The organism is Trichocoleus desertorum AS-A10, from assembly GCF_039962155.1.
Taxonomy (GTDB): domain Bacteria; phylum Cyanobacteriota; class Cyanobacteriia; order FACHB-46; family FACHB-46; genus Trichocoleus.
Map to the genome: position 1 here is coordinate 1 of NZ_JAMPKN010000013.1, position 55,630 is coordinate 55,630.

Consider the following 55,630-nt stretch of genomic DNA (forward strand, 5'->3'; position numbering starts at 1 on the left):
GGTGCTATCTTGGCTTTCAAACTATTCTCTTTTCTAGGTGCGGGGGCCGACTGATTCGGTGCGCTTCCGCGCCCCTTCTCCCTCGACCGCTTAGCCAATATAACGAAGTCCACACGGGGTTGTCAAGGGGGGAGATAGAAGATTTTTTGGATTATTTTCAAAAGCTCTCTGTGTCGAGGTTTGCGTGACAATAGTAGAGAAGAGATGCCAGAATGCATCGTGCTTGCGCAGAAGGGGGGAGTTTGTGAATTTTCAGTCGGTTATTGCTACTCTGCATCAGTTTTGGAGCGATCGCGGTTGCTTGATCGTCCAGCCCTACGATACAGAAAAAGGCGCTGGAACTAAAAGCCCGCATACCTTTTTGCGGGCTATTGGACCAGAGCCTTGGTCAGTTGCTTATGTTGAGCCCTGTCGTCGGCCTGGAGATGGGCGCTATGGAGAAAATCCAAATCGAGTGCAGCATTATTATCAGTATCAAGTGCTGATTAAACCCTCGCCAGACAGCATTCAGGAAATCTATCTAGATTCTTTAAGAGCATTAGGTATTCATCCAGAGGAGCATGACATCCGTTTTGTAGAAGATAACTGGGAAGATGCAGCAGTTGGGGCCTGGGGTGTTGGCTGGGAAGTCTGGTTAGATGGCATGGAGGTGACACAGTTCACTTACTTCCAGCAGTGCGGTGGTATTGATTGCCGCCCGGTTTCTGTTGAAATCACTTACGGTTTAGAACGGTTAACAATGTACCTCCAAGGGGTAAACTCAATTTTCGACATTCGTTGGAATGATGAGCTCACCTATGGAGATGTGCACCTCCAAGGAGAAGTTGAGAACTCGACTTACAACTTCGAGGCTTCAAACCCAGAGCTACTGTTCACACTGTTTGAGTTGTATGCGCAGGAAGCAGAGCGACTAATGCAACAGGAGCTGGTTTTACCTGCATTCGACTACGTCTTGAAGTGTTCTCACACATTCAATTTATTGGATGCTAGGGGAGTTATTTCTGTTACTGAGCGTACGCGGTATATCCTAAAGATTCGCAATTTGGCACGGCAGGTAGCTCAACTTTATCTAAAGCAGCGAGAGGCATTGGGATTTCCGCTACTAGAACTTCAAAAGACTAAAGTGTCTTCACTCTAAGTATTAAAAGATTGAAGTAGTCTTTAGTCTTTAGCATTTAAGAATTTCCTGTTCCGGAGAGGTCTTCAGGTTCGACGTTGAGCCAACTTCTATGCTTAGCTATCTACTGTCACTATAGTGATAGACCTAGAGCTATTACTGAAGCATAAAGGAAAAAAATGTCGGGATTGGGCGAATTCCTAGAACCAACTGCTGCTTGGTTCCACAGTCTGGGTATTCCTGAGCCCGTTGTGCATTGGGGGCATCCAGCCATGATGGGCATTGTAGTTGTTGCCATGGGTAGTGCTGTTGGCATCACCGGATGGCGCAGCCGACTAGCAACTGATTTTACGATCGCAGACCAAAGCCGCAATGCGCATCCTAAGATTGCTGGTTGGATGTTTTTGTTTATGGCTTTGGGTTTTACGGGTGGTGTTCTATCACTAGTAATGCAGCAGCAGCCAATTTTTGAAAGCCATCACTTTTGGACGGGCTTGCTGATGTTGAGCTTATTAGCTTTTAACGGTGTAGTTGCTCTTGCAGGTTTTGGTGGTAACAAGTCACTGCGTACAGTTCATGCTTTGCTAGGGAGCATTGCCTTGTTGCTGATGCTGGTTCATGCGGGGTTAGGTTTGAAGTTAGGGTTATCAATCTAGTTCAGGAGGCGATTGATGACCCTAGCGGGTATCATTCTATGTTTTGCTTACATCCTAGGATTGCTGATAACTACAATCCCAGGCGGCGGTTATTTATTGCTGGGGCTGGGCATTGTAGCGGCCTTGCTAGCTCGCCGACGTTTTGCTATTCCGCCCGCGATTGCCCGTTCGTTACGTTTACCAGAAAGTTGGCAACTAAAATGGAATCCTAAAGTTTGTATAGCTGCTGGATTGGTGGGGCTTTTAGCTAGCCTATATTTTCAAGCCCGTACGCCCTACCCAGCGGCAAACGACGTCAGCAAACTGATTAGCTCCTCATCGATTAATTCAGAGCAGATTGTGACCGTTCAAGGAAAAGTCATCGGCTCACCCCGCCTGACTCGGAGTGGGCGATCGCAGTTTTGGATGAAAGCAACTCAGGTCAGTCAGGTAATTGTTCCAGCACAAGTAGCTAACTCCAACCAAGCGGTGAGTGGCAAACTGTATGTAACGCTGCCCTTGCTACAAGGAACAGGTCTTCGATCCGGGCAAGCGATCGCGGTTACAGGTAAGTTATATGAGCCGAAGCTTGCTCAAAATCCAGGAGAGTTTGACTTTCGGGCTTATCTGGCGCAAGAAGGGGGATTTGCCGGTCTCAGCGGTCGTCAAATTAGTTTGACACCAGGGACACCTATTCCTCAGTGGGGCTGGTGGGCGATTCGTCAAAAAATTATTCAAACACAGGTACGCTGGCTAGGCAGTCCTGAAGGACCGCTAGTTAGTTCTATGGTGCTGGGCAGTCGTGCAGTTGATTTGCCTTATGACATTAAAGATCAGTTTGCCAAAATCGGTTTAGCCCATGCACTAGCAGCTTCAGGATTCCAAACTTCGCTCATTTTAGGATTAGTTCTAGTCTTAACTCGGCGCTTTCCAGCTCGGATGCAAATAATTTCTGGGACAGGGGCGCTAGCTATATTTGTAGGTTTGGCAGGTTTGCAACCCGCTGTGCTGCGAGCAGCTTTGATGGGATTTGCAGCTCTGGTTGCTTTAGGAACCCAAAGAAAAATCAAGCCTTTAGGTTCTCTATTGGTTGCAGCGACGTTTCTACTATTATGGAACCCGCTGTGGATTTGGGACTTAGGATTTCAACTAAGCTTGCTAGCCACCTTAGGTTTATTGGTCACTGTCCCGCCTGTGATTAAGCGGCTAGATTGGCTCCCTCCTGCGATCGCAACTTTAATTGCGGTGCCAATTGCTGCTTACTTATGGACCTTACCTTTACAACTTTATGCTTTTGGGTTGGTTTCTCCCTACAGTATTGTGGTGAATTTTCTAACGACTCCATTGATTTCAATTATTAGTATTGGTGGCGTTGTTAGTGCCTTAGCTGCCTTGGTTTGGCCTTTAGCCGGAAGTGCGATCGCTTGGTTGCTTTACTATCCTACCCATGGGCTGATCGCCACTGTCGATTTCTTTAGTCGATTACCGGGTAATTCTATTGCAGTAGGAACTATTTCTACGTTGCAACTCGCTGTTTTGTATGGCTTGATTTGTCTTGCTTGGCTACAGACCTGGTGGCAGCGTCGTTGGTGGGCAGCAGGTCTGATTGCTGTTGGCTTAATTGTGCTACCCGTTTGGTATAGCTACACAACCTTGTTTCGGGCAACCGTCCTAGCGACATCTGGAGAACCCATCTTAGTGGTTCAAGACCAAAGTCGCGTTGGCTTGGTGAACAGTGGCAACGAAGCGATCGCTAGTTTAACAGTGCTGCCATTCTTGCAAAAGCAAGGAATTAATCAAATCGATTGGGCTGTGGCTACAGACACTCAACATAATCATCAAGGTTGGTCTCAAATTGTAGATCAGCTGCCAATTAAAGCTTTTTATACAAGCGCCGCCTCTAAAGTTAGGGCGGGCGATCGCCCACCTGCCATAGCGTCTGACCAGAAGGCTGTGGTTCTCCCTAGCCTATCTGCCCAAAAGCATTACCAGCTTTTAGCTTCAGGTCAAACGATTCAAATTGGTTCTACTGCTGTACAACCTATCAGTACTGATTTAGCTGTCTGGGCCTTTAAGTTGTACGACCAGCCGTGGATCTGGCTAAGCCATCTCAAGAGTAGTGAACAGAACGCTTTGGTAGAGTCAGGCCAATTAGCTCCAGCACAGGTACTTTGGTGGACTGGCGAACCGTTAACCAATAGCTTATTAAAAGCGATTAAGCCGCAAATCGCGATCGCCTCTGCTGCCTCCATTGATCCAGATACGATGGCCCAACTCCGCCGGAACAAGATTGAAGTTTACTGGACTGGGCGAGATGGAGCTTTGCAGTGGCAACCGAATCAAGGCTTAACTAGGACTCTAGAATCTACAGAAAACGAGGTTCCTCTACTGTAGAATGGGTAAATTCCTCTAAAATAAATAGAGACCAAACCTCTGGAGAGGTGGCAGAGTGGTTGAATGCGGCAGACTCGAAATCTGTTTTGGGGCGACTCAACGGGGGTTCGAATCCCCCCCTCTCCGTTGATAACAGCAGAAATACCGGATGGCTAGCCAAATTAGCTGAAAAAAGGGTTGGAACTTTCCGGTATCGATCATGCTGAGAGAATTAAGTTCGATTGCACTGTTAACCCCTGCTTTGCTGAGCGTAGAAGGCTTGAGTTTTGCTGACAAGAGTCAGGCGCTCAACCTGCCCCAGCTCGATTCCTCACTTAAAGATTTGGTCTGCCAAAATAACTGGAACCGAGCCATTAAGGCAATGGGACCCCGGATCGGCAATCCTCAAATTACATCCCAAGATCGGCAGCAACTGATTGAATTTCGTCATCAACTGCAAGACTGGCAAGCGGCAGGAGCAAAGGTTTCTGAGCTTCCTGGTTGTGAGGGAGTCGCTGTATCGGTAGATGGACCTACAATCGAATACTCAGCATCCACTAGTTTGGATTTTGAAGCAGGATTGGAGTCAGTTGTAGCCATGCGCTCTCTACCGAAAGGATATATCGGGTATGCGGGCCTCTCTCAAACAGCCGACTCGGTCGATCGCAGTTGTCGCGTAATTGACGCTAGAGGCAAAAGAATTGATCTGAGCGTTTTATGCGACGGACAGTAGCAAATTGGACTCATGCTCTAGTGCCTTAATTTAATCTAGGCGATCGCTCCCCTCCTATATTTTTGTCTCAGGAATTAGGGGCGATCGTTTCTTTTAGTTGCAAGGAAATGAATCTGATATTGATGACTATTGCGTATGACCCTGCTTATCCTTTGATGGCGACTCCCTTGTACATGTAACCGCCTATTTTAGGAAGAGTAGTGACGTAAAACTTGTCTAATTTCAAGATTTCGAAGTGGTTTGCTTCAACCAACTGCTGAATCTGGCGATTGAGGTGACAACCATCTCCAATCACTTTTTGTAGAGGCGTAAGGCGATTTTGCCAGACCTGAACTTGGGGGTCTTCGCTCAATCCATGCTCAACAAAGAAAAACTTGCCCGATGGCTTGAGCACCCGATGAATCTCCTGCAAAGCTTGATCCACTTTGGCAATGCTGCATAAAGTCCAGGTACTCACCACACTGTCAAATGTATTATCCGCCATTGGCAAATTCTCACCATTTAATAGGCAATGATCTACGGCGATCGCCGTAGCTTGAATACGTTTTTGCGCCAAAGCACTAACACCTGGATTCACATCCACCGTTGTAATTTTCTGAATTTGGCAGGGATAGTATTGCAGATTTAATCCAGTGCCAAAGCCGATTTCTAAAACTTCTCCTTCTACTTCAGCCAATAGTTCTTGCCGATACTGCGCCAAAGCGGGGTGAGACATACCCCAATCTAGGAGTCGTGGAAAAATCACTTGTGAGTAAAACCGCATATTAATATCTCCTCAATTTCCTGCACTTTTCTTTTTCTTAACAGATACCAAACTGTTTCTCAGCAAAAACTCAGTCTGATAGGTCTTAATACACAAATAAGCCCAGTCTTGTCTGGGGCGATCGCACTTTTGTCCTGACTAGTTGGAGAGTTTTATGAAAGCTAATTACCTAACCACTTTGGCCGCTGTTGCAACCCTGAGCTTCGGTGCTCTTGTTGGCTGCTCCTCAGACACCAGCACCACTCCTACCAATGGTGGCACCGCAACTGAAGCTAGCCCTGCTGTAACCGAAGCCAGCCCCGCTGCTGGTGCGGCTGATAGCACTGCCAAGCCTGCTGAAGCTGAGAAAGCAGCTGAAGATGCTTCCAAAGCGGCTGATAAGGCAGCTGATGCTGCTAAGGATGCTGACAAAGCTGCTGACACTGCCAAAGACGCCGCTAAAGATGCTTCTGCTGCAAGTGACGATGCTGCCAAGACAGACGCTGCTAAGCAGTAATTGAGCGAGTTTAACGCTACTTGTTGAGTACCTGTTACCTAGAAGATTAACTCTAAGGCTTGCTCCTGCAACCAGAGCTTCAGAGATAAAATTCTGACTTCAATTAATCAGAGATTGCTAAACACTTTTAGGGCGCAAGATGTTGCGTCCTAAATTTTTTGGGAGTTTATGAGCGCCGCCAAGCGAGCCAAGTCGAGAACAATTTTTTTATAGTAGGAGTTAGACGGGTGCGGTTGTAGGCATCTGCAGCTTTGCGAATTACTTCTGCTTGAGTGGGATAAGGATGGATGGTATTGGCGATCGCCCCCAATCCCAAATTTCCTACCATCGCCAAGGTTACTTCACTGATCATCTCCCCGGCATGGCGAGCCACAATCGTTGCACCCACAATTTTGTCAGTTCCTTGCTTGACATGGATTTTGGCAAATCCAGCGGTTTCTCCATCTATAATCGCGCGATCGATTTCCTCTAAAGGAATTAAGTAAGTATCTAGGTTAATACCTTGAGCTTGAGCCTGCGGCTCATACAAGCCAACGTGAGCCACCTCTGGATCGGTATAAGTCACCCAAGGCATGGTGAGCGAGCTCAGTTTTTTGCGTCCTAGAAACAGAGCATTCTGAATCACGATGCGAGCCGCCGCATCAGCAGCATGAGTAAACTTCCAATCCATACAAATATCACCCGCTGCATAAATGCGAGGATTGGTGGTTTGTAGGCGGTCATTCACCCACACCCCTTGAGTTTTGTCATACTTCACGCCTACCCGTTCCAAATCTAAGCCTTCGACCCTAGGAACTCGGCCCGCCCCTACCAAAATTTCATCTACAACGATTGAGTCAGGTTGGCCATTGCTCTCGTAATAAACGACTTTACCTGCACTGCTCACTTCAACTCGCTGAATTTGAGCTGACAACAATAATTGAATGCCCTCGCTGATGAAAGTTTGTTGAATTATCTCAGCCGCATCTGCATCTTCGCGATCGAGGAGGTGATCGTTCTTGTGCAACACCACCACTTCAGACCCTAGCCGCTGAAATGCCTGGGCTAGCTCACAACCGATAGGTCCACCTCCGATAACTGCCAACCGTTGCGGACGCTGAGTTAAGCAAAAAACAGTTTCGTTGGTCAAGTAGCCTGCCTCTGCCAATCCTGAGATCGCAGGCTCAACGGCACGAGTTCCTGTAGCAATCACAGCTTGTTTAAACCGCAGCGTTTGACCTCCTACTTCCGCTGTATTGGAGCTGGTAAACTTAGCGGTGCCATAGAAAATATCAACTCCTAGCTGTTGAAAGCGTTGAGCTGAATCATGGTGGCTACTCTCGGCCCGCACTCGTCGCAACCGCTCCATCACGGCAGCAAAATCAACTTCCAGATTTTCTGGTACCTGAATGCCATGCTGTCCTGCCGCTTTCAAGTCAGCAACTGCCCGAGCAGAGCGAATCATACATTTCGAAGGAACGCAGCCCACATTGAGACAATCGCCCCCCAACAAGTGCTTTTCTACCAGTGCAACTTTTGCTCCTAAGCCTGCCGCTCCAGCGGCTGTCACTAGCCCTGCCGTTCCTCCCCCAATGACCACTAAGTTGTAGCAAGCAGCCGGTTGCGGATTAGTCCAATGGTCAGGCCGTACCTGATTCACTAAAGCTTCGTTATACTCATCCATCGGTAGCACTTTTACCGACTCAACGCTTGGCTGAGACATTAGTTCCTCCAGAAATTTCGTTTAAGGCTTTTTGGGCAACTTGAGTGACGTAAATGGTGACAACTACAGTGGCAACTAAGCCCACACTGTAGAAGACCAATTCCGCTGGGGAACGCGATCGCCCTGTAGTTTTGGTAGCTAAGGTTGCCAAATCACCCAACAGGGAACCAATGTAAACATACATAATAGTGGGTGGCAGCATGCCCAAGCAGCCCAATCCATAATCTCGAAGAGAGACTTGCGTAATGCCAAAAACATAGTTCAACAAGACAAATGGGAAGGCAGGAGAGAGTCGAGTCAATAGCACAATTTTGAGCCCCTCCCGTGCCACTGCTTGATCTACGGCGTTAAATTTGGCATGACCTTCAATCTGCTGAGCTACCCATCCTCTCGCTAAATATCTGCCGACTAGGAAAGCCGCAATCGCTCCCAGCGTGGCTCCTACAAAGGCATAGATGGAACCAAAAACGACCCCAAACAACACCCCAGCTCCTAGCGTGAGTAAAGAGCCTGGAATCAAGCACAGAGCTGCAAAAATATAAATGCAGATAAAGGCGATCGGTGCCCAAACACCTAAACTCTGAATTTTCTCTAGAGCTATTGCCAATGAAGCTGACAAATTTAAATATTTCATCTCTCTTAAAAGAGCAGCTACTACAATCAGCACACCAGCAAATTTGAACCCTAGAATCAATCGTTTCCTCAGCAGCTCTCGACTCATAATTTATTTACTTTAAAGAAGCTGAGCAGATGTTAAAGATAGATTTTATTCCCGCAATGCTTGAGGTCAAGCCTGATAGGATTGGATGAAAAGTCATCCTCACATATCTTCCGATCTATGTTAGGTCGTAAACAATTTAAGGCTTTATCAGTTGCATTGTCTTTTACAATTCTCACTTTTGGATTTTCCAGCCAGCCTGCGATCGCGCAACTAAAAGTTGGTAGTTTGAGCGAAATTGAAGGAGATATCACCTGTGGTCGTGGAACTGGTGGAACCCTAGCCTATGCAGAAACCAAAAACTATTTAGTTTACATTTGTGGTGCAGAGGATGATCCCACTGCTCCGCGCTTCTACCGTAGCCGTACGAGAAATGGTGGCCCAGGGTTGAACCTAGAAGCCGTTAATTATGATCCTCGGCAATTACGCTATTTCGAGTTTAGAAACGACGACTACACCTATATTTTGCAAATTCCCACCTCCCGAATTCCTAACCCCGTGCTAGCAGTTGAATTTCCCAATGGGAAACGGGTTGAAGAGAGAGTAACTAGATATTTAGCTCGAACTGACGTAAGTAACCCGAGTCAAGGAGTTTGCTCATTCATTAATAGTAACTCTGTCAATATTCGGAGTGGCCCTAGCACCACTTACTCCGTGCTGACTCAGCTCAATCGCGGTCGTGTAGTTAGGGCGCTGAATCGGCGGGGCAACTGGGTCAAGCTGGTAGGAGTTGAAGACCCAACCACCGAACGGGTACGCCCGATCAACGGCTGGGTTTCCAATGCATATATCAACGGCTGTTCAGAAGATCAGTTTGACCGATGGCGGAGGTAGTGGGCGATATTATTAATGAAAAGATGAGAAGCGATCGCCACAGTTGCCTCGGTTACTCCTGAGGATTGACCGCAGAGAATAAAGCTGAGTAGTCTGCTTCGGCTAAACTCATCTTCTGAGCAATTTCCAAAATTGTTTGGACTCCTGCCAAACTGCTGACATTTAATCCTGCTAACTGAGCTGCTCCTAAGAACAAATTCATATCTTTCAGCAAATGCTTCGTGGGGAAATTGGGATTGGTGTAATTACGCTCCACCATGCGGGGTAACTTCTTGTCGAATGTCGGTGCGTACAAAGCACTATCCCGCAAAATGTTCATGAAAGTTTCCACATCCACGCCTTGCCGCATCACAAAGCCTAGACTCAAGGCAAAAGCCGTGGTCAACGAGCCAATTAATTGATTGAGCGCTAACTTGAGAGCCGCTGCACTTCCCACCTCGCCGATCAACTGCGGCTCTGGCCCTAGGTGTTGCAAGAGACTCAGCCAACGTTGGAACAGCTCTGGTGAACTTCCCACCATGATGATCAATTTACCTGCCTGCGCCTCTGGAATGCTGCCTAGTACAGGTGCTTCTAGATAGCTGCCTCCTGCCGCCTCAACTTCTGCCGCGATCGCACAACTCTCAGCTGGGGCGATTGTGCCCATCTGAATGATGGTACGTCCTGTCAAGGCTGAGCGTGTTTCTGGTGATAAAAGCACAGCTTGGATCGCAGGAGCATCTGCCAACATCAGCAACACACAATCTGCTTGTTGCAATAACTCTACTGGAGACTGAGCGATCGCAGCTCCTGCCTGTTGTAACGGCTCTAGTTTCTCTGGAGTACGGTTACAAACAATGACCGACAGATCAGCAGCCAACAGCCGCTCTGCCATCGGCAAACCCATCAAGCCTGTGCCAATAAACCCGACTGTTACCACTGCATTCCTCCACTTGTTCAGCGATCGCCGTTCTGATTCCCCATTAATACTACTGACTAGCGATCGCTCCTTGTCATCCGTCGGCTAATTTCTCTATAGCCTGATCAACTGAGTGAATTTTGCTTCTCTACATTTGAAACAAAAACTTTCACAAAAGGAGTTTCAGAAATGACTTGCTCTTGCCAAGCTAAGTTCTGAGCACCTAAATTTTGGGGTTGATAAGTTGGAATGGTAGACAGCACGGCACAAAGTTGTTCGTCTGGAAACTCCGGTGGCGCTAGGCGAGACTCGTTTTTGACTCCAACAGATTTCATTTGAAAGCTAGATGAGCTTTGCTCTTCCATTAGTACCCACAAGGGATATTCCCAGTCATCACCCCCTAAAGCCAAGCCAACCGAACGACATTGATGTTGCTGGATTAAGGCGATCGCTGCTCTGTAGGGAGCTTGCAATTCCTTGCGTGCTCCGCTGAAGTAAACTTCTGAACGTGACAAAGTCAGAATTGAAGCAGATTGTTCATCGGAACGATTAGGCAAAGCCAGGAGAGGATGTCTCATAGGCGTAAGGGCATATAGGATCGCCATGAATGCTAAGAGTACTAAGAATGCTCTACGCAGCTTTAAGGGTGCGATGCGATGTAGACAATAAGTAATCAAAGGAACATTCAAGACAAACAAAGGTAAAAGTAAGCGATTTCCCCAAACCTGCCATTTCAATAGCAAGCAGAAACTTAAAAAACTAACTAAATTAGCAATCGACAACATCAATAAATCTAGACTTCTAGTGCCTCGACTTAGGTTTTTGCAGCCAAAAATTAAGATAATCCAACCTAAAATTATTAATAGAAGATGGATAGGATTACCAACATAGTCTTCATGTGGAGCTAAAATCTTAAGCAATGCCAAAGGAAGTTGTGACACATCCCCAGCTAGAGGAGTAGGAGAATAGTTAAACCTTGGATTGTTAACATCAACTTGCAAAACGCTCTGATGGATGGAAGCAGTTAACTGCCAAAACCCTGGGATCGGCAAGTTGATGGCTAAATATTTTAGGATATTAGAAAGAATTTGAGGCACACCTAAGACCTCGTTCCTAGTTCCAAACTCTGGCCCCATCCAGCTACCAAATAGCAAGTAATTCCTCCAGTAACTAGGCAGTGATAAGCCTAGGCTAGCTACGGAAATTAAAATGAAGCTTAAAGCAGTTAATCCAAACTGGCTAATTACTTTTTTAAGCGTAGTAGGGTACTTTAAACTCTTATAAGCTAAGTTGCGAACCAGAAGAATAACCATTAGAGAAAAACCAAACACAAAGGCTGTTGGCTTAGCCAGAATACTTAATCCCAAAGATACAGAAATCCAAAAATAGTCATGTGCTTTATAATCTTTTGTTCTAAAAATAAAGTAGACCAAGCAAACCAGCCAATAAGTAAGAGTTAAATCAGTTTGGGGGGTGGTAGCCTGCATAATAGCCATTGGCAGACTGGCACAAACCAACATAGGGAGCCATTTGGCAGCATCATGAGTTAATTTCTCAGCAACCAGGGAAGTACCTCCTATAATTCCTAAAAATGCTAACCATTGAACACAGCTAGCGAAGCGATCGCTACGAGCTAATATTTGTAGTTGAGCAACCAAGTATCCCGTCCCGGGAGGCAAAGAAATTTGACGTACGTTATTGGTTGGATAGTAAGCAACTGTTTGATTTTGCAGCCAATGCATAACTCGTGGTAAGTGGTAAGTCATAGCATCCCAATTATTAGGTGCCGCAATCAGAGCAGTAGCTAATGTAAGGCCAAGAACACTGAACACCGTAAAAATAGAAATTAAGTTATCACAATCGAAAAATCGCCAATTTAGATTTTGAAGTTTAAGCGGCTGTAGCGATCGCCGCTTAAACTTCAAACCCACTAACGCAGTGTTTAAAGTTAAAAGTAAGCTCCAAAAGCTGGCAACAAAGCTAGTTTCTAGAGAGTGTTTAAAGCTTAAAACCTCAGTCAAAACTACAATTAATATTCCGTAAATGATAGATGATTTAATGAATGCATCTCTTAAACCTAGACGCCGACCAGGCTCAAGAGAAATAAAAATAAAAATTGTACTTAAAAAATTGAATACAAGTAGCAAAATCAACATTTTAGCTCATCAATAACAGTGGCCATTTTCGCTTATAGTATATCGATGACTGATATTAAAAAACCCCCTAAGCGATCGCTCAAGAGGTTTAATATGCATTTTGAGTGGTTAATTTTTACTACTTAGCAGCTTTAAGCAGTAGCTCAGCAATCTCAGTCAGTTGCTGTTTATTGAAAGCCTGAATTAGAGCTTTAGCAGTAAGTCTGGGTTCCATAAACATAGCTGGGGCAGTAGATTCAGGAATATAGCGCACAGGTTCTGGCACTGCGGCAAGACGACGTAGCTGTTGACTAGGTGCTACTTCATCTGCTCTGCCTGTCTGGACCAAAGCACTCGCTTCTTTTAGCTCCTTAATTACTAGAGGCGCTAGAACTTGATAGGAGTTCTTAGGATTGGCGATCGCGGCTTGAGCCGTTTTGACTAAGTTCTGCCAAGCATTAATTCCTTTGCCCAATTGCAACAAGCGAGCACACAAAGCTTGTAACTGTTGGCGGCTAGCAGCTGATTCTTTTTGCTTAAACAATTGCAGCATCTGCTTCAGGCCTACTGTAACCTGTGCAGTCAAATTATTGGCTGAATTTGCAGATTGAGCCTGAGGTTGAGCAGAAGCTTTAGGTTTGGCAGACTGAGCAGCTGCAACAGTCGATTTGCTGCCCACACCAATAAGGCGATTTAAGTAGTCTTGTAGCTCACTAAACGCGGGTTCTGACTCTTGCAAAATCTGGTCGGCGTCTTCATCTCTCAGACCAAATGGCCCTTGAAGGCAATCAACTAATTCCTTTAAAGCATCAAAACCTTTAAGGAAAAACGATTCTAGTTGTTGATCAACGGTGAGGGGGTGCTCTTGTAATAACTTAAAAGAGTCTTCTAGGCGATGGCCTATTTTGTGAATGCTGGTAAAGCCTAGCATTGCTGCCCCCCCTTTGATGGAGTGGGCTGCGCGAAATAGCTCATTCAATCGCTCTGAATCTGCCACTGTAGAGCGTAAATCCAGCAGCCCGCTTTCCAGAGTTTCGAGGTGTTCTTTTGCCTCTTCAATGAAGTAACCTAAGATTTGCTGCTGCTTTTGCTTCTCCATTTGCATGGCAGAGTCCCTCAATGTGACGATTTTATCCCTGCTAGATCCCAACGAAAAATCGGCAAACTGATCCTCGGCCCAGCTCAAAGGCTGAACTACTAGAGTCACGATTCTTGTCGAACCGCACCTCAGATCAATTGCCGCTCAATCTGTTATCAAAATAGCTGGGAAACGTAACCAATCGGCTTGGTGCCAATACCGAACTTTGTATGGAGAATAGGATAAGAGATTCCAGTTCTCCGTATTTTATACAGGTCAAATTTGACAATGCAGGAACCTAGTACTTACGCAGGTGGTTGCCATTGTGGGGCAGTTCGCTTCCAGGTCAAGGTCGCTCGGCATGAAGCTGTTGACTGTAACTGCTCAATTTGTCGCAAAAAAGGATTTCTCCATTTGATTGTGCCTCCGGAAAACTTTACGTTGCTAGCTGGCTCTGAGGCACTAACAACTTATACCTTTAATACGGGCACAGCCAAACATCTGTTCTGCCGTACCTGCGGGATTCATGCCTTTTATCGGCCTCGCTCTCATCCCAACGATTTTGATGTGAATGTACGCTGTCTTGACGGTGATGTGTTGGCAAAGTTTCAAATTACACCGTTCAATGGCAGCCAGTGGGAGGAAAATATTGACCAGCTGCACTCAGAGTTAAACTCAGACACAAACATTTCTGGTCGTTAACCTACATTTGTTAAGCTCGATTGCTAGCGTAAGCCTTCCAGCCTTTCAGGTAAGATAAAGAACGGAAGTTCTGGGCAGAGGAGAGGGTTAGTTTGCCTACGCTTGGCGTTAACATTGACCACATTGCCACGATTCGACAAGCGCGTCGGACGGTGGAGCCAGATCCGGTGGCAGCGGCTGTTTTAGCAGAGTTAGCTGGGGCTGATGGCATTACCGTTCACTTGCGCGAAGATCGACGGCACATTCAAGATCGAGATGTGCGGCTGTTGCGACAGACTGTACGTACTCACTTGAATCTGGAAATGGCGGCAACCGATGAAATGGTGGCGATCGCCCTCGACATCAAGCCTGACTATGTCACTCTGGTTCCGGAGCGGCGGGAAGAGGTGACGACGGAGGGTGGCTTAGAGATCGCGGGCCAGCAGGAGCGCATGGCGCAAGTGGTAGCCCAGTTACAAAATGCTGGAATTCCAGTGAGCTTATTCATTGATGCTGATCCTGCTCAAATTCAAGCTTCCGCAGCCGTTGGTGCCAAATTTATTGAGTTGCATACAGGCCGTTATGCAGAAGCTCATGATGAAGTGAGCCGAGCCAAAGAGCTAGAAGTTCTGGCAGAGGGGTGTCGGCAGGCGATCGCGGCTGGACTGCGAGTCAACGCTGGACATGGCCTCACCTACTGGAATGTTTACCCAGTGGCCTGTCTAGAGGGTATGGAAGAACTCAACATTGGGCATACCATCATCAGTCGAGCGGCACTCGTAGGGCTGGAGCGAGCCGTGCGGGAGATGAAGCAGGCCATGCGCGGAGAGCTATAGGCCAACAATTTTCAACTAAGTAATTTAAGAACGGGAATTATTCGAGATGCAAACCTACTATTACCTCGTCGCTAGCCAGCGTTTTTTATTCGAAGAAGAACCCTTTCATGAAGTTCTAGAAGAGCGGCATCGCTATTATCGCGAACAAGAAAAGGAAATTGATTTTTGGTTGGTGAAACAACCTGCATTTCTGGAAGCTCCAGAGCTGGCACCGGTGAAGGTGAAGTGCCCCCAGTCTCCGGTTGCGGTGATTTCTACGAATCCTCAATTCATTACTTGGCTTAAACTGCGTTTAGAGTTTGTTTTGACAGGAGAATTTCAGGCTCCTAGCACCTCTATTCCTGACCCGCTTGTTTCTTTAGCATCGGTATCCTAAACTCCACTCAACAACGGAATTGTTGTCCCGTTTCTCTGCCAGGCATGCTTGAGGTTTTTATACTGATGAAGCGATGTCCCCCTGTTTTACTGCTTTCGATCCTGCTAGCTGCTATGGAAGTAGTGGTCGGAGGCAGTGCAGCGATCGCTCAGACTCGCTACCCAGCATGCCAACCACCCAATACCGCAGAGTATCTTCTCTTAGTGCCTGGCTCTGCGGCAGACAAACAAACCCAGTTGAAGCGAGTTTTGCCTGCTACAGCTGATTTGACAGTTTGCAATTACCAGAACCAAGTGGTCACTCGTGTGAGTGGCTTTAGTAGCTTGGGCATTGCTAATGCTTGGGCACAGTATCTTAAGGAAGTAAGCGGCTTCGATGCGACTGTCGCTCGTCCTGCTGAAGCTCAAGCAACAAGACCTTCAGCACCTGAAATTCAACCACAGCCAACAAGTCCGAATTTAGCAAATCCCAATAATTCAGCTTACAGTCCCCGACCCTTGGGGACAGGTTATGCAGTTTTAGTGGATTATTTCGATCAACCGGAAATTGCTGCTCAAGTTCGACAGCTGTTGAGCCAGGACGTAGGCTTGGTTTCTTATGGGCAAAAACCTTATTTATTAGCAGGCTATACCACCAACCAATCGGCTGCGAACGCTACGTTGCAAACTTTGAGCGATCGCGGTTTTTGGGTCATGTTGGTAGATAGCCGTCGGGTTGTTTTGCTCAAACCTACAGTTATGATTTCAGCGGAATAGGTCAGGGTAGCGAGCGACTGAACTATGCGCTCACACCCAACTCCTATACACCTCGCCCTAACATCGGTACGGCAAACCAAGAAATCGCGACGCCCAGCGCCGAACCCACGAAAACTTGCACAGGGGTATGGCCTAACAACTCTTTCAAGCGGGCTTCTGTAAACTCGTATTGTTCGTGTAGAACTTCATCAATAATTTGATTCAAAATCCGCGCTTGTTTACCCGCAGCTTGGCGCACACCAGCCGCGTCGTACATCACAATAATGGCGAAGATAAAGGCGATCGCAAACTCTGGTGTAGCCCAGCCTACGATTTGGCCTACACCAGTTGCCAGAGCTGAAACTAGAGCAGAGTGGGCACTGGGCATACCGCCCGTTTCTACAAGAGCGCGAATATTTAACTTGCGATTTTTGGCAAGTTCAACGATTACTTTTAAGACCTGAGCTACAAGACAAGACACAAGCGCAACGATCAGCACCCGGTTGTCTAGGATGTCGGCAAAGTCCTGCATGTTGGTTTGCTTGGGTTAGAGAACGTCGATCAGATTTTGAATTTTGAATTTTAGATTTCCTATAGCCGAATCTAAAATTCAAAATACGGCAACAGAAGGCTCAATGGGTACGAGCAGTGATGAAGTCAGCGATCGCCATCAGTGGTTGGGCTTTGGCACCGTAGTTAGCCAACTCTGCTTTGGCCGATTCCACCAGTCGCTGAGCTTGGTTTCTAGATTCTTCAATTCCCCAAAAGCTGGGATATGTGGCTTTTTGAGCTTGGAGATCCTTGCCTGCGGTTTTACCCAACTCTTCCTGGGTCGCCGTAATATCCAACACATCATCGACGATCTGGAAGGCTAAACCGATGTTTTGGGCGTAGCGAGACAGCCGTTGCAGATCGGCCTCTGCGGCTCCTGCTAGCAAAGCCCCGGAAATGACAGATGCCTCTAGTAAAGCGGCAGTCTTATGGTTGTGAATGAAATTGAGAGTTTCCAGAGAGACATCAGAGCGTCCTTCGGACTCTAGATCTACGACTTGGCCTCCCACTAATCCAGCCGCCCCGACCGCTCGACCTAAACGAGCAATTACCTTGAGGACCTGTTCAGCGGGGACATTGCGAGTTTGCGTGGCAATAAATTCAAAGGCGTAGGCGAGCAGTCCGTCACCTGCCAAGATCGCAATGTCTTCACCATAAACTTTGTGGTTGGTCAACTTACCCCGTCGATAATCATCGTTATCCATTGCGGGGAGGTCATCGTGGATCAGGGACATGGTGTGCACCATTTCTAAGGCGCAGGCGGTTGGCATGGCCATGTCTGCTGTGCCGCCGAGCAAGTTGCAAGTCGCCAGACACAAAATCGGGCGCAAGCGCTTACCTCCCGCCATCAGGGAGTAACGCATGGCCTCATAAATTTTCTCAGGGTAAACGACCTCGATGGAATGGTCGAGTGCTGCTTCAACCTGAACTTGCCATTCGCTCAGATAGGCTGATAGATCAAAAGGGGATTGCGGTTGGGACAAATGTGTTTCATCAGTCAAGACCATCCCTAGCTCTCTCCTACTCGTCATCTCAGGTTTTCTTCATCACAACTGGTTAGATTGCCAAAGGCTGCGCCATTCAGCTTCTATACATTCTACGGGGCTTGTTGCACGCCTTGATGACGTTGGATATAACTCCACACAGTATTTTGCAACAGCATGGCTACAGTCATAGGGCCAACGCCACCTGGAACTGGAGTAATGGCACTGGCAACAGACTTAACCGAGCCAAACTGGACATCTCCGACTAAGCGGCTTTTGCCTTCAGCATCGGTGACGCGGTTGATCCCCACATCAATCACTACTGCCCCTGGTTTCACCATGTCAGCCGTAATCATTTCTGGACGACCGACCGCAGCGATGACAATATCGGCATTGCGAATCACTGAAGCGAGATCTGGCGTTTTGGAGTGGGCGATCGCGACGGTGGCATCGGCTTCGAGTAGCATTAGCGCGATTGGTTTGCCGACCAAAATACTGCGACCAATTACTACGGCATGTTTGCCTTTGGGATCAATTTGATATTCTTTCAACAGCTCCATCACACCCGCAGGTGTGCAACTGCGAAGCCCTGGCTCACTCCGAACTAAGCGACCCAAGTTGACCGGATGCAAGCCATCGGCATCTTTGTCGGGGTCGAGTTGGTTCAGCAGCGCCACACCATCCAAATGCTCTGGCAGGGGTAACTGAATCAGAATGCCATCCACTCGCTCATCATGGTTTAGCGCTTGAATGATTTGCTCTAGCTCTGCTTGGGTCGTAGTCGCAGGTAAATGCTGGCCAAAAGAAGCCATGCCTACATTTGTGCAAGCTTTTTCTTTGCCTCGCACATAGGCAGCACTGGCAGGGTTGTCGCCTACCATCAGTACGGCTAAGCCTGGAGGACGACCATACTGAGACTGAAGCGACTGAATTTGTTGAGCCAGCTCTGCTTGAATTTTTTGGGCGAGAGCTTTACCGTCGATGAGTTGAGCGCCGTGGGATTGCATCAAGGTTTAAGAAACATCTGTAGTCTAAAGCTGTTCCAAACATTTGTATCGATGCTAGAACAGTGAAGTCATTCGCTTTCTTAGTGTCTCAGATTTGGTTCATCCTGTAATCGTCCACCTCAAATTTCACTTCATTTAGTTAGGCGATCGCGCGGCCATCTAGGAGTATGTGACCATGCTAGGGAAGATCCAGGCAATTCGACTTAGTGCTTTGCTGCTCGTGGCGGGTGTGGTAGGTTGCAGTCCCTTGCCTCAATCAGGGGCTGGAATGCTCATCCTCAGGCCCAATGTTGATGTGACAAATATTCAGGCATTGCAGCAAGAGCAACAACTGGATCGCGTTGTCCACATCCAAGGCAAGGTAGTACGGCAAGTGCCTTTAGTGCAAAAGCAAGCTTACGAGATTCAAGACCGAACGGGCAGCATCTGGATTGTGACGCAGAAGCAAGCGCCTAAATCCGGTGAAGCGGTATTAGTCAAGGGCAAAGTCCGTTACCAACAAATTCCCATCGGGAGTCAGGATTTAGGAGAAGTGTATGTTGAGGAGCAAACCAAGCTATAGGCTTGCTACCGTGATTCATAATCGCCATGACTACTAATTCAGCCCCATCGGAAAACCAGGCAGTGTCGGGAACTGTCAATGACGCTCGTCGCGCTGTCGCGATCGCCATTCTGCATCGAGACAATCAATTTTTGCTACAGCTACGAGATGACATTCCTGGTATTCCCTACCCTGGCTACTGGGCCTTTTTTGGGGGTCACTTAGAACCGGGCGAAGCTCCAGAGGAAGCCATACAACGAGAATTACTGGAAGAAATTGGCTACCAACCGCCCGCATTAACAAAATTTGGCATTTATGCCGACGATAAGGTGGTGCGGCATGTGTTTCAGGGACCGCTAACGGTTGGAATTGAAGCTCTAGTTTTGGGTGAGGGTTGGGATTTTGATTTCTTTACCATCGAAGACATTCAACGAGGCGATCGCTACTCTGAAATTGCTCAGCAAGTCCGTCCGCTTGGCCTGCCCCACCAGAAAATTTTGCTCGATTTCCTGTCACATCCGTGCAATCCCTAGCAACGCTCTTGCTTCAGTTCTGCTACAGTTTCTAGAGCCACATAGTTCCAAAGATTCATGAAGTCGCGATCGCTGCAACCGCAACTGGCGAATCTACCCAACTATAAAGTTCGAGAAAGCCATAAAGCGAAGCATGTCAACCTCAAAATCTCGCCCCATCACGGCTTAGAGGTTGTTGTCCCCAAAGGATTTGATCACCGTCGTATTCCCGAAATTTTACAAAAAAAACAAAAGTGGATTGATAAGATTGCTCGGCAATTTGAAGCGCAGCAAGAGTTTTTAACTCCCACTGCTGCTGATCAGGGAGTGACTGAGATTGTGTTACAGGCGATCGCGGAGACTTGGCGGGTGGAGTATGTCCCCACCACTGATCCTCACGTCGTCGTAACGGAAAAGCCAGGACAGCAATTACAGGTGAGAGGGGCTATTACCCATGCAGACTTCTGCCACAAAGCATTGTGCAAATGGCTCGCTCATAAAGCTCGCACTCATTTAGTGCCTTGGTTACGAATGGTCAGTCACGAAGTTCAGTTACCGTTTGAGCAAGCTTCGGTCAGGGGCCAAAAAACTCGTTGGGCTAGCTGTTCTCAAAACAAGATGATCAGCCTCAACTACAAGCTGTTGTTTCTACCCCCAGAGGTGGTGTGCTATGTGTTTGTGCACGAGTTGTGCCACACCATCCACATGAACCACTCTGCTGCGTTTTGGCAATTAGTGGGTGAAAAAGATCCAAATTATGAGCAGTTGGATGCTGAATTGCACAACATTTGGCGCTATGTGCCTGTGTGGGTAGAGCATTAATATGACGCCATAAAACTGATAACAGAGAACATTAGTAGGCCGCTGATACCAATTGCTATCCCAATCCATGTGGTTCTTTGGTCAAACTTTAAGAAGTCGGCTAGCATTTTCTTGGCTTTTAGATCGTTCTGAATTTCAGGCTGTTTAGTCAACTCAGCTAGAGGTTTGACGTAGTTATAGCCTGTGGAATAAAAGGGGCCAACGTCAGGTTTCCTGCGAATTCTTTCGTAAATTCCAGGGTGGAAATTCTCAAAATAAGCTAGAAGATTTTTGTACCGTTTTGCATAGACTATATTCAAGCCTGTTGCAGCAATTACGGAGAGAGCTACAGGAATAAGAGCAGCAACAGAGGGTCTGAATTGACCAATATAAACTTGTTTTTTTAAGATTGATGTGAGTATTAAGTAGTTCATAAGCTTTTCGGTCGTATTTGCAAAGACACAGTGTTGACGATCGCAATACTGCACTCTCAGAAATTATTTTGTCCATTGCAACGCGACCAAAGAATTTTTGCAAGGTGAATTGATTCGACTAGTACGGCCTGCAAGTTGAAGGCGATCGCCCTTCAATTACAACGAGGGGGAAACCCTTGCGCTAAAGTCAGTAAAGGCTAGTGCGTATTGTTGAATTTATGACCGTGTCTCCCGCTGCATCTGCTGTTCCTGACCCCACCAATGGCTTGCCAGAGCGATTAGCCAAGCACACCGTTCGCTACGCTGACCATCGCTCTGTAAATCGGGAAGAGTTGACCCCGATGTTTCGGCAGTATGTGGATGTGAAAGACCAATATCCCCATGCCATTCTGCTGTATCGAGTAGGCGACTTCTTTGAGTGCTTCTTTCAAGATGCGATCGCTGTGGCGCGGGAATTGGAACTGGTGCTGACCAGCAAAGAAGGGGGCAAAGAGGTGGGGCGGGTGCCGATGTCTGGGATTCCTCACCATGCCCTCGATCGCTACTCTGCTCAGTTGGTCGAGAAGGGCTACGCGATCGCCATTTGTGACCAAGTAGAAGATGCTTCAGAAGCTCAGGGGTTAGTGCGCCGAGAAGTCACCCGCGTTCTCACTCCGGGTACAGTGATCGAAGATGGCATGCTAAATGCCCGTCGCAACAACTTCTTAGCCGCAGTCGTAATTGCAGGTAGTCATTGGGGCTTAGCCTACGCCGATATTTCTACGGGAGAATTTTCAACCGCACAATCGAGTGAACTGGATCAACTGACGCAAGAATTGATGCGCTTGCAGCCTTCAGAAGTGCTCCTTCCCACTAATGCACCTGATTTGGGCGGGTTGTTGCGTCCCGGCGAAACTTCCGAACATCTGCCCGATTGCCTGCCAACGCAGTTTTGCTACACCCTGCGATCGCAAACTCCGTTCACGATTGGAGAAGCCAAGCCTCGGTTGATGCAGAAATTTAAGGTGCGATCGCTGGAAGGTTTGGGGTGTGAGCATCTACCTTTGTCTATTCGGGCGGCGGGGGGCTTGCTGGAGTATCTGGAAGACACGCAGAAGGAAACTCAAATTCCGCTGCAACTCCTCCGCACCTATACGCTGACCGACTACTTGATTTTGGATCATCAAAGTCGGCGCAATTTAGAAATTACCCAAACTGTCCGTGATGGCACGTTTCATGGCTCTCTGTTGTGGGCCTTGGATGAGACAGTGACGGCGATGGGGAGTCGCACGCTGCGGCGCTGGTTGCTACAGCCCTTGCTAGACATCAAAGGGATTCAAGCTCGCCAAGACACGATTCAAGAATTAGTCGAGAACGGCGCTCTACGAGAAGATTTGCAGCGTTTACTGCGTCAAATTTACGACTTGGAGCGGCTGGCAGGACGAGCAGGTTCTGGAACAGCAAATGCACGGGATTTGGTCGCTCTTGCCGACTCCTTTGAGAAGTTACCAGACTTGGCCAGCTTGGTGGCGACTGCGCGATCGCCCTACCTCAAAGCCTTACAAACAGTCCCCCCGCTTCTGGAGCAGTTAGGGGAAAACCTGCACGCACATTTGGTTGATTCGCCACCGCTGTACCTGACAGAAGGCAACCTGATTCGTCCGGGTGTGGAGCCACAATTGGACACCATGCGTCAGCAGTCAGAAGACGACGTGCAGTGGCTGAAAGATTTAGAGCAACAGGAAAGAGAGCGCACAGGTATTCCGACGCTGAAGGTCAGCTACAACAAAACCTTTGGCTACTACATCAGCATCTCCCGCGCCAAGGCAGAGCAAGCGCCGAAAGACTATATTCGGAAGCAAACCCTGACCAATGAGGAACGCTACATCACCCCAGAGCTGAAGGAACGCGAAGCTAGGATGCTGACAGCGCAGGAAGACCAAAAGCGGTTGGAATACGAGATTTTTCTAGGGTTGCGATCGCAAGTTGGCGAACAAGCTGACTTGATCCGCACGGTGGCAAAAGCGGTAGCAGCGGCAGATGTATTGTCTGCATTGGCAGAGATTGCGGTTTATCGCGGCTATTGCCGTCCTAAAATGGCTGCGGGTCGAGAAGTCACTATCGTTGAAGGTCGCCATCCCGTGGTGGAGCGATCGCTACCTGCTGGCTTCTTTGTGCCAAATTCAACCGAGTTAGGACAAGAAGCATCAGAAGCAGCACCTGATCTAGTGATTCTCACTGGGCCAAACGCCAGTGGCAAAAGTTGCTATTTGCGGCAAGTTGGGCTAATTCAACTGATGGCGCAGGTGGGGAGTTTTGTCCCAGCCCAGGCTGCGACTTTGAGTGTGTGCGATCGCATCTTTACCCGTGTGGGAGCGGTGGATGATCTAGCCACAGGTCAATCCACGTTTATGGTGGAAATGAATGAGACGGCGAATATTCTTAATCACGCGACACCGCGATCGCTGGTTTTATTGGATGAAATTGGTCGAGGCACCGCTACCTTTGATGGTCTCTCGATCGCTTGGGCCGTGGCTGAGCACTTAGCTACCGAAATTCGCGCCCGCACCATTTTTGCCACTCACTATCACGAACTGAATGAACTCGCTTCTATCCTGTCTAATGTGGCGAATTATCAGGTGACGGTGAAAGAGCTACCCGACCAAATTATCTTTCTGCATCAAGTGCGACCAGGAGGAGCCGATCGCTCTTATGGCATTGAAGCAGGACGCTTGGCAGGTCTCCCAGCTTCAGTGATTCAGCGGGCTAGACAGGTGATGAGCCAGATTGAAAAACATTCCCGGATCGCGATCGGACTACGCAAAGGAAGCCAAGTAGAAAATGCGAGTCGAGAGAAAAACGGCAAATCCTCAACGACTCAACCAACTGAACAATTGGATATTTTTGGTGCTTAGTTCTGCAATTTTTTGACTTCTTTATAAACACTCATCCCAATCTCTAAAGCTTCATTCAGCAGTCGGCCATATTCGCTAGCTTGGCTGTTGACTTCCAAGGTTCTGAGGGTGAGCAGATTATTTTCAATATTGACAAATAACTCCTGGCGGCGGGCGATAAAGCTTTTGTGTTGCCGCAGAATCTTTTCGGTCATTAAGGCACACACCAAACTTTCTCTAGTTACTCGGAGTGCTTCCAAAACCTCATCGCGATTAATTAAATTTGCAGGTAAATGTCCAATTGCTGCCAATTTATCAATAATTTCTACTGCTTTAATCACTTCGTTGTATTTATCGACTTCATCTAACAATTTTGCTAGCGGAACCAAGCTTTTTTGCTTACTCCAGAGATAAAAGTTCCAGCCCAACATGAGAATAAAGGCAATACTCAAGTTAATGGCGAAAAACTGTAATGCTTGCTGAACTTCCCCTCCTACTTGCGTCGAGTTTTGAGTCAGAACAAAGCCAACAGGTAGAGTAAAAACTAAGATTAGAACAAAAACAGAAACCTCTGTGAGGCAAAAGAAGAAGAGTTTTTTCGAGTCTCGCCATACTGAAGGACGATACGTGCCGCCAAAAATTCCCCCAACGAAAATATCATTAACATCTAAACCACTTAGAGTTTCCAACTCTCCTTCGCCAATCTTCAAAGCTTTGAGATCAGATTGCATGATGGCATAGCCCTTATCCTGATTAATTGCTTAGATGGTGCGCTCGCAAAAAGCAATTGTAGTTTTAGTTCGTCAAAATCTCCAGCAGTGATTGAATCACGCTGAGGTAAAAGTTGCCTTCACGGGGGCGAAACAGCTCAAAGGCTTGTCCGGGAGCACCGAAGAAAGGGCGTAGTGTCCAAGCTAGTTGGCAACCGACAAACGCATATAGACCCAACCAGAAACGCAGGATATTCGTACGAGTTTTGGCTGCTGGGTCTAGGTCTTTATTAGATTTTTTGCTTAACTTCTGGTCGGCATCTACTACAACAAAATCACTTTCAACATTGTCTACAACTGGAGCAGCCATAGCAATTTCTAGCTGCTCAGATTCAGGTCGCATAATTTGATAGAGATAGGAGATGCCGATGAATCCTGTGAGGGCAAAAATGACTACATTTAATAAAATAAAAAACTGATAGTTGCGAATTGTAATCAAGAAAAATAATGTCACAGGAGCAAAACTAAACAACAGTACAGCTGTAATAGAAATCGCTGTGAGTAATAGTGCTAAGTTCTGTCCAATACTTTGTTTGGAGCCAAAAAAGGCATTAAAAAAGTAGAGCGTTGGCAAACAAATGATTAGCGTAATCAGATAAAGGGCAGGTAACTTGATTGCAGAGGCAAGAACCTGGAGTGGGCTAGCAAAAGCTCCAATAATTCCTCCATAAATCGCCAGAAAAATTGAACTCGAAATTAGTAAAGCCGTAATCTTAGTTTTGAGGCGAGCTTTGTGATGAATCTCCTCGACAAAGTTCTCGCGATCGCGCAGCAACGTAATTAATACGGTGAAGTAGTTCATATTGTTATGCCACCAAAATCAATCCTGTAGTACGTAGCCTAATTGCTTCTAAAATCTAAAATCAACGCAAACCTAAAACTTCTAAAAATGACTGAATTACGTTTAGGTAGAAGTTTCCTTGCATGTCTCGAAACAACTCAAAGGGTTCTCCCGGTGCACCAAAGAAGGGGCGAAGCGTCCACCCTAACTGGCTGCCGACAAAAGCATAAAGAATCAGCCAAGACTGCAAGATTTGTGTGCGAGTTGCTTGCCCTGCTGAATCTTGAGGCGATAGCGCTTGAAGGCCGTGATACAAAAAATTAATTCCTAAAAAGCCTGTAATGCCAAAAATGATGACATTAAGCAGCTTGAAGAACTGATAGTTATCAATCGTCGCTAGGAAAAAGAGGGTGACTGGAGCAAAGCTAAATAGCAAAATGCTAATAATTGCTGCTGAACCTAACAAAACCACAAAGTGTTGGCCCAAAGTTAGTTTGGAGCCAAAGATGATGTTAAAAAAGTATAGAGTTGGTAGGCAAATAATTAGGGTAATCAGATAGAGCGCTGGTAGCTTTACTGCAGAAGATAGCGCTTGCAAAGGTCCAGCAAAAGCACCAATTACCGCTCCGTAAATGGCAAACAAAATAGAACTGGAAATTAGCAAAGAGGTGATTTTACTATTAAGCCGAATTCCCTGACGCACCTCATCAATAAAATCTTTGCGATCGCGGAGCAGTGTAATCAGCACCGAAAAGTAGTTCATAAACTCACCCGAAAGGGGGGTTCGCCTAACTACACAAGTGTTGTTGCCCATTACGGAAAAGCTGAGGCTGGTTGATGGAGGTTACAGCACCAGTTCAGCCAAGCCCAGGTAGTAAATACCTTCGGGGGTAATTTCAAAGCGGCAAGGCAACACTTCTAGCCCTTGAGCAACTGCTTCCCGCAACAACTTGCCGTAGGCAGGATCGCGATCGTCACCGGGGGCAAAGTGCGTACAGTCTCCCCGATTGATGAAGTAGAGCATGACGGGTCGTACTTCTGGAAGCAGCGCCGCCAATTCACGAATATGCTTTTGGCCCCGTGTTGTGACCGTGTCTGGGAAGCGCACCAAGCGATCGCCTTCGCACCAGGTTGTACTCTTCACTTCCAAATAAATTGGGCGCTCTAACTTCTCACCCGTGAGCAGAAAATCCACTCGACTTTTTTCTTGGCCATAAGCCACTTCCAATCGAATGTCACTATAGTCTCCGAGTTCGGGAATGAGTTTCTTTTCTAGGACTAGCTTGACAATGCGATTGGGCATGGCAGTATTGACCCCCACCCAAGTCGGCTCATGCTCATACACCTCAATTAATTCCCAAGTGTAAGGCAGTTTTCGTGTTGGGCTGTCACTGCGCGACACATACACCGAGCTACCTGGTTTAGAAATGCAGCTCATCGGCCCTGTATTGGGACAGTGAGCCGTAATCACTTCACCGTTGGTCAACTCGATGTCTGCGAAGAAGCGTTTGTAGCGCTTGAGGAGAATGCCGGGGTAAAGCGTCGGGTACTGGTAGATTAAAGCGGTCATCTGTATGAAATTCGAGTGAACTGCCACTTTGACGCTGGTTCACTTTTCGCAACTTCATCATCTTGACATAGGCTGACCAGTTTGCTGCTTTGCGCTGGAGTCGAGCTTTCATTGCTTTCGCGGCCAGAGCATACCCCCCGTCTGCACCATCAATAAAATGCACTTGCTGCCCATTGCGTTCAAACACTAAGCAGGTCATCAGGGCGCGATCGGATAGGTGGATTCCGTGCACCAACTTGCCCGCTTTGTATTGAGCTTCTAGATAGCTATTCAGTTGTTCCCGCTGGTCGGCTGTGCCCGCAATCACCATCCGCAGCATGTCATCAAACTTGCGGTAATCTGTGGCTGCTGTGACGATCTGTTTGTAAGCACCCCAATCTACGTCACCCACCTTAGTCTCAAATTTCATGAAGGACCGGCCGAGAAAATTTTCTAGCTTTTCCTTCAGCAAGTACATCTGTTGGGGTAGCCAAGCTTGAGAGGTGGCCCGTGCTTTTGCTTCCGGTAACAAGTTGGAATGCTGAAACGAAAGCTGAAGACTCTTGGCAGCAACCGGATGTAAATCTGCATCCTCGCCAAAAATTTCTTGGATTTTTTGAATAACGGTTCGGTAGGTCAGGTATTGCTCTTTTTTGGAACCCATTGCCAGCACCAAAATGCTGAGCACTTCGCCCCGCTGGTTAGGAATATCTTGCCAGCGGCACTCCAGACCCGAAAAATCAGGTTGTAGTGGTTGAGTTGAGGGTTTTAGCTGATAAGGATTATTCGGGATATCCTGCTTCACCATCTCAGTAGCGCAAGTTAGACCCCCGCCTGTAAATATTCCTTGGCTGTAGTTTTCTGAGACTTGCAACTTGGCCACTTTAATTTCAAAGCCAGCAGCCAAAACGTCGGTAACTGGAACCAGCCCCACTCTGAGATCTAAGTCAAATCTTGTTTTAGCAGCCTGTTGCGTCGCTAGTAGGGCTTGCTTCGTCTGCTCCAGCAAAGCGGGGGGAATCAAAATAGAAGCTTTGTCACCCCCAAAGACAAAGGGAATCTCGGCAGATTTAGCGACGTTGAGCACAGCCACAATTGAGCAAGCACCCAACAGATTGACATCTTTATAACGCCCTGCTTCTATGGCCTGGGTCGAACCCACAATATCTGTAATCACCACATGCCAGTCGTGGGGCAAATCCACAAAATTGTGCGGCTGGGTAATCTCGATAAACTCCTTGAGGCGCGGGAGCTGGGCATAAAATTGCTCGGTGCTCATAGGCTAACTCTGCCTTAGTTTCCGTATAGTGGCATGACTTAAGCACCCTGAAGAACTGCCTGAAACAGTTCCGCATCTCCAAAGCTTGAGTGAACTCAGTTGTTATCTTTGGGTTCGGCTGCAAGTTTGGAGATGCGATCGCTAGATCTGTAGATGAATTCAGTATGACTTTGTTTTATCAGTTCTTGTAGTGAATCTTTGGCCTAAGTTACTACGCGAAATCGCTGAGTAGTCTGTAAACCATTTACTAGAACTGTTCGCTGCAACCATCCTTATAAGGACGGTAGTAGGGACGGCGGCGTTCCATAAGATTGATCCGGGCGAAACTGGCCGATTCGCGATTAAATAGGGGATGCACGTTCGTTATTTGTAACTATTCGTGTCTGAAACTAAAAAGCCTTCTCGTTCCCTCGCTGGAATTGCTGGGATTGTGGCTGTGGCCACGATGATCAGCAAGGTATTTGGATTGGTGCGTCAGCAAGCGATCGCCGCTGCTTTTGGGGTGGGTCCTGCCGCTGGAGCTTACAACTTTGCCTATGTGATTCCAGGGTTCTTGCTGATTTTGTTGGGTGGCATCAATGGACCCTTCCATAGTGCGATCGTCAGTGTGCTCTCCAAGCGCAAACAAAGCGAAGTTGCCCCAATCGTCGAAACGATCACAACTTTGGTGGGGGGGCTACTCCTACTGGTCACCATTGGATTAATCGTGTTTGCCGATCCGCTGATGCATTTGGTGGCTCCCGGTTTATACATCAGCCCGGAGGTGGCGCAGGCGCAAGGGGTGAATCCAGAGCAATTTCAAGTATTGACTCAAACTAGAGCGATCGCCGTCCAGCAGTTTCGGATCATGGCTCCGATGGCGTTGCTGGCTGGGTTGATCGGGATTGGCTTTGGCACCCTCAACGCCTCCGATCAATATTGGCTACCCTCCATCAGCCCTTTGTTCTCTAGTGTGACTGTGCTGATCGGGATTGGCGTCTTGGCATTCCAGCTTGGCCCTCAAATTACTACCCCCCAGTACGCCCTGCTCGGAGGAATTGTATTAGCTTGGGGAACCTTGGCGGGTGGTGTCTTGCAATGGCTAGTGCAATTACCAGCACAGGCAAGAGCGGGTATGGGTGGGCTAAGACTGCGCTTCGACTTCCATCGCCCCGAAGTCAAAGAAATCATCAAAATTATGGGGCCAGCGACCTTTTCCTCAGGCATGATGCAAATCAATGTCTGGACGGATCTATTCTTTGCTTCGTTTTTGCCCCAAGCGGCAGCGGCAGTATCAGCTTTAGGTTACGCGGGGTTGTTGGTTAACACGCCTCTGGGCATTCTTTCCAACATGATTTTGGTGCCCTTGATGCCTGTGTTTTCTCGGCTCACCGATCCGGCAGACTGGCCCGAATTGAAAGGACGGATTCGGCAGGGTTTGTTGCTGACTGCGGTGGCGATGCTACCTCTGAGTGCCATCATGATTGCGCTGGCGTTTCCCATTGTGCGGGTGGTGTATGAACGCTACGCTTTCGATAAATCCGCCTCCCACCTTACAGCTTCTCTCTTGATTGCCTATAGCGTTGGCATGTTTGTGTATTTGGCGCGGGACGTTCTGGTGCGGGTGTTCTACGCTTTAGGAGACGGAGACACTCCCTTCCGAATTAGCATCGTTAATATCTTTTTGAACGCGGTCTTGGACTTCTTGTTAATCAAACCTTTTGGCGCGTCTGGTCTAGTCTTAGCCACAGTTGGGGTTAACGTCACCTCCAGTATTGCTCTATTGGTGATTCTGCATCGCCGTCTACATGGCTTGCCTTGGCGAGAGCTAGGTTGGCCGATTTTAGGTCTGAGTTTAGGTAGCGCGATCGCGGGAGGATCTTCCTGGGCAACGCTACGAGCCTGCGAGCACTTTCTGGGTACCGAAGGCATCATGACTCAACTGCTAGAACTCACTACAGCTGGTTCAGTCGGCTTAGCAGTATTTGCCCTATTTGCAACTCAGTTACGGTTGCCAGAAGTGGATTTATTTATCGATCGCATTCGCCAGCGCTTACTGAGACGTTAACGAATTAGACGCTGACAAAAATAAAGGGCACGCTGGAGTGCCCTTTACTTTTGAGTACCTTGTCCGAATGGTTAAATTCCCGCAGGCTTTAGCCTGGGGCTTTTGAAACCAAGCCTGCCTTCGCAGGTTAAAACTACTTTTGCAAAGGGTTGAGAGCAAGCAGACCGCGCAGACGGTCTTGGTTCTTGTAGCCGCGACTTTAGTCGTTAGGCATTCGGGTAGGTAGCCTAGTTTTAGAGTTGGTCTTGATATTTCTCCAATACATCCATCAGCAATACTTGGCATTGCATCGGCAGCAGATCGATCAGGGGTAGTTCTCGGCGACCACCTCCCAACTTGACAGGGATGCTGCTAAGGACTTGTTGCACTCGACTTTCGTCTACCGAGTTAGAGGTCAGCAAAGGATAGAGTTGCTCTGCCAAGGGAGTGCTGAGGTGAGCATCGCTTAAGTAGAGGTGCCACTTGGCAATATCCATGTAGACATTTTCGCCAATATCAGCGGCGAGGGCTTCTAAAAGCTCGGTTGTATTGGTTTTTGCCATGATAATGATTTCCTAAATGCAAAATGGGGGCTAAACCAGCTAATTTAGCCAGATTCTGCCCCCATTCTAATCAAGCGATCGCCCAGACAACTTCGCTCTATGGTTTGGTAGACTTCGCACTCGTTTTTTTAGAATCGGCAGGAGTTCCAGCAGAAAATTGAGGGTTGTAGCCAGAGTAATCTGCGATCGCAGCAATATAAATTAGATGCACTAGCAGTCCTACAGCCCACGCTCCCGTGACCCACTTAGACCAAGGCCAAGTGGCAGCTTCTAGCGTGCGCACAAACCACATGCCAGAATTGGTCGCACCAAAAACTGCTACGTGCATGGCAAAATTCATCCGATCATCCAGACGGCGATAAGCAGGATCGCGACGATCTGGTTGACGAGGCCAACGAGGCGGCATAGAAAACCCTTTAGTAAGTGATTAAGCGTCAGAGTGGCTATTGTAATCGATTAAGCGCTGGATGACTGGGACTGAGACTGAGAGGGTGGGAGTTTGACAGTGTTGTCTGTACCGCTGAGTAGTTGAGCTTTCATTGCAGCCAACTCGTCATCTACGGCGTCGCCGCCTTCTAAGGAAGCAAATTTCTTTTCTAGGTCATCGGTGCCTAGTTCTGCGATCGCCTCAGACTGGGCTTCTAGTTGCAGTACCTTTTCTTCCATGCGCTCAAACGCAGACATGGCGCTACCCGTCCCGACGCGACCTAGCATGTCATTAATCTGCTGAGAGGCTTTTGCAGAGCGAGCCCGCGCAATATACAAGTCTTTTTTGGTTTTGGCCTCAGAAATCTTGCTTTCCAAGGTCAACATATTTTGCTTCAGCTTGGTGACAATGCCACTTTGCTGGTCTAGCTGCGATCGCAAAGCTTCGGCAGTTTCCTGATAAGACTTACGACGGGTTAAAGCTTCCCGTGCTAAGTGATCGTCCCCTTTTTGCAAAGCAAGTTGCGCTCGTTGATACCAATCGTTAGAGGTGGATTGGGCTTGGGCACATTGTCGTTCCGTGCGCTTCTGAGTGGCGATCGCTTGAGCTACAGCTTGTCGCAGATGAATCAGGTCTTCCTGCATATCCAAGACCGTTTGCTCCAGAATCTTTTCTGGATCTTCTGCTTGCCCAACTAAGCTGTTGATGTTGGCTCGAATTACCCGCCCAATGCGGTCCAATAAGCCCATACCGATCTCCGTCCACGTTGCTACGACAGGCTTTGTGGGCCGCTAACGCATCAGCTACAAAAACGCAGTTTCAACGACCCCAGCGGAATATTAACCTCATGGTATCGCACCTTTCCGGTTCGTAAGCGAGCCGAAAGCAGGAGATTAGTGCTGCTCTACCTTAGCGGGAATCCCTTGTTTTTCGAGTTCTTCTGCTAAGGCTTCCGCTTTGCCAGCCTCATCAAAGGCTCCCAATTGAATGCGAGCACCATCTGGGAAGTTCTTCACATAGGCATCCGGAATGGCCTTTTGAGCTTCCTCCAGCGTCGCATCACCACTGTATTCAGTCACCACCTTATAGTCATAGGCACTGTTACCCGCCGGAGCTGAGCTAGCAGCACTCTCCGCTTCTGGTTCAGCCGCTCGCGATCGCGGAGCTGGAGGCTCTGGAGCAACCACTACAGGGGCAGGCTCTACTCTCGGAGGCTCTGGAGCAGGTGCATATCGTTCAACGGGCGGCTCGGCGGCAGGCGGGTTGTAAACAGGTTGGTTATAAATTGCAGCGGGTGGAGGGGGAGGCGCGATCGATAGAGGGGGTGCCACTGGCTGCACCACGTAGGGAGCCGCAGAGCGAGGAGCCGCAGCTTGGGTAGCTGGCGCAGTTGTAGTAGTTCTTCCAGCAGCAGGCCCGATGTTAGCACTTGGAACTGCTTTCACTTTAGGCACAGCAACCGACTTGCCAGGGGTAGCGCTTACCTTTCCAGCTCCTGTATTGGCCTTCAGCGTGCTCAAGGTACCCAAGTTCAAATCGACAAATTCTTTCGAGGCCAGATTGGGTGAGTTAGGCAAGCCCACTGCTGCACTATTGGGCGTGACACTCGTAGAGTTAGTGGTTGTAGTGGATGACGTGGCATTAGGCGATCGCCCTATACCTATGGGACGCAGCACCGAAGGATTCATCAACACGTAACCCAAGGTGGCGCTAGACAGCAAAAGCAGCAGCATGGAGCCTAAACCTAGCGGGGTGAGTAGGCTTTGCATAAAGCCCCGCTCAACTCTGGCTTCTGCTTCTTCCTCTGCCAAGCTGCGTAAAAGTTCCTCGGACGACTCCAGGTAATCATCTGGCGGCATTTGAGTAGCAGCCATGCTGATCAAGCTGTTAGTTTCAGAACTATTAGCTTCCGCATAGGCAGCGGTTGGTGCTTCTGATTCTGAGACGCGAGGTAGCACTGCTAGTTGGGAAGCAGAGTGGCTACGAGCAGAACTAAACGACGATTCAGAGCGCGGTTCCTGACTGGGTGACCAGGCTCTAGGTTCAACAGGTGGTGCAATTGGTGCCGTGGTGGATGGGCTGGCAGTAGCGGTACCAGTACTGGTGGCAACTCCCGAATTCATCGGCTGAGGCTGAGTTCTACCCCCCACTGCGCCCACAGAAATTAAATCCAAGGTCTTCCGGGCTTGCTGGCGACCTAGCCCACGAGGCGGTGGCACAGAGCGACCTGTTCGCTGACGCCGATAGCGAACCAATTCCTCTTCTAGGTGCACGTCTAAACTGCCCAAGGCCGTTTGCAACACCGAATTTAAGGATTGGTTTGTCTGGGATTGATTTGGGGATTCAACCGAGGGGCGTTGACTCATTACAGGATTCCTACCATCTTGACTAACCACAAAATTTCCAAGTGGGTGTCCCTCAACCTATGCCATCCAGGACAGCCATAAACTTTCGCAATCCGCCCTAAATTGTTTCGGTCAAAGCCTAGCTTTAATCATCACTCAGACGCAAGCGGGTCTTACACAGATCAACCCTAAACTAAATAAACGTGGGTTAGGGATGAGGGCGAATCAGTAGATGCATCGTATAGTACTGCTGTTGATTCTGATCCTAAAGTAGAGAACCTTTAGAAAAGGGTATACGATTTTTTACCGAGATCGGCAGCATGGCTTTTGAATCCCTTCATCATGTTTTAGGCAGCTTCGAAAATCAAGGGGGATGGCAAGAGCGACAGCAGTTCAAGCGCTTGTTGGCCTATTGGCCAGAAGTCGTAGGACTAGCGGTTGCCAGCCAAACAAAACCAGTTGCAATTCAGCGAGGCGTGCTAAAGGTAGCCACTTCTAGCCCTGCCTGGGCTCAAAACTTGATTTTTGAGCGACAACGGATTCTAGAAAAGCTCAACACTCGGTTAACCATCGAACTCACTGATATTCGTTTTTCTACCGCTCAGTGGCACAGCAGCCGGAAAGAAAATTCTGCTGCCACTTCTGGGCCAGAAGCCAACCCTTGGCAAGACCATCCCAGCCATGTAGCTAACTTCCAGGCACCCAATCAATCACCTCCCGTTCAGGCAGCAGCGCCAAAAGACCCTCAAACCGCGTTTCAAGCTTGGTCAGCGTTAGTGCAACAGCGATCGCAGCATTTACCTGCCTGCCCTCGTTGCCACTGCGCAACTCCACCGGGAGAGTTGCAGCGCTGGACTGTTTGTGCCCTTTGTGTCGCGCAACAATGGCGAGGGTAATTCGTCACGGTTATAGCTTGTGTAGATTGGGAATTCAGTGCTGCATCTGGGTATGACTAAGCAGGGGGCAACCAACTCACTCCTATCTTTGGCGTTCCCACCCAGACGAATTACTAAGGCTTTAAGTCCTATGATGCGGCGTTGCACCTGTCAAATGGCTGAATTTACAGACTCAAATAGCAATTCAAGTTCCTTGACTTTGCTCGAGCCCTAAACTGATTTAAATGTAATTGCCTATCTTTTTTCTTGATCCCCAATTATTTTTGAGAGAAATCAGTGTGGTGGAGCTAGAACCAAAAGTACTGTAAATGTATCCGGTTTTTAACAGGATTATAAAGACAATCTAAAAGGCCTTTTTTATCATGAATCGCTGAAAACCAGGTACAAAAGCGATCGCAGGTTCCCAAATCAAGACTCTCAAAAAAACTTTAGCTTAAAAATTAAAGACAACAGGTTACCTCCTAAAAAATCCTTCTATGAGAACCATAAACCTCGAAACTTCAGCATGTCGTCACTGTCGGTACTACACTCCCGAAGGACGACGCGGCGGCTCTTGTCAGCAGCTAAATGTACCTGTTCGAGGCAGTTGGAAAGCTTGTTCTCTGGCGATCCCCCCGTTTGCGCCCTCTTGGGAGAAGTCTGAAGAGATTATGAATTGGTCAGAAAGTACATTAATCCTAGGAGATGTGATCTCATTGGATTGTTCTCCAATTAATTTCTCAGAAAGAAAAGATGATTTAGCAGTGCGATCGCTGGCCAAATAATCCCCTCTCTTCTCTAAATCGGCTCTGTAAAAACACTGAAGTAATTTCGTTTTTAGATTTGAGCTTGAAGCTAAATGCATCCTCATTTCGCTGAGTTGAAATTGAAGTTTGGTGAAATGGCTACAATGACAGATAAAAATTTGAAACCGCACCTCTAAAACAAGAGTGCGGTTTTTTAAGTGGTTGAGTTTTAGAGGTTAGGCCACGGCTCGGCTCAAGGCAACCAGGGATACTGGCGGAAGTTAGGTTGACGCTTTTCTAAGAACGCCTCTTTACCTTCTGCTCCTTCTTCCGTCATGTAGTAGAGCAAGGTGGCATTCCCAGCTAATTCTTGTAAGCCCGCTTGGCCGTCACAGTCGGCATTAAAGGCAGCTTTGAGGCAACGAATCGCGATCGGACTTTTTTCGAGAATCTCCTGTGCCCATTGGATGCCCTCTGCTTCCAACTGCTCCACAGGCACCACACAGTTGACTAACCCCATTTCTAATGCCTGAGCTGCATCGTATTGACGGCAGAGATACCAAATCTCACGGGCTTTTTTTTGCCCCACCAACCGAGCTAAGTAGCTAGCGCCAAATCCGCCGTCAAAGCTGCCGACTTTAGGGCCAGTTTGACCAAAAACAGCATTGTCTGCAGCGATGGTTAGATCACAGAGAATGTGGAGAACATGCCCGCCTCCGATCGCGTAACCCGCCACTAAAGCAATGACTACTTTGGGCATAGAGCGAATCAAACGTTGCAAGTCGAGGACGTTGAGCCGAGGCACCCCTTCATCATCTACATAACCGCCTTGACCCCGCACACTTTGGTCGCCTCCAGCACAGAAGGCATATTTGCCATCCGTATGCGGCCCCGCCCCGGTGAAAAGAACGACCCCAATACGGCTATCTTCACGGGCATTGGCAAAGGCATCATAAAGCTCAAACACCGTTTTGGGACGAAAGGCGTTGCGCTTGTGGGGGCGGTTGATAGTGATTTTGGCGATGCCATCCGCTTTGTGATACAGGATGTCTTCGTAGGTTTTGGCAACTTGCCATTCAACTTGCATAGTCTGTGCGTGAGTGTAAACAATTAGGCCATCTCTTATCTGAAAGAAATGGCCTAGGCTCAGTGGTGCCATTTTAGAGCAATTCCACGAACGGACTCTGACAAGTCAGGTCTGCGAAGATACCGATAGACTACTGGAAAACTGATTCGCAATATCAACTAAGAGCGGCAGGTGAAATTGTGCTGGAAGCAGCAAATCTTTAATAGTGTTTAAGGCTTCTAGGTCGTCAGATTCAGACGAATGACCATTAGCCAAAACTGTCACCTCACCAGTAGAGAGAGACAAACGGCTGGCGATCGCCTGTAAATACATACTCTCTCGCAAGTCTACTTCACCATCCGCTGCGGCCATCTTGTAGCCCAAGCCGATTAGCAACACTTTTTCAGACTTGGAAAGTAGCATCGTGAGCTTGAGTAGCTCATTCGGAATGATATAAATCTGATGCCGCTGCACGCCAGCGATCAGTTGTTGTGTCAGCTCATGGGTTTGGTCATCCAACGTCAGAAACGAGCTGAGCGTCTGCTGCAACTCTTGCTTCTCGGCATCCGCGATCGCCCGATCCACTAGCATGACGCCTAGCAACACTGTGACCAGAGCCGCCAGAAACACTAGCAAGGGATTTAATTCGTCCTGTTGCAACTCTTGGCCCGTGATGCGGCAGAGAAGCTCTAGAGTTTCAGCGCTGATTTGTGATTGATCCATGCCTGAGAACCGTTGTTCGCCTTCAAGAGTAAACCTGGGGTGCTCAGTTTTGTCAATCAGCGGCAAATTTTGCTAAGTTAGCCCGCCGCCAAGCACTGTCTACCTTGCGATCGGTCCGCACCTCCAGCACTCGGATGCCGTTTTGAGGGAGGGGGTTCAAACGCTCTATTAGCTGGGGCCAGGTTTGAATCAGTTCATATTCCACTCCATAGGCTTGGCAGAGTGGCACGAAATCAACCGTTTGCGGTGTTGCGAAGAATTCTTCAAACACCTGCTCAAATTGGGCGATCGGCAGCATCTCGAAAATGCCACCGCCATTATTGTTGATCACAATAATGGTCAAATGCCCTACCAGCTTGTTTCTGAGCAAAAAACCATTGGTATCGTGGAGCAGTGCTAAGTCTCCCGTCAACAGGACGCTACTTTGATTGCCGTGCGCCATACCCAGAGCTGTAGACAATGTGCCATCAATCCCATTCGCTCCCCGATTAAAGTGAGGTTTGATTGCCGTATTGCCTGGTTTCCAGAAAAACTCCACATCCCGGACAGGCATGCTGTTGGCGATAAATAGAGGCGTGCCGGGAGGCAAATGCTGGGACAGCAGCCAAGCAACTTTGCCCTCAAACCACGCTTCTGTATCCGACATAGTTTGATCTAGCCTTTGCCTAGCTTTCGCATCAACACTGCACCAGTCTTTGAGGTAACTACTTACTGACTTAGATGTAGGCGGCAACAGCGGAGCCAACTGCTCGATCGCCAATCGTAAATGAGTGGTGTAACCATGCAGCGGGTCCAAATTGCGATCGCCCGGATCAACAATCCACTGCTGTGGCTGCACCCTCTCCAGCCAGAGCCGTAGTTCCTTACTCGTCGGCATTTCCCCAATCCGGATTACCATTTCCGGGGCCAATTGCTCTGCTAACTGCCGATTTCGCAGCAGCAAATCATAGGTAGAAATCAGATCAGGGTTGAGGTCTGCATAATTTCTCAGTGGTGACAACCCTTCCGCCAACACAGGCCAACCCAACGCCGCCGACAATTGCGCCACCGCTGTACAGTACTGCACAGGCGATCGCGGTTGAGCAGGCCCCGCAATAATCACCCCCCGCTCACAAGCTTGCCAAGTTGCTAGCGGCAACTGAATATTGCCCACCCCAGCCGCATCAACCTCCGTCATAGGCTGAACCGCCGCAAAAAACTGAACCAAGTCAAACTGCGATCGCCACTCCTCCACCCCCGGATCAGGAATCGGAGCCAGCGGGTCACGCAACGGCAAATTGAGATGCACCGGACCCGCTACAGGCCACAGCGATCGCTCCCAAGCGTAAATCATCGTTTGGCGTAGATACCTGAGCAACCCCATCTCCAAAACAGGCGTTGCCAACTCCGCATACCAATTGGGAAAATCCCCAAACAACTTTTGCTGATCGATTGCCTGCCCCGCATTGCAGTCGCGCAACTCTGGAGGCCGATCCGCCGTTAGCACCAACAACGGCACCCGACTTTGCCGCGCCTCAATTACCGCTGGATAAAAATTCGCCCCCGCCGTCCCCGACGTACAAACTAACACCACAGGCAACCCCGACTGCCGCGCCAAGCCCAAAGCAAAGAACGCCGCCGATCGCTCATCCAGCACCGGAATCGCCTCAACTTCAGGGTGCTGAGCAAACGCGATCGCCAACGGCGTAGACCGAGATCCCGGACAAACCACCGCCGTTCTTAACCCTAAACGAACCAAAGTTTCTGCCAGGATAGAAGCCCAAACAGAATTTGTATTGCGGAAATCAATGGACATGACAGAGAGGGGTGAAGAGTGAGGAGTGAGGGCTTGGGAAAGAAGGAGCGAGGAATCAGAAAGATGAAGGATGAAAGGGAAGGAGAGAGGAGTTGGGAGCCAAGAGTCAGAAAGTGAGGGGTAGGGAGAGAGGAGTGAGGAGTGGAAGAAAAAAGACTCGAAGCAGTCACAGTTAGATTCGTCTGGAGGGGGTCTGGGGGACGCAGCCGTCCCTCAGCGGGGGTTTGGGGGCGAATGCCCCCAAGCTCGGTTCTAGCCAGAGAACTACTAAACCAACGCTTGCAACAAAGCTTGCAACTTCAGCTTAATCTCCGTCAACTCCTTCTCCGGATCAGACCCAGCCACAATCCCTGCCCCCGCATAAAGCCTTGCAGAGCAACCATTCACCAATGCCGAGCGGATTCCTACTATAAACTCCCCATTCCCCTTGTGATCTAGCCAACCCAAAGGAGCTGCATAGAGCGATCGCTCAAACGCTTCATAGCTGCGGATTCGCTGGCAAGCAATATCCCTAGGAGCGCCCGCCACCGCTGGAGTTGGATGCAGTTCAGCCAAAATTTGGAGCAGCGACACATCTGCTGGCACGGTGGCTCGAATCGGTGTGCGTAAATGCTGAATATTCGATAGCTGTAACAAATGAGGAGAAAGCGATCGCCTTGGCATTAAGCCCAAACGAGAGAGAGATTGGGTCAAAAAGTCAATCACCACTTGGTGTTCCCGGATCTCCTTTTCACTATTGAGTAATCCTCTCGCTAGATTGGCATCTTCCAAGGCAGTTTTACCCCTGGGAAAAGAACCTGCCAAGGCATCGGTCAACAGCTCTTGATCTTGAATACTCAGTAAACGCTCAGGACTAGCACCAATAAAGTTTTGTCCCTTGCCATTACTTAAACAAAACACATAACAATCTGGATAAAAGCGTCGCAGATTGCTCAAAGAGTGAATCACATGAAATAGAGTTGGTGAAATAACATCAATTGCATGAGCCAAAACTATTTTATTAAACTGTTTTGACTCAATTGCTTCTAGAGCAGATAAGACAGCTAGCTTGAAATACTTTGTATCTGTAATGTCTCGTTGATCAAAGATTCCTCGACCTTGAAAGTTGACCTCAGGGACTCGATATTTAATCGCAGTAATTTTTTGGAAGTCCCCCCACGCTCGATCGAGCAAGGATTCCAAGTTGGCACTAGCGTTAATGGCAAAATTAGCTACTAACACATAGCGATTAGCCTGGCAGGCAACTTGCCAGCGAGGTAAAAAAAGAGTTGAGTTAGGAAAGTAAGCCTCTTTAGTTGGAGTCTCTTCAAAAAAGGTAAAGCCACCGAAGAAATGTGGCCCCGAAAGCGGCAAACTCAAATCACCTGTTTTAATAGTGTTAATTAAACAGGATTCAATGAAATCTTGAGCTTGAGCAAATCGTCGAGAGCCTTCTACCTTTAGACTCGTAACTGCACCGATCGCGGCGATCGCTCGACGGCTAGACTCTCCAATCCGTTCGTCTTGCCCTCGTTTTTCAAAGTAAAAACTAAGTTGGCTTGGCTTGCTTAAGCAATGCAGTACAGCTAGCGGATCTATTGGGTCAATTTCCAGAGAAATACTTGCGATTTGGGTGCATTCTTTCTCAATTGAAACTTGTTGACAAGCTAAAAGAAATTGATAGAGATCCTTACGATCTTGAAATAGATTAGTCCGGTATGGTGTGACTGGCATGAAAGCGAAGATAGCAATTTTTTTGAAATTGAATTCCTAAATCGTGATCAGCAAGCGTGGTATGCCCGAGGTCGTAACCTCTTCCTTCTATCTAAGCACCGCAGCGCTCGGCAGACCAATTCCGCCTCTATACCCCCGCCCTCTCTCAAGTTCTCATTAATCAGGGCGTGAGTTCTAGGGTCAGCCAGAAAAGTTTACAGGTGAGCCTAATTCATCCTTCTAGGGTAGCTAAATTACCCAAAGAACTGACTCTAGGGTGAGTGGGCCAGAACGGCAGACTACTAAACTCAAAAGGCGTCTCAAAGTCTTATGAGCCCTTGGTTTGTGGATACTTACATTCTTAGTTTTCTAGTTCTTGGCTTACTTCTGCTGTTGATCACTTTAGGTTCGAGCTGGATCAACCGTTTGCCTCTCTCCTATGCCTTGATTTACTTAGCTGTCGGTATTTTGCTGGGGCCTGGAGGCATCAACTTAGTTAAGCTGCGGCCTGAGGCTGAGTTTTTGGAGCGAGCAACTGAGTTTGTCGTGCTGATCTCGCTCTATAGCTGCGGCTTGAAGATGAATCGCCCGCTCAAACTGTGGGCCTGGAGTTCTACAGCGCGGCTGATTGGCTTTCTGATGCCGATCTCCATTGGCGCGATCGCCCTGCTGGGTCACTGGTTTCTTAAGCTCAACTGGGGCGAGGCTATTCTCTTAGGTGCCATCCTAGCTCCGACCGACCCCGTACTCGCCTCAGAAGTGCAACTATCTGACCGAGATGACCGTAACGAGCTACGCTTCGGTTTAACGTCTGAAGGTGGCTTAAATGACGCGCTAGCCTTTCCTTTTGTCTATTTTGGGCTCCACTGGATTGAAGACAGCAACTGGGAAAGTTGGTTCAAAAATTGGGTGGCTATAGACTTGCTGTGGGCGATCGCAGCAGGACTGGTGATGGGAATTGTGGTTGCCAAAGCAGTGGCTTGGGTTGATCAGAAAATCCAAAACTACCGGAAGGTAGACGAACTCTTTGAAGACTTTACAGCCATCAGTACCATTCTCTTGACCTACGCCCTCACAGAAATGGTTAATGGCTACGGATTTCTGGCAGTTTTCGTCGCTGGAGTGGTAGCCCAACGCAGTTATCGCAATCCTGAGAAACCGCGTTCCCAGCTGAGTTTCATCGAGCGGCTAGAGAAACTGGCGGAAGTTGGCGTGATTTTGCTGCTAGGGTCATTGCTACGCATCGAGCCAATTCTGCGCTTTATTGACGAAGCCCTTTTAGTGGCGGGAGCGTTAATTTTTGTCGTACGCCCAATTGGCGCTTGGATCAGCACCATCGGGGAAAAATATACCAGCCTAGTGCCTAAAGGTTCGAGACGGAATTTCCGCGAACGCTTTCGTCCTACCACTCGTTGGCTATTAGGTTGGTTTGGTATCCGGGGCGTTGGTTCCTTGTATTACCTCGCTTACGCTTACGGTAAGGGCTTGGAAGGTGAAACAGGTGAAATGATCGGTTGGATTACTTACCTAACTGTCGTGATTTCTGTGATATTACATGGCATCAGCTCGACTCCGTTGATGAAATGGCACGACGAGAGTATTAGCGACATTTTGGAAGCCGAAGAAACGACTTCCCCGTCTTCGAGCCAATAAGCCTGAGGTTCCTGTAGGCTATGTTACGGGAGCCTTTTTGACTGGAGGAGACATCCCGCGCAGAGATTGCGATCGCAGGGGTGCGGCTACAGTTTGAATGGGCTTCTGGCAACGTACCAATTCTGTGGAATGACTACTAAATCTGTTGCGCCATCAAACTCAGCCAATAAACTGTGGTTCGCGGCAATCAAACCTCCCATGTATAGTGTTGCTGTTATGCCAGTTTGGGTGGGAACTGCGGTTGCCTTTGCTGAAACCAAAGTCATTAGTATTGCAATATTTATCACCTATTTATTGGCTTCAATTTTCATTCTCGCCTGGATGAATTTGAGCAATGATGTGTTTGATTCTGAAACAGGAATTGACGCCAATAAACATCATTCTTTAGTCAATCTTACAGGTAACAAATCTCTAATTTTCTGGCTTGGAAATGCTTTCTTAGCTTTAGGAATTTTAGGTGGTTCTGCGATCGCCTGGTGGCAACAAGACTTCACTCTTTTAGCCATTGTATTGGTAGGTTGTGCCTTAGGATACACCTATCAAGGCCCACCCTTTCGATTGGGTTATCAAGGTGTAGGAGAAATTATTTGCTTTATTTGCTTCGGGCCTCTAGCCGTTTCTGCCGCCTACTACAGCCAAACTCAATCTTGGTCGAGTACTAATTTGATTGCCTCGATCATTATTGGTATTACTACCAGCTTGATTTTATTTTGCTCCCATTTTCACCAAGTAAAAGATGATTTGGCTGCGGGTAAGCGATCGCCCATTGTCCGTCTCGGTACTGCTAGAGGAGCACAACTAATTCCTTGGTTTTGCGGCTTTATCTACGTCTTGACGCTACTATTTATCCTTTTAGGTCTGTTTCCAATTAGAACGTTGTTGATCTTTGCTAGCTTGCCTTTTGCTATTCAACTGACTCGGCATTTGCAGGCTTATCACAACCAACCAGACAAGGTAAGCAACTGCAAATTTATCGCTGTGGCCTTCCATTTTTGGAGCGGATTATTGTTGGGATTGGGATTTGTACTTTAAAGGATGCCTGCCACCCAAATTCATTCCTACCAGTTCGAGTTTCGAGCCTACCAACGCCCATTTCGCCAGCCTTTGAAAACTAGCCAAGGGTTATGGAATGTTAGAACCGGAATTCTGCTGCGTCTAACTGACGAGACGGGCCAGGTTGGTTTTGGGGAGATTTCACCTTTGGCTTGGTTTGGTTCCGAAACCTTCGAGCAAGCACTAGCTTTCTGCCAGCAACTTCCTTCTGAAATTACTGCTGAACACGTCTCAGCCATCCCATCCACCTTGCCAGCTTGTCAGTTTGGCTTTGAATCTGCCTGGTTAGCCTTAAACAAGTCCACCCAATGCAACATTCAAAATTCAACATTTAAAATCTCTTCTAGTGCTTTGCTCCCTGCTGGCTTTGGAGCCTTAGAAGCTTGGCGATCGCTTTGGCAGCAAGGTTTCCGCACTTTTAAGTGGAAAGTGGGAGTTGCAGCCGTACAAGAGGAACTGGAAATGTTGCAAACCTTATGTAACTCCCTTCCACCCCAGGCTCGCTTGCGGCTGGATGCGAATGGTGGTCTGACCGCAGAGACAGCGATCGCCTACTTACAAGTTTGCGACCAGTTAGGCATTGAATTTTTAGAGCAACCGCTGCCAGTCAATCAGTTCCAGACCATGTTGGCACTGAGCCAACAGTACTCTACTCCCTTAGCCTTGGATGAATCAGTTGCCATTCTGGCTCAACTCAAAGCTTGCTATGTCCAAGGTTGGCGAGGCATTTTCGTAATTAAGCCTGCGATCGCAGGGTTTCCTTCCCAGTTGTGGCAATTTTGTCAAACGCACCAAATTGATGTAGTTTTTTCCTCAGTTTTTGAGACAGCCATTGGTCGGGACGCAGGTTTAAGTTTGGCAGCAGAACTCACTTCAGGCGATCGCGCCGCTGGCTTTGGTGTGACGCACTGGTTCAGCGATGGTTGGGACCAACTTTCAGATTTTGAGCAGCTATGGAAGAGCGTTTAACTCCCGATCTGCTTTTGCAGCATTTACAGGCGCGATCGCAAACTGACTGGCTTATTGGTGTTGACCAAGTCAAACTCACTGATCTAGCTCAGCATTTATTCCAAGAACTCACTCAACTCATTCACCAAGGAACCACTCCTAAAATCTTTTTGGCCGAGCGATCGCCAGAGCGATTTCTGGCAGGATTCCTCGCTGCTTGCGCTGCTCAATGCCCTGTATTTTTGTGCAATCCCAATTGGGTCCAAGCCGAGTGGCAGCAGGTATTGGATTTGGTGACACCGGATTTAATTTGGGGCGATCGTGACTCTTTAACTCTTCCCTCAGATATTTTTGCCCCCTCAGTATTAGAAAACTTTGCTCAAGTTCCCCCCAAGTTTGGGGGGCTAGGGGAGCCAGGTTCAAGCCACTCAGGTTGGATCATGATTCCCACAGGGGGGTCATCTGGGCGAATTCGCTTTGCCATCCACACTTGGTCAACGCTAATGGCCTCAGTGTGGGGTTGCCAGCAATATTTTGAGGTAAAGCAAATTAATTCTTACTGTGTCTTGCCGATTTACCACGTCAGCGGTTTGATGCAATTTCTACGCTCTTTTGTGTCAGATGGGAAATTGGTAGTACAGTCCTTCAAGCAATTGGAGGCAAGAGAATTTAGCTCGATTGACCCCACTCAATTTTTCATTTCTTTGGTGCCAACTCAACTACAGCGCCTACTGGAGCGGCAAGAATTAACGTCTTGGCTAGCCCAGTTTCACACGGTTCTCCTTGGTGGAGCGCCCGCTTGGAGTGAGCTGCTAGAAGCTGCTAGACGCGATCGCATTCGTTTAGCCCCCACATACGGCATGACCGAAACCGCCTCTCAAATCGCCACTCTCCACCCAGAAGATTTTTTGGCAGGTCATCAAAATAGTGGTCGAGTTTTACCCCACGGCAACATCAGTATCCACAGCGCGTTTGGGGAACTGCTGCCATCCGATCAGGTCGGCCAAATCAGGATTCAAGCTGAGTCATTGACGCTGGGCTATTATCCACACCTATTTGAGCAACCTCAGTTCCAACCCGATGACTTGGGTTATCTTGACGAGCAAGGTTATTTGCACATCATCGGTCGCAACAGCCACAAGATTATTACGGGGGGCGAGAATGTTTTTCCCGCCGAAGTGGAAGCAGCGATTCGAGCGACCAACTTAGTGACTGATGTTTGTGTAATTGGCCTTCCAGACGCTCACTGGGGGCAGATTGTGACAGCGCTTTACGTTCCTGCCTGTCAAACTACTTCGACTAATTTAAGCGATCGGTTGCAAGCACGCTTAAGCAAATTTAAGCAGCCTAAATATTGGATTTCAATCGAGCATTTACCGCGAAATCTCCAAGGTAAGATTAACTACGAACAGGCTCAAGCGATCGCCCTCAATTGGCTTCAGAATCGCTCCACTGCTTGAGCCATTCCTGCATCATTTCTGGTAGATCTTCCCGCTTTCTAATTGTTGGATTAATACAAACATGACGAGTGTGCGCTTGGCTTAACGGGCGATCGCTGGAGCCATCTGCAAAAATTTGGTAGTCAATTCTAAACTCTTGCTCTGAAATTAATGTTGGGGTGAGATGAATCAGTTCTTGATCACCGCAAAACATGGGTCGAAAAAAATCAACTTCTGCATGGGTGATGGGAATGGCGATCGCAGAGTTGCTGAAAAACTCTTTCAAATTAATTCCTGAGGCTGCCAAAGAGGCTTCATAAGCTTCATGACACATCGCCAACACATTGGCAAAGTAGACTACACCCGCTGCATCAGTGTCTTGAAAGCGAATGGTTCGAGAATAGATAAAAGGCATTGATTTTCTAGTTCTAATTAAGTGCTAACAGACTCAGCTTGTGGAGCTTGTTGTAGATAGCCTGCCGCCACACAATCCGCCACAATTTGCTCCACTAAGGGCCACAACTCCGGTGCTCCTTCCTGAACAGGCTGCATCCGCCACAACACTTGATCTGCTCTAATGCCATGCTTTTTCCAAGAAGCTCCCCCAGTTTGCTGATTGTTTAGAATCGGTTGGAGGCGATCGAGGGCAACGGCAAATTTGGCTTCTGGAGTCACTTGAGCTTCAAATTCTTCCCAGAGCGATCGCAACTCAGTTCCTTGGTCTGGAGGCAACAGCCCAAACAGGCGATCGGCAGCCGCCAATTCCCGCCCCGCTTTGCTTTGATTACCGCTGAGGTCGTAGCAGAACGTATCACCTGCATCAATCTCGACTAAATCGTGCAGCAACAGCAATTTGACAGCGTGTAATAGATTCACGCCTGCGGGCGCGTACTCAGCCAGCACGATCGCCATCAAGGCAATATGCCAGGAATGTTCTGCGCTATTTTCCTGCCGCGAAGCGTTGGTGAGCAACGTCTGCCGCAAAATCTGCTTTAGTTTGTCAATTTCGACAATAAAGGCAATTTGTTGAACGAGTCGGTTGGATGGCACAGCAAATCCCAATCAGTTCTAACCAGGTTTCTACCATGCCCTAGTTACTTCAGCCAAAACTCCAACAAAGCGCCTCGCTCTTGTAAATCTTGCCGCTGGTCATCCGTCAAACCCACTCCTACACCCAGGCGGCAACCTTTCACCCAAGCTCCAGCCCAACTAGTTTTGTTGAGGGTCGCCCCTCGCAGGTCTGTATTTCTCAAATCAGCATCTTGCAACTGAGCATAAATCAAGTCAGCTTTTACCAAACTGCTACCGTTCAGTTTCGCTCCTGTTAAATTCGCTCGAATCAAATTCGCTCCATCTAATGTCAAACCTGCTAGCTCCACACCACGCAAATCAGGAAACTTGACTCGACTAGGTTCAGCAAAAAAGCGCATTACACAAGCAACATTGGCATCAGTGTTGGGCATCAGCAACATGAAGTCGGCGTAGCGAGACAACCCCAACTGTTTCAGGATTTGCAGGCGATCGCTCACTTCCTGCTCCAGGAATCGGCTAGAGAAGGCTAACGAATCTGATGTAGTTGTTGGCAGCATAAGCTCCTCAAAATCTCGCGATCGGCTTTTCTCATCATTTTGCACTGGTCGCAAATTTACTGGTTTAGTACGGATATTACTGAGGCACTAAATACGAAATTTTCTATCTAGGAAATGTAGTTACTCATGTCAGACCTTTACGAGAGCAAGAACGATCCCATGCCTATCAATAACGACGCAGTCACGGTCAACGAAGATACAGTCGTATCAATTAATGTACTTGGCAATGACAGCAGTACCGATGGTAGCTTGCTCACTATTGTTAACTTTAGCCAAGCCACCAACGGCTCGGTTTCAAGTAATGGAGATGGAACCTTCACCTACACCCCAAACGCCAACTTCAATGGCAGTGATAGCTATACCTATATGGTCGGTTCGGGTACAGGTACTGAGAGCGCTACGGTGGCGATCACGGTTAGCCCTATCAATGACGAACCGATCGCTAGTAACGACGCTTTCACAACTAGTGAAAATACAACCATCACCATTTCTGCTCTACTAGCCAATGATTTCGATGTTGATGGTGATTTTCTCACAATTATTGACTTCACTAACGTTGCTAATGGCGTGCTGATCGATAATGGCGACGGCAGCTTCTCCTATAGTCCCAATTTTGGCTTCACTGGTGCTGATGGCTTTAGTTACATCATTAGCGATGGCAATGGAAATACCAGCCAAGCAAGTGTCACCATTTCAGTCGGTAATGGCTCTGGTGAAGGATTGGGTAGCATTAATGGCACACCAAGTGATGACACTCTGCCAGGCACTAATGGTAACGACACCATCTACGGCTATGGCGGCAATGACACGATTAGCCCTGGCCTAGGCTACGACTATGTCGATGGTGGCGAAGGGGAAGACACCTTAATCATTGACTACTCCTCCCTCGACTCTATGTCTGGCTACTCCTATGGCTATGGCAGTGGTTACTACTCTGGCTACAGTTACAGTAGCAATGGCTACAGCAACATCAGCTTTAGTAACATTGAACGCTTCAACATTACAGGAACGGCAAACAACGATTATTTTTACGGTGCTGAGCTAAACGACACCCTCAATGGTAATGATGGCGACGACGAAATCTATGGTGGTGGTGGAGCTGACATCCTCAATGGTGGCAACGGCAATGACACCATTTATGGTGGTGACGGTGATGCACTATTAACGGTGGAATTGGCAATGATGTCATTTTCAGCGGCAATGGAGCCGATACCATTGATGGCGGTGCTGGCGACGATGCTTTAAAGGATGTAGATTTCTCTGCAGATACAACTGGCCTTAATTTCAATGACACTAATCCCATTACTGGCAACATCACTTTAGCCAACGGCACAGTTGCTACCAACGTCGAGTTCATCGATGGTTTGACTACAGGCAGCGGCAACGACACCATCAACTTCAGCCGTCAGCGTAACAACACCATCAACACAGGTGCTGGCGACGACATCATCAATGCGGGGTTGGGGCAAGACTACGTCAATGGGGGTGAAGGAGAAGACACCCTCACTATTGACTACTCCTCGCTCGGCTACATGTATGGCTCTTCCTATGGCAATGGCAATGGTTACTACTCTGACACGTACAACAGTATCAGCTTTAGCAACATTGAGCGCTTCAACATCACAGGGACTGCCAATAATGACTCTATTTTTGGTGGGTACGGCGATGATGTACTCAATGGTGGGGCGGGGGATGATCTTATTTCTGGAAGTGGCGGAGCCGACAAAATTGATGGCGGTGCTGGCGACGATGCTTTAAAGGATGCAGATTTCTCTGCGGATACAACTGGCCTTAATTTCAATGACACTAATTCCATTACTGGCAACATCACTTTAGCCAACGGCACAGTTGCCACTAATGTCGAGTTCATCGATGGTTTGACTACAGGCAGCGGCAACGACACCATCAACTTCAGCCGTCAGCGTAACAACACCATTAACACAGGGGCTGGTAACGACAAAATTAACTCTGGCCTAGGATACGACTATGTCGATGGCGGCGAAGGGGAAGACACCTTAGTCATTGACTACTCTACCCTCGACTCCATGTCTGGGTCTGGCAATCCTTACTACTATGGCTATAACAGTAGCTATTACTCTGGATATGGAGTCAATGGCTACAGCAGCATCAACTTCAGCAACATCGAGCACTTGAATGTCACTGGAACTGCCAATAGTGACATTTTCGGAGGTGGTAGTGGCAGCGATGTTCTCAGCGGCGGGGCTGGTAATGATGTTATTTCTAGCCGTGGAGGTGCAGACCTCATTGATGGTGGTGCAGGTGAAGATGGATTAGGAGATGCAGATTTCTCTGCGAATACCACTGGACTCAGCTTCAGTGATGCAACTGCGATCGTGGGCAATATCACTTTAGCCAACGGCACAGTTGCTACCAATGTTGAGTTCATTGATGGCTTGACCACAGGCAGCGGCAACGACACCATCAACTTCAGTCGTCAGCGCAACAACATCATCAACACAGGGGCAGGCAACGACACGATCAATGCAGGTTTAGGACAAGACTTTGTCGATGGCGGCGAAGGAGAGGACACTCTCATCGTTGACTACTCCGCCTTCAACTCCATGTCCGGAGGTTCTGATTACTACAGCCCTAGAGGTGGTTACTTTGCAGGCTATGGAACCGATGGCTTCAGCAGCATCAGCCTTAGAAACATCGAGCACCTGAATGTCACTGGAACTGCCAATAATGACATTTTTGGGGGCATTGGTGGTGACGATGTTCTCAACGGTGGAGCTGGTAATGATGTGATTAGTGGGGGTGGCGGCGCTGACAAGATTGATGGTGGTGCTGGTGAAGATGCTTTGAACGATGCTGACTTCTCAACTGCTACCAAGAATCTCACTTTTGGAGATACTGGCAGCATCAGTAAGGAACTCAAGCTAGCCAATGGCACTGTTATCACCAATATCGAGTTTTTCGATGGGCTCACTACAGGTAGTGGTAATGACACTATCAACTACAGTCGTTACCGCAACAATACGATTAACACAGGTAGTGGGAACGACAACATTAATGCGGGCTTAGGAGCAGACACTGTGGATGGTGGAGCAGGTGATGATCTGCTCCACATCGATTACTCCTCTCTCAGCTACATGTATGGCTACAACTACTCCAATGGTGGTGGCTATTACTCTGGCTACAGCGCCAATGGCTACAACTCCATTAGCTTTAGCAACATCGAGCGTCTCAATATCACTGGCACTATCAGTAGCGATTCCTTGTATGGCGGCGATGGCAACGATACCCTCAGTGGTTGCTTTGGCAACGACTACATCTCCAGTGGCGCTGGCACTGACACGCTGAATGATGGAGCTGGCAGTGATACTCTCATTGGTGGTGCTGGGAATGACGCGATCGCCCTGACCAATGATGGTTTCTCTAACACCATTTTTTACACCAATGGTGATGGCAGCGATACAGTGAAGCAGTTCCGGAGAGGGGCTGGCGGGGACATCATCTCCTTTAGCGGCATTGGTGCGGTTGATGTCGTCAAATCTGGCAACGGCACACAACTACGGCTCAGTGATGGCATCAGCAACAACGCAGGTTTCGGCAAAGGTGCTTTACTAGTGACGTTAGCAGAGACAGCAGGCTTTGCAGCAGCCGACGTCAATATAAATCTGCTTTCAAACGATGGAGGCCAGTTCCTATTTGCTTAGTTCTGCTAAAAACAAGTCTGAAATTGTAATTAGCTAGTAAAAGAGGGGACAACGGGAAAAGTTTGTCCCCTCTTTTGCGTTCGTAACGACTGCTATCAGCATTACCTCACTTTGCGTTTAATCTAAGCTTTTTCTGACTGCGGCTAATCCGTACCAAGGGACATCTGGATACTCGTGATGCTCCCAGTGATAACCAAAGTGATAGCAGCTAAGAAATGACCAAACGCTTGAACAATTGATGCTAGTTGCCCGATGGCGATTGGTGTACCCTGCTGAAGGCTCGCGGTGAGGTAGATAAATCCCAAAGTAAAAGAGTTGCCAGGAGCTTAAAAGAAGTGGCAACAACCAAAATAACAACACATTAGCTAGGGGAACTTGAAACCCAAATAGCAAACTGTAAAAAACAATACTCATGCCAATTAGCAAAATCCAACTTTGCTTGCCTGACAGGTAGCTTTTCATAAAGTGAAAGTACCAAGCCGCAATACTTTGAGGCTCCTGATCGTAAAAATCTGGATCGCGGTTGGTGGCTGGAGCGCGATGATGTAGGCGATGGTTAGCTAAAAGATCTTGATAGGGCAGGAGGGCATAAAGGACAGAAACTACGGTGCCAATACCCTCGTTAATTTGGCGGTTTTTGGAAATAGTTCCGTGCATCGCATCATGAGCTGTAATGAATAGCCCAGTATGCAAAAAAGTTCTAATTAGAATAACTGGAATTAGACCAAAAACTTGTAAGCTAGAAATATCAATCGTGAAACACCATATTAAGCTTCCTAACCATAGGCTAGTGATAGTAGCAGCGATTAAAATTCCTGCATGAGAAGCTATAGAAATCGAAGATGATTCCTTTAATCTAATATCTAAATTTTGCATAATATCCAATTAAAAATTCGGGCGATCGCTAAACAGCAATCCGATTCAGTCAGGTTCGCTGCCGTACCGCAAACCGATCATCAAAAGCCGCTGTATCAAACTGCTAGCAAGAGCGCTGACTTTGTAGGGTGTCATAGTGCATCAGCGCTCTTAGCCACTTGGGAGATTAGACCCAGTTCTCTGGAGTGTCTAACCCCCACTCATGCTTCAGAAATTCTTGGTACATCTTTTCTCGCAGCATCATTTGCTCATACAAGCTGACTAGAAACTCCTGAGCTTGTTCACGGGACATGAGTTGAACTTGATCTGCGAAACTTCTAAGACTGAATTCTTGTTCTAAAGATAATTGGGTGGGGGAATTCATGACGGGCTCCTTGCCAAGTAAAACCAAGAGAGAGTAACAGTGAGAAAAAAGCTTTGAAGTGGATTTTGTAAACCTATGTAAACAAAGATAACAAATTATTTAGGAAACGGTTTCTATCTTCTGTAGAGTTACCTCTTTACAACCCTAGGTACAGGTAGGGCACAAAGCGGCCAAGTCTAGACCACTAGCGAGGTAGGGGCGTAACTGTTGCCACTTCCTCTAGTTCTGGATCTACCACTTGTAGGTGTTGTTCTAGTAGGGCCAGATTTCGGATGTTCGATTTATAAAAGGCATCGAACAAGTCACCAATCAGCGGTATCGAACCCACTACTGCCTCCAAGCCGATGTTGAAAACCATGCGGTACAACACAGGAGAAGGCAAACTAAATCGAGCTGCCAGGAAAATGATGTAAGCCGAGAAGGCGGTGCTTACAAGATCTCCTGCCCCTGGAATTAGCCCCATAATCGGGTCTAGGCCAATTCGGAAACCGATACCCGGAATTCGAATGGCAGTGTCCATCAAGCGGCTGAGCTTACGGATACGATTGAGTGTGAGGAGACGTTCAGTGTTGTTCATATCTTGATCGTCGCAAAGGCGTTAGGCGATCGCTTGTATCAGGAGAGAGAATGCAAACAGGGCTACTGCCTCGTCCTCGTGACTGAGTTGAGGATGGCTGAATATGCAATTGGGTAGGCTGCATCAAAACGGCGATCGCTCTCCCTGCTTCAGTCTCAGTGCGAACTATGAGACAATCACACTGTGTCTGATCTCTTGCAATCTGGCGAAATTCTTTATAGTCCCGGTGGTCACTTCTGCTACCGGATTGTGGGTCCTTGCTGTCGTTTGTTTGACCGTGAGCAATTGCCTTGGCCTTGTTGCCGGTTGGAATGGCGGGGCAAAGAACCGAGTTGGCGCAGGATTGGCAAGCGCTACGTACCTGATTTAGCCACCAAAACTCACCCTTCCTATGCAGTTGAGATTTTAGGTCAAGGTTGCTCTGGAAAAACAATTGAAATCACGCTTTACTCTGTCAAACTCTCCCCTGTAGAGCAAGAGTGGTGGTATGCCAGCCATAAAACCCCACAGGCTGACTTTCCGCTTGAAGCGGCTATCTCCGGTCTAGTTTCTTAACCGTCTCGTTCGTGGTCTTCAATCTAATGATGCAGATCCAGTAGATAGCGATCGCTCACTTGGGCAGCGACCGTTTCTAACAAGCTAACAGGGGCAGATGACACGAGTACAGAGGGATAGACAGCACTTTCCCAGTCGGGATGAATCACTAAAGTACAGTCGCCTTGAGCCATCGTGGGATATTGCAATGCGGCCCGCACCACCGCAACATCATCTAAGTGCAGCCGACCGGGAGGCGATCGCAGAGGCCAACCTGTTGCTGGATCAAAAAGATCTGCCAAATGCCCTAAGGATTCAAGTTCTAGCGCAACTTGATGCCCAAACTGCAAAAACTGTTCACGTCCTTGTCGCTTCTGGCCTTCTGTTGCCAGAGTTCGACTCAGCATCAAGCTAGAGCATTGTTGCAGCACGACCAAAATCGACAAAATCGGCTGCGACCAATCGGGCAGCAATTGGTCAGCGTAAGTCTGAATAAATTGAGTGGGCGAATGAACTGAATATTGCATTCGCATGCTGGGGATGAAATGTGAGGAGCGATCGCTTCTCCACTCTAACCGCCGTCACTTCCAATCTAAAATTCAATTTAAACGGCAACTCCCCCAGTGGATAACCAGCGTGGGGGAGAAGGGTTTGAGCGAAAGTAGAATCGTGACTAGACGAGTTTGAGGTTGGGATACTCCGCTATCATGTCGTCTGTGGTCAGAGTGTCATCCTCAGCTTGAGGAGTCCACAGAATCTCCACTGCTAGCAGTTGTTCGCTAGGGATAGCACCAATCTGGCTGAGTGCCCGTCGCAAATCTTCAGTGTTGTTGATGGCTGGGAACTGCCATTTACCTTGCGTCCCGACCAGGATGGTCACCACAATGTATTCACTGGGAGCTTGACTGGTGTTAGTCAATGCACCACCGGGTTCAGCAACAGTCAGGGCAGATGCGTCATTAGCTGACTTCAGTTGCCTACGAGTGTTGAAGTTGGTCAGAGTTTCCTCGCCAAACTTACTGCGCTCTGCTAAGGCTAACCGATTAAACTGAGCTTCAGCCGCGCTTAGACGAGTTTGCTGGCTTTCGGACCCAGCGTAGATCCAGTACTCTGGGTGACGCAGCAAGGCAAGAGAGGCTTCTTGCAGGACTTGAACCAACCCTTCCGAAGAGCTAGTATCCGCAGCTTCAGCGATGCGGTTCAGGTCAGCTTGCAGAGTTCGAGCTTCGGCCAACAGACCTACTTGCAGCTTCGCGACTGACACAGCAGGGTTGCTGGAGGAAGCATCATAGTCTAGGCTTTCGCCATCTGCGCCCGCACCGACTCGGCGGAATGTGCTGACGAGGAAGTTGGCGATCGCAAAGAAGATCAAGATACCAAATAGGCCACTTAATCCACCCGTACCACCTAAGAACGGAATAAAGAAGAGAGGAGAAAATCCACCGCCACCACCATAACCGTATCCATACCCACCGCCATAACCACCAGGGCCAGGAGTATAGCTACGGGGAGCAGAGTAAGTGGGGCCACGACTGGGGGCTCTGAATGAACCACCGCCAATGCGTCCACCGCTACGGGCTGCCAACGCACCATCGGCATTACTCAGTGCCAGAGTCAGCACTAGGCCAACCAGAAGCACGGACTTTAAAAAAGGTTTGATTACAGAAAAAAGTTTATTACGCATAAGGCGTGCCTATCCAAGCTGACGAAAAAACAATCGGCTCCGGCTAATTCCAAACTTCAATTCAAAATTTCAATTCGGAATGTTTTTAACCAGTTCATGATACTGGTGGACAACCACCTGCCTGCAAGTTTTAGAACTCGGCTTGAGGCGGCTCACCCTTTGTCAAGAGCCGTAAACCTAGGGCACACCTATACTGTACTGTCTTACTCCGGGGGTAGGGCATCAGTCTGGAGGGAGTTATCCGTACTCAAGCTGCCTAGGTATCGCTCCTAGTTAAAACAGCGATCGCTAACCGCCGCCCACAATGGTGACAATTTCCAGGCGATCGCCTTCTTGGACTTGGGTATCTGCCCAAAACTGCCGATGCAGAATTTCACCGTTATATTCAACGGCAATCAAACGGGGGTTGAGTCCGAGTTGTTCTAACAAATTTGGTAGAAGGATAGAGCGGGAACAAGTTTGGGGTTCACCGTTCACTTGCACCGTAATGGCATCAGACAAATTGGACAGACCAGACAGATCAGACATGAGGCTTGGCAATGCGTTCTTCGTAGGCGCGAATCGTTTGAATGCGGTGGAGCTGAGAGATGAAATATTGCGTAATTAAGGTGGGCTGATCGGCTTGCATAATGGCTCGCACCACTGCGACCCGCTCAGCGCCAGCAGCTAGAACATCATGAATATTATTCGTGTCAACGCCGCCAATTACAAACCAAGGCACTGCGGCATGTTCTTTGGCATAGCGGACATACTCCAGACCTGCGGCAGCTTTACCCGCTTTAGT

Annotated in this window: 57 protein-coding genes and 1 tRNA gene (1 of these 58 cut by a window edge); 25 read left to right on the plus strand and 33 right to left on the minus strand. The window is 48.1% G+C overall.

All coding sequences use genetic code 11. From position 1 onward, the window contains the following. Positions 1-244: 244 nt before the first annotated feature. From glyQ to NDA01_RS17225, 5 genes are all read left to right on the plus strand, one after another. Complete coding sequence (gene glyQ / locus NDA01_RS17205; protein ID WP_348228906.1) at positions 245-1,138, plus strand: glycine--tRNA ligase subunit alpha; 894 nt, start codon at positions 245-247, stop codon at positions 1,136-1,138. Positions 1,139-1,296: 158 nt separating this feature from the next. Then, on the plus strand, positions 1,297-1,773 hold the full coding sequence (locus tag NDA01_RS17210) for a DUF4079 domain-containing protein (RefSeq protein WP_348228907.1): 477 nt from the start codon (positions 1,297-1,299) through the stop codon (positions 1,771-1,773). Between the two features lie 15 nt (positions 1,774-1,788). Then, positions 1,789-4,146: a ComEC/Rec2 family competence protein gene (locus NDA01_RS17215; RefSeq protein WP_348228908.1), complete on the plus strand. Its 2,358-nt coding sequence runs from the start codon at positions 1,789-1,791 to the stop codon at positions 4,144-4,146. A 41-nt stretch (positions 4,147-4,187) separates the two neighbouring features. Then, positions 4,188-4,272: transfer RNA gene (locus tag NDA01_RS17220), tRNA-Ser, on the plus strand. Between the two features lie 73 nt (positions 4,273-4,345). Further along, positions 4,346-4,858, plus strand: a complete 513-nt coding sequence (locus NDA01_RS17225; protein WP_348228909.1) for a hypothetical protein — start codon at positions 4,346-4,348, stop codon at positions 4,856-4,858. A 145-nt stretch (positions 4,859-5,003) separates the two neighbouring features. Here the strand turns inward: NDA01_RS17225 and NDA01_RS17230 are convergent, their stop codons facing one another. Continuing rightward, entirely contained in the window at positions 5,004-5,621 is a 618-nt protein-coding gene (locus tag NDA01_RS17230) for a class I SAM-dependent methyltransferase (RefSeq protein ID WP_348228910.1), read from the minus strand. Between the two features lie 154 nt (positions 5,622-5,775). On the opposite strand from NDA01_RS17230, the gene NDA01_RS17235 reads away from it, so the two are divergent. After that, complete coding sequence (locus NDA01_RS17235; RefSeq protein WP_190438715.1) at positions 5,776-6,117, plus strand: hypothetical protein; 342 nt, start codon at positions 5,776-5,778, stop codon at positions 6,115-6,117. A 166-nt stretch (positions 6,118-6,283) separates the two neighbouring features. On the opposite strand, the gene NDA01_RS17240 is transcribed toward NDA01_RS17235, so the two are convergent. Together NDA01_RS17240 and NDA01_RS17245 are read right to left on the minus strand one after the other, a co-directional pair. Continuing rightward, positions 6,284-7,819, minus strand: coding sequence for a mercuric reductase (locus NDA01_RS17240; protein ID WP_348228911.1), 1,536 nt, complete (start codon positions 7,817-7,819; stop codon positions 6,284-6,286). Then, on the minus strand, positions 7,800-8,453 hold the full coding sequence (locus NDA01_RS17245) for a TVP38/TMEM64 family protein (protein WP_348228912.1): 654 nt from the start codon (positions 8,451-8,453) through the stop codon (positions 7,800-7,802). Before NDA01_RS17245 ends, NDA01_RS17240 begins: the two co-directional genes overlap by 20 nt. A gap of 204 nt (positions 8,454-8,657) precedes the next feature. On the opposite strand from NDA01_RS17245, the gene NDA01_RS17250 reads away from it, so the two are divergent. Continuing rightward, positions 8,658-9,371 carry an SH3 domain-containing protein gene (locus NDA01_RS17250; RefSeq protein WP_348228913.1) on the plus strand — a complete coding sequence of 238 codons (714 nt, stop codon included), beginning with the start codon at positions 8,658-8,660 and terminating at the stop codon, positions 9,369-9,371. Positions 9,372-9,423: 52 nt separating this feature from the next. Here the strand turns inward: NDA01_RS17250 and NDA01_RS17255 are convergent, their stop codons facing one another. The 3 genes from NDA01_RS17255 to NDA01_RS17265 form a co-directional block, all read right to left on the minus strand. Next, positions 9,424-10,338, minus strand: coding sequence for an NAD(P)-dependent oxidoreductase (locus tag NDA01_RS17255; RefSeq protein WP_431193438.1), 915 nt, complete (start codon positions 10,336-10,338; stop codon positions 9,424-9,426). A gap of 56 nt (positions 10,339-10,394) precedes the next feature. Further along, a complete protein-coding gene (locus NDA01_RS17260; RefSeq protein WP_348228914.1) occupies positions 10,395-12,425 on the minus strand; it encodes a hypothetical protein in 2,031 nt (676 codons plus the stop codon). A gap of 118 nt (positions 12,426-12,543) precedes the next feature. Continuing rightward, positions 12,544-13,509 (minus strand): Hpt domain-containing protein, encoded by a 966-nt coding sequence (locus NDA01_RS17265; RefSeq protein WP_242024456.1) that lies wholly within the window; start codon positions 13,507-13,509, stop codon positions 12,544-12,546. 261 nt (positions 13,510-13,770) lie between these two features. Here NDA01_RS17265 and NDA01_RS17270 point away from each other — a divergent pair, with 261 nt between their 5' ends. The 4 genes from NDA01_RS17270 (at position 13,771) to NDA01_RS17285 (ending at position 16,130) form a co-directional block, all read left to right on the plus strand. Next, complete coding sequence (locus NDA01_RS17270; protein ID WP_348228915.1) at positions 13,771-14,184, plus strand: GFA family protein; 414 nt, start codon at positions 13,771-13,773, stop codon at positions 14,182-14,184. A gap of 92 nt (positions 14,185-14,276) precedes the next feature. Next, a complete protein-coding gene (locus NDA01_RS17275) occupies positions 14,277-14,999 on the plus strand; it encodes a pyridoxine 5'-phosphate synthase (RefSeq protein ID WP_348228916.1) in 723 nt (240 codons plus the stop codon). Between the two features lie 46 nt (positions 15,000-15,045). After that, positions 15,046-15,375: an MgPME-cyclase complex family protein gene (locus tag NDA01_RS17280; RefSeq protein WP_348228917.1), complete on the plus strand. Its 330-nt coding sequence runs from the start codon at positions 15,046-15,048 to the stop codon at positions 15,373-15,375. A gap of 113 nt (positions 15,376-15,488) precedes the next feature. Beyond that, entirely contained in the window at positions 15,489-16,130 is a 642-nt protein-coding gene (locus tag NDA01_RS17285; RefSeq protein ID WP_348228918.1) for a hypothetical protein, read from the plus strand. A gap of 43 nt (positions 16,131-16,173) precedes the next feature. On the opposite strand, the gene NDA01_RS17290 is transcribed toward NDA01_RS17285, so the two are convergent. The 3 genes from NDA01_RS17290 to folD all read right to left on the minus strand — a co-directional run bounded on the left by NDA01_RS17290 (position 16,174) and on the right by folD (position 18,651). Continuing rightward, positions 16,174-16,641, minus strand: coding sequence for a divergent PAP2 family protein (locus NDA01_RS17290; RefSeq protein ID WP_190438748.1), 468 nt, complete (start codon positions 16,639-16,641; stop codon positions 16,174-16,176). A 100-nt stretch (positions 16,642-16,741) separates the two neighbouring features. Beyond that, a complete protein-coding gene (crtE, locus tag NDA01_RS17295) occupies positions 16,742-17,668 on the minus strand; it encodes a geranylgeranyl diphosphate synthase CrtE (protein ID WP_348228919.1) in 927 nt (308 codons plus the stop codon). Between the two features lie 89 nt (positions 17,669-17,757). Continuing rightward, complete coding sequence (gene folD / locus NDA01_RS17300; RefSeq protein WP_348228920.1) at positions 17,758-18,651, minus strand: bifunctional methylenetetrahydrofolate dehydrogenase/methenyltetrahydrofolate cyclohydrolase FolD; 894 nt, start codon at positions 18,649-18,651, stop codon at positions 17,758-17,760. Between the two features lie 175 nt (positions 18,652-18,826). On the opposite strand from folD, the gene NDA01_RS17305 reads away from it, so the two are divergent. Genes NDA01_RS17305 through NDA01_RS17315 form a run of 3 tightly spaced genes read left to right on the plus strand, consistent with a single transcriptional unit; the run spans position 18,827 to position 20,526 of the window. After that, on the plus strand, positions 18,827-19,213 hold the full coding sequence (locus tag NDA01_RS17305) for a hypothetical protein (protein ID WP_348228921.1): 387 nt from the start codon (positions 18,827-18,829) through the stop codon (positions 19,211-19,213). A 26-nt stretch (positions 19,214-19,239) separates the two neighbouring features. Further along, the gene (locus tag NDA01_RS17310; RefSeq protein WP_348228922.1) at positions 19,240-19,725 is read left to right on the plus strand and encodes an NUDIX hydrolase; all 486 of its coding nucleotides are present in this window, start codon (positions 19,240-19,242) and stop codon (positions 19,723-19,725) included. A 57-nt stretch (positions 19,726-19,782) separates the two neighbouring features. Further along, positions 19,783-20,526 carry a M48 family metallopeptidase gene (locus tag NDA01_RS17315; RefSeq protein ID WP_348228923.1) on the plus strand — a complete coding sequence of 248 codons (744 nt, stop codon included), beginning with the start codon at positions 19,783-19,785 and terminating at the stop codon, positions 20,524-20,526. Here NDA01_RS17315 and NDA01_RS17320 read toward each other — a convergent pair. Next, positions 20,523-20,939 (minus strand): hypothetical protein, encoded by a 417-nt coding sequence (locus tag NDA01_RS17320; protein ID WP_348228924.1) that lies wholly within the window; start codon positions 20,937-20,939, stop codon positions 20,523-20,525. The genes NDA01_RS17315 and NDA01_RS17320 overlap by 4 nt on opposite strands. Before the next feature lie 218 nt (positions 20,940-21,157). Here NDA01_RS17320 and mutS point away from each other — a divergent pair, with 218 nt between their 5' ends. Next, complete coding sequence (mutS, locus tag NDA01_RS17325) at positions 21,158-23,833, plus strand: DNA mismatch repair protein MutS (protein WP_348228925.1); 2,676 nt, start codon at positions 21,158-21,160, stop codon at positions 23,831-23,833. Here the strand turns inward: mutS and NDA01_RS17330 are convergent. The 5 genes from NDA01_RS17330 to NDA01_RS17350 form a co-directional block, all read right to left on the minus strand. Further along, on the minus strand, positions 23,830-24,543 hold the full coding sequence (locus tag NDA01_RS17330; protein ID WP_190551865.1) for a hypothetical protein: 714 nt from the start codon (positions 24,541-24,543) through the stop codon (positions 23,830-23,832). The two genes, mutS and NDA01_RS17330, sit on opposite strands and share 4 nt — an antisense overlap. A 64-nt stretch (positions 24,544-24,607) precedes the next feature. Further along, positions 24,608-25,384 carry a hypothetical protein gene (locus NDA01_RS17335; RefSeq protein WP_348228926.1) on the minus strand — a complete coding sequence of 259 codons (777 nt, stop codon included), beginning with the start codon at positions 25,382-25,384 and terminating at the stop codon, positions 24,608-24,610. A 61-nt stretch (positions 25,385-25,445) separates the two neighbouring features. Beyond that, positions 25,446-26,126 carry an actin-binding WH2 domain-containing protein gene (locus NDA01_RS17340; protein ID WP_348228927.1) on the minus strand — a complete coding sequence of 227 codons (681 nt, stop codon included), beginning with the start codon at positions 26,124-26,126 and terminating at the stop codon, positions 25,446-25,448. An 81-nt stretch (positions 26,127-26,207) separates the two neighbouring features. After that, entirely contained in the window at positions 26,208-26,933 is a 726-nt protein-coding gene (gene sfsA, locus NDA01_RS17345) for a DNA/RNA nuclease SfsA (RefSeq protein WP_348228928.1), read from the minus strand. Beyond that, positions 26,836-28,191: a DUF3095 domain-containing protein gene (locus NDA01_RS17350; protein WP_348228929.1), complete on the minus strand. Its 1,356-nt coding sequence runs from the start codon at positions 28,189-28,191 to the stop codon at positions 26,836-26,838. The genes sfsA and NDA01_RS17350 overlap by 98 nt, the downstream gene beginning before the upstream one ends. A gap of 379 nt (positions 28,192-28,570) precedes the next feature. Between NDA01_RS17350 and murJ the strand changes: the two genes are divergently transcribed. Continuing rightward, on the plus strand, positions 28,571-30,238 hold the full coding sequence (gene murJ, locus NDA01_RS17355; protein ID WP_190558589.1) for a murein biosynthesis integral membrane protein MurJ: 1,668 nt from the start codon (positions 28,571-28,573) through the stop codon (positions 30,236-30,238). 233 nt (positions 30,239-30,471) lie between these two features. Here the strand turns inward: murJ and NDA01_RS17360 are convergent, their stop codons facing one another. From NDA01_RS17360 to NDA01_RS17375, 4 genes are all read right to left on the minus strand, one after another. After that, the gene (locus NDA01_RS17360) at positions 30,472-30,780 is read right to left on the minus strand and encodes a DUF3181 family protein (RefSeq protein WP_348228930.1); all 309 of its coding nucleotides are present in this window, start codon (positions 30,778-30,780) and stop codon (positions 30,472-30,474) included. Positions 30,781-30,877: 97 nt separating this feature from the next. After that, positions 30,878-31,186: a 2TM domain-containing protein gene (locus NDA01_RS17365; protein WP_190438798.1), complete on the minus strand. Its 309-nt coding sequence runs from the start codon at positions 31,184-31,186 to the stop codon at positions 30,878-30,880. A 50-nt stretch (positions 31,187-31,236) separates the two neighbouring features. Continuing rightward, entirely contained in the window at positions 31,237-31,956 is a 720-nt protein-coding gene (locus tag NDA01_RS17370; protein WP_348228931.1) for a PspA/IM30 family protein, read from the minus strand. 144 nt (positions 31,957-32,100) lie between these two features. After that, positions 32,101-33,573, minus strand: a complete 1,473-nt coding sequence (locus NDA01_RS17375; protein ID WP_348228932.1) for a hypothetical protein — start codon at positions 33,571-33,573, stop codon at positions 32,101-32,103. A 299-nt stretch (positions 33,574-33,872) separates the two neighbouring features. Between NDA01_RS17375 and NDA01_RS17380 the strand changes: the two genes are divergently transcribed. Continuing rightward, complete coding sequence (locus NDA01_RS17380) at positions 33,873-34,448, plus strand: DciA family protein (RefSeq protein ID WP_348228933.1); 576 nt, start codon at positions 33,873-33,875, stop codon at positions 34,446-34,448. A gap of 476 nt (positions 34,449-34,924) precedes the next feature. Then, positions 34,925-35,212, plus strand: a complete 288-nt coding sequence (locus NDA01_RS17385; RefSeq protein ID WP_190438813.1) for a hypothetical protein — start codon at positions 34,925-34,927, stop codon at positions 35,210-35,212. A gap of 214 nt (positions 35,213-35,426) precedes the next feature. On the opposite strand, the gene menB is transcribed toward NDA01_RS17385, so the two are convergent. The 4 genes from menB to NDA01_RS17405 form a co-directional block, all read right to left on the minus strand. Next, complete coding sequence (menB, locus tag NDA01_RS17390; protein ID WP_190551888.1) at positions 35,427-36,260, minus strand: 1,4-dihydroxy-2-naphthoyl-CoA synthase; 834 nt, start codon at positions 36,258-36,260, stop codon at positions 35,427-35,429. A 105-nt stretch (positions 36,261-36,365) separates the two neighbouring features. Beyond that, complete coding sequence (locus NDA01_RS17395; protein ID WP_348228934.1) at positions 36,366-36,962, minus strand: TerB family tellurite resistance protein; 597 nt, start codon at positions 36,960-36,962, stop codon at positions 36,366-36,368. Between the two features lie 52 nt (positions 36,963-37,014). Next, on the minus strand, positions 37,015-38,757 hold the full coding sequence (gene menD, locus NDA01_RS17400) for a 2-succinyl-5-enolpyruvyl-6-hydroxy-3-cyclohexene-1-carboxylic-acid synthase (RefSeq protein WP_348228935.1): 1,743 nt from the start codon (positions 38,755-38,757) through the stop codon (positions 37,015-37,017). A 267-nt stretch (positions 38,758-39,024) separates the two neighbouring features. Further along, on the minus strand, positions 39,025-40,470 hold the full coding sequence (locus NDA01_RS17405; RefSeq protein WP_348228936.1) for an isochorismate synthase: 1,446 nt from the start codon (positions 40,468-40,470) through the stop codon (positions 39,025-39,027). A 309-nt stretch (positions 40,471-40,779) separates the two neighbouring features. Between NDA01_RS17405 and NDA01_RS17410 the strand changes: the two genes are divergently transcribed. The 4 genes from NDA01_RS17410 (at position 40,780) to NDA01_RS17425 (ending at position 45,563) form a co-directional block, all read left to right on the plus strand. Further along, a complete protein-coding gene (locus NDA01_RS17410) occupies positions 40,780-42,102 on the plus strand; it encodes a cation:proton antiporter (RefSeq protein WP_348228937.1) in 1,323 nt (440 codons plus the stop codon). 129 nt (positions 42,103-42,231) lie between these two features. Further along, complete coding sequence (menA, locus tag NDA01_RS17415; protein WP_348228938.1) at positions 42,232-43,134, plus strand: 2-carboxy-1,4-naphthoquinone phytyltransferase; 903 nt, start codon at positions 42,232-42,234, stop codon at positions 43,132-43,134. A 3-nt stretch (positions 43,135-43,137) separates the two neighbouring features. Further along, complete coding sequence (locus NDA01_RS17420) at positions 43,138-44,124, plus strand: o-succinylbenzoate synthase (RefSeq protein ID WP_348228939.1); 987 nt, start codon at positions 43,138-43,140, stop codon at positions 44,122-44,124. After that, complete coding sequence (locus tag NDA01_RS17425) at positions 44,109-45,563, plus strand: 2-succinylbenzoate--CoA ligase (protein ID WP_348228940.1); 1,455 nt, start codon at positions 44,109-44,111, stop codon at positions 45,561-45,563. Before NDA01_RS17420 ends, NDA01_RS17425 begins: the two co-directional genes overlap by 16 nt. On the opposite strand, the gene NDA01_RS17430 is transcribed toward NDA01_RS17425, so the two are convergent. The 3 genes from NDA01_RS17430 to NDA01_RS17440 are packed head-to-tail and all read right to left on the minus strand — an operon-like array spanning position 45,532 to position 47,131. Continuing rightward, positions 45,532-45,957, minus strand: coding sequence for an acyl-CoA thioesterase (locus NDA01_RS17430; protein ID WP_348228941.1), 426 nt, complete (start codon positions 45,955-45,957; stop codon positions 45,532-45,534). The two genes, NDA01_RS17425 and NDA01_RS17430, sit on opposite strands and share 32 nt — an antisense overlap. A gap of 17 nt (positions 45,958-45,974) precedes the next feature. Next, complete coding sequence (locus NDA01_RS17435) at positions 45,975-46,592, minus strand: HD domain-containing protein (protein ID WP_348228942.1); 618 nt, start codon at positions 46,590-46,592, stop codon at positions 45,975-45,977. Between the two features lie 44 nt (positions 46,593-46,636). Next, positions 46,637-47,131 carry a pentapeptide repeat-containing protein gene (locus tag NDA01_RS17440; protein WP_348228943.1) on the minus strand — a complete coding sequence of 165 codons (495 nt, stop codon included), beginning with the start codon at positions 47,129-47,131 and terminating at the stop codon, positions 46,637-46,639. A gap of 126 nt (positions 47,132-47,257) precedes the next feature. Here NDA01_RS17440 and NDA01_RS17445 point away from each other — a divergent pair, with 126 nt between their 5' ends. Together NDA01_RS17445 and NDA01_RS17450 are read left to right on the plus strand one after the other, a co-directional pair. Further along, on the plus strand, positions 47,258-48,376 hold the full coding sequence (locus tag NDA01_RS17445; protein WP_348228944.1) for a tandem-95 repeat protein: 1,119 nt from the start codon (positions 47,258-47,260) through the stop codon (positions 48,374-48,376). After that, complete coding sequence (locus NDA01_RS17450; RefSeq protein WP_431193439.1) at positions 48,319-50,811, plus strand: beta strand repeat-containing protein; 2,493 nt, start codon at positions 48,319-48,321, stop codon at positions 50,809-50,811. Before NDA01_RS17445 ends, NDA01_RS17450 begins: the two co-directional genes overlap by 58 nt. A 117-nt stretch (positions 50,812-50,928) precedes the next feature. Here NDA01_RS17450 and NDA01_RS17455 read toward each other — a convergent pair whose 3' ends face one another. From NDA01_RS17455 to NDA01_RS17465, 3 genes are all read right to left on the minus strand, one after another. Continuing rightward, positions 50,929-51,687 carry a fatty acid desaturase gene (locus NDA01_RS17455; protein ID WP_348228946.1) on the minus strand — a complete coding sequence of 253 codons (759 nt, stop codon included), beginning with the start codon at positions 51,685-51,687 and terminating at the stop codon, positions 50,929-50,931. Positions 51,688-51,853: 166 nt separating this feature from the next. Further along, positions 51,854-52,051 (minus strand): NblA/ycf18 family protein, encoded by a 198-nt coding sequence (locus NDA01_RS17460; RefSeq protein ID WP_348228947.1) that lies wholly within the window; start codon positions 52,049-52,051, stop codon positions 51,854-51,856. 184 nt (positions 52,052-52,235) lie between these two features. Beyond that, positions 52,236-52,628 (minus strand): DUF4112 domain-containing protein, encoded by a 393-nt coding sequence (locus NDA01_RS17465; protein ID WP_190558562.1) that lies wholly within the window; start codon positions 52,626-52,628, stop codon positions 52,236-52,238. A gap of 183 nt (positions 52,629-52,811) precedes the next feature. Here NDA01_RS17465 and NDA01_RS17470 point away from each other — a divergent pair, with 183 nt between their 5' ends. After that, positions 52,812-53,183 carry a DUF8632 family protein gene (locus tag NDA01_RS17470; protein ID WP_190438863.1) on the plus strand — a complete coding sequence of 124 codons (372 nt, stop codon included), beginning with the start codon at positions 52,812-52,814 and terminating at the stop codon, positions 53,181-53,183. A gap of 23 nt (positions 53,184-53,206) precedes the next feature. On the opposite strand, the gene NDA01_RS17475 is transcribed toward NDA01_RS17470, so the two are convergent. The 4 genes from NDA01_RS17475 to NDA01_RS17490 form a co-directional block, all read right to left on the minus strand. Beyond that, positions 53,207-53,689: a methylmalonic aciduria and homocystinuria type D protein gene (locus NDA01_RS17475; RefSeq protein WP_348228948.1), complete on the minus strand. Its 483-nt coding sequence runs from the start codon at positions 53,687-53,689 to the stop codon at positions 53,207-53,209. A 146-nt stretch (positions 53,690-53,835) separates the two neighbouring features. Next, complete coding sequence (locus NDA01_RS17480; protein ID WP_190438869.1) at positions 53,836-54,846, minus strand: DUF1517 domain-containing protein; 1,011 nt, start codon at positions 54,844-54,846, stop codon at positions 53,836-53,838. 288 nt (positions 54,847-55,134) lie between these two features. Further along, positions 55,135-55,374 carry a sulfur carrier protein ThiS gene (gene thiS, locus NDA01_RS17485; protein WP_431193430.1) on the minus strand — a complete coding sequence of 80 codons (240 nt, stop codon included), beginning with the start codon at positions 55,372-55,374 and terminating at the stop codon, positions 55,135-55,137. After that, a protein-coding gene (locus NDA01_RS17490; protein ID WP_431193431.1) for a thiamine phosphate synthase crosses the window boundary here: on the minus strand, positions 55,367-55,630 show its 3' portion. Its footprint extends 795 nt past the window's final position; 264 of the gene's 1,059 nt are visible here — the last part of the coding sequence; the start codon falls outside the window, past its right edge; its stop codon occupies positions 55,367-55,369. The genes thiS and NDA01_RS17490 overlap by 8 nt, the downstream gene beginning before the upstream one ends.

What these genes read in the sequence shown, in the direction of transcription:
- NDA01_RS17210 (WP_348228907.1), top strand. Translation starts at nt 1,297, where the DNA reads ATGTCGGGATTGGGCGAATTCCTAGAACCAACTGCTGCTTGGTTCCAC.
- NDA01_RS17215 (WP_348228908.1), top strand. Translation starts at nt 1,789, where the DNA reads ATGACCCTAGCGGGTATCATTCTATGTTTTGCTTACATCCTAGGATTG.
- NDA01_RS17225 (WP_348228909.1), top strand. Translation starts at nt 4,346, where the DNA reads ATGCTGAGAGAATTAAGTTCGATTGCACTGTTAACCCCTGCTTTGCTG.
- NDA01_RS17230 (WP_348228910.1), bottom strand. Translation starts at nt 5,621, where the DNA reads ATGCGGTTTTACTCACAAGTGATTTTTCCACGACTCCTAGATTGGGGT.
- NDA01_RS17235 (WP_190438715.1), top strand. Translation starts at nt 5,776, where the DNA reads ATGAAAGCTAATTACCTAACCACTTTGGCCGCTGTTGCAACCCTGAGC.
- NDA01_RS17240 (WP_348228911.1), bottom strand. Translation starts at nt 7,819, where the DNA reads ATGTCTCAGCCAAGCGTTGAGTCGGTAAAAGTGCTACCGATGGATGAG.
- NDA01_RS17245 (WP_348228912.1), bottom strand. Translation starts at nt 8,453, where the DNA reads ATGAAATATTTAAATTTGTCAGCTTCATTGGCAATAGCTCTAGAGAAA.
- NDA01_RS17250 (WP_348228913.1), top strand. Translation starts at nt 8,658, where the DNA reads ATGTTAGGTCGTAAACAATTTAAGGCTTTATCAGTTGCATTGTCTTTT.
- NDA01_RS17260 (WP_348228914.1), bottom strand. Translation starts at nt 12,425, where the DNA reads ATGTTGATTTTGCTACTTGTATTCAATTTTTTAAGTACAATTTTTATT.
- NDA01_RS17265 (WP_242024456.1), bottom strand. Translation starts at nt 13,509, where the DNA reads ATGCAAATGGAGAAGCAAAAGCAGCAGCAAATCTTAGGTTACTTCATT.
- NDA01_RS17270 (WP_348228915.1), top strand. Translation starts at nt 13,771, where the DNA reads ATGCAGGAACCTAGTACTTACGCAGGTGGTTGCCATTGTGGGGCAGTT.
- NDA01_RS17280 (WP_348228917.1), top strand. Translation starts at nt 15,046, where the DNA reads ATGCAAACCTACTATTACCTCGTCGCTAGCCAGCGTTTTTTATTCGAA.
- NDA01_RS17285 (WP_348228918.1), top strand. Translation starts at nt 15,489, where the DNA reads ATGGAAGTAGTGGTCGGAGGCAGTGCAGCGATCGCTCAGACTCGCTAC.
- NDA01_RS17290 (WP_190438748.1), bottom strand. Translation starts at nt 16,641, where the DNA reads ATGCAGGACTTTGCCGACATCCTAGACAACCGGGTGCTGATCGTTGCG.
- crtE (WP_348228919.1), bottom strand. Translation starts at nt 17,668, where the DNA reads ATGGTCTTGACTGATGAAACACATTTGTCCCAACCGCAATCCCCTTTT.
- folD (WP_348228920.1), bottom strand. Translation starts at nt 18,651, where the DNA reads ATGCAATCCCACGGCGCTCAACTCATCGACGGTAAAGCTCTCGCCCAA.
- NDA01_RS17305 (WP_348228921.1), top strand. Translation starts at nt 18,827, where the DNA reads ATGCTAGGGAAGATCCAGGCAATTCGACTTAGTGCTTTGCTGCTCGTG.
- NDA01_RS17310 (WP_348228922.1), top strand. Translation starts at nt 19,240, where the DNA reads ATGACTACTAATTCAGCCCCATCGGAAAACCAGGCAGTGTCGGGAACT.
- NDA01_RS17315 (WP_348228923.1), top strand. Translation starts at nt 19,783, where the DNA reads ATGAAGTCGCGATCGCTGCAACCGCAACTGGCGAATCTACCCAACTAT.
- NDA01_RS17320 (WP_348228924.1), bottom strand. Translation starts at nt 20,939, where the DNA reads ATGAACTACTTAATACTCACATCAATCTTAAAAAAACAAGTTTATATT.
- mutS (WP_348228925.1), top strand. Translation starts at nt 21,158, where the DNA reads ATGACCGTGTCTCCCGCTGCATCTGCTGTTCCTGACCCCACCAATGGC.
- NDA01_RS17330 (WP_190551865.1), bottom strand. Translation starts at nt 24,543, where the DNA reads ATGCAATCTGATCTCAAAGCTTTGAAGATTGGCGAAGGAGAGTTGGAA.
- NDA01_RS17335 (WP_348228926.1), bottom strand. Translation starts at nt 25,384, where the DNA reads ATGAACTACTTCACCGTATTAATTACGTTGCTGCGCGATCGCGAGAAC.
- NDA01_RS17340 (WP_348228927.1), bottom strand. Translation starts at nt 26,126, where the DNA reads ATGAACTACTTTTCGGTGCTGATTACACTGCTCCGCGATCGCAAAGAT.
- sfsA (WP_348228928.1), bottom strand. Translation starts at nt 26,933, where the DNA reads ATGACCGCTTTAATCTACCAGTACCCGACGCTTTACCCCGGCATTCTC.
- NDA01_RS17350 (WP_348228929.1), bottom strand. Translation starts at nt 28,191, where the DNA reads ATGAGCACCGAGCAATTTTATGCCCAGCTCCCGCGCCTCAAGGAGTTT.
- NDA01_RS17360 (WP_348228930.1), bottom strand. Translation starts at nt 30,780, where the DNA reads ATGGCAAAAACCAATACAACCGAGCTTTTAGAAGCCCTCGCCGCTGAT.
- NDA01_RS17365 (WP_190438798.1), bottom strand. Translation starts at nt 31,186, where the DNA reads ATGCCGCCTCGTTGGCCTCGTCAACCAGATCGTCGCGATCCTGCTTAT.
- NDA01_RS17370 (WP_348228931.1), bottom strand. Translation starts at nt 31,956, where the DNA reads ATGGGCTTATTGGACCGCATTGGGCGGGTAATTCGAGCCAACATCAAC.
- NDA01_RS17375 (WP_348228932.1), bottom strand. Translation starts at nt 33,573, where the DNA reads ATGAGTCAACGCCCCTCGGTTGAATCCCCAAATCAATCCCAGACAAAC.
- NDA01_RS17380 (WP_348228933.1), top strand. Translation starts at nt 33,873, where the DNA reads ATGGCTTTTGAATCCCTTCATCATGTTTTAGGCAGCTTCGAAAATCAA.
- NDA01_RS17385 (WP_190438813.1), top strand. Translation starts at nt 34,925, where the DNA reads ATGAGAACCATAAACCTCGAAACTTCAGCATGTCGTCACTGTCGGTAC.
- menB (WP_190551888.1), bottom strand. Translation starts at nt 36,260, where the DNA reads ATGCAAGTTGAATGGCAAGTTGCCAAAACCTACGAAGACATCCTGTAT.
- NDA01_RS17395 (WP_348228934.1), bottom strand. Translation starts at nt 36,962, where the DNA reads ATGGATCAATCACAAATCAGCGCTGAAACTCTAGAGCTTCTCTGCCGC.
- menD (WP_348228935.1), bottom strand. Translation starts at nt 38,757, where the DNA reads ATGTCCATTGATTTCCGCAATACAAATTCTGTTTGGGCTTCTATCCTG.
- NDA01_RS17405 (WP_348228936.1), bottom strand. Translation starts at nt 40,470, where the DNA reads ATGCCAGTCACACCATACCGGACTAATCTATTTCAAGATCGTAAGGAT.
- NDA01_RS17410 (WP_348228937.1), top strand. Translation starts at nt 40,780, where the DNA reads ATGAGCCCTTGGTTTGTGGATACTTACATTCTTAGTTTTCTAGTTCTT.
- menA (WP_348228938.1), top strand. Translation starts at nt 42,232, where the DNA reads ATGACTACTAAATCTGTTGCGCCATCAAACTCAGCCAATAAACTGTGG.
- NDA01_RS17420 (WP_348228939.1), top strand. Translation starts at nt 43,138, where the DNA reads ATGCCTGCCACCCAAATTCATTCCTACCAGTTCGAGTTTCGAGCCTAC.
- NDA01_RS17425 (WP_348228940.1), top strand. Translation starts at nt 44,109, where the DNA reads ATGGAAGAGCGTTTAACTCCCGATCTGCTTTTGCAGCATTTACAGGCG.
- NDA01_RS17430 (WP_348228941.1), bottom strand. Translation starts at nt 45,957, where the DNA reads ATGCCTTTTATCTATTCTCGAACCATTCGCTTTCAAGACACTGATGCA.
- NDA01_RS17440 (WP_348228943.1), bottom strand. Translation starts at nt 47,131, where the DNA reads ATGCTGCCAACAACTACATCAGATTCGTTAGCCTTCTCTAGCCGATTC.
- NDA01_RS17445 (WP_348228944.1), top strand. Translation starts at nt 47,258, where the DNA reads ATGTCAGACCTTTACGAGAGCAAGAACGATCCCATGCCTATCAATAAC.
- NDA01_RS17455 (WP_348228946.1), bottom strand. Translation starts at nt 51,687, where the DNA reads ATGCAAAATTTAGATATTAGATTAAAGGAATCATCTTCGATTTCTATA.
- NDA01_RS17460 (WP_348228947.1), bottom strand. Translation starts at nt 52,051, where the DNA reads ATGAATTCCCCCACCCAATTATCTTTAGAACAAGAATTCAGTCTTAGA.
- NDA01_RS17465 (WP_190558562.1), bottom strand. Translation starts at nt 52,628, where the DNA reads ATGAACAACACTGAACGTCTCCTCACACTCAATCGTATCCGTAAGCTC.
- NDA01_RS17475 (WP_348228948.1), bottom strand. Translation starts at nt 53,689, where the DNA reads ATGCAATATTCAGTTCATTCGCCCACTCAATTTATTCAGACTTACGCT.
- NDA01_RS17480 (WP_190438869.1), bottom strand. Translation starts at nt 54,846, where the DNA reads ATGCGTAATAAACTTTTTTCTGTAATCAAACCTTTTTTAAAGTCCGTG.
- thiS (WP_431193430.1), bottom strand. Translation starts at nt 55,374, where the DNA reads ATGTCTGATCTGTCTGGTCTGTCCAATTTGTCTGATGCCATTACGGTG.